At 64.4% G+C, this 57344-nt stretch carries 49 protein-coding genes (2 of these 49 running past the window's edge); 14 read left to right on the forward strand and 35 right to left on the reverse strand.

Annotated features, from left to right (window positions below; translation table 11 throughout):
* From CEJ42_RS04800 to CEJ42_RS04815, 4 genes are all read left to right on the forward strand, one after another.
* On the forward strand, window positions 1-897 hold the 3' portion of the coding sequence (locus tag CEJ42_RS04800) for a ParA family protein (protein WP_088750154.1). 114 nt of this gene lie to the left of the window's left edge; only the last 897 of its 1011 coding nucleotides appear in the window; the start codon falls outside the window, past its left edge; its stop codon occupies window positions 895-897.
* A complete protein-coding gene (locus CEJ42_RS04805; protein WP_088750155.1) occupies window positions 894-1775 on the forward strand; it encodes an SIR2 family protein in 882 nt (293 codons plus the stop codon). Before CEJ42_RS04800 ends, CEJ42_RS04805 begins: the two co-directional genes overlap by 4 nt.
* A 238-nt stretch (window positions 1776-2013) precedes the next feature.
* Complete coding sequence (mutS, locus tag CEJ42_RS04810; RefSeq protein ID WP_088750235.1) at window positions 2014-4716, forward strand: DNA mismatch repair protein MutS; 2703 nt, start codon at window positions 2014-2016, stop codon at window positions 4714-4716.
* A 60-nt stretch (window positions 4717-4776) separates the two neighbouring features.
* Window positions 4777-5703, forward strand: coding sequence for a hypothetical protein (locus CEJ42_RS04815; RefSeq protein ID WP_088750156.1), 927 nt, complete (start codon window positions 4777-4779; stop codon window positions 5701-5703).
* A 79-nt stretch (window positions 5704-5782) separates the two neighbouring features.
* Here CEJ42_RS04815 and CEJ42_RS04820 read toward each other — a convergent pair whose 3' ends face one another.
* Entirely contained in the window at window positions 5783-6325 is a 543-nt protein-coding gene (locus tag CEJ42_RS04820; protein WP_079215689.1) for an FKBP-type peptidyl-prolyl cis-trans isomerase, read from the reverse strand.
* A gap of 192 nt (window positions 6326-6517) precedes the next feature.
* Between CEJ42_RS04820 and CEJ42_RS04825 the strand changes: the two genes are divergently transcribed.
* Window positions 6518-7639, forward strand: coding sequence for a cupin domain-containing protein (locus CEJ42_RS04825; RefSeq protein WP_088750236.1), 1122 nt, complete (start codon window positions 6518-6520; stop codon window positions 7637-7639).
* Between the two features lie 327 nt (window positions 7640-7966).
* On the forward strand, window positions 7967-8224 hold the full coding sequence (locus CEJ42_RS25220) for a hypothetical protein (RefSeq protein WP_079215690.1): 258 nt from the start codon (window positions 7967-7969) through the stop codon (window positions 8222-8224).
* 462 nt (window positions 8225-8686) lie between these two features.
* Here the strand turns inward: CEJ42_RS25220 and CEJ42_RS04835 are convergent, their stop codons facing one another.
* The 10 genes from CEJ42_RS04835 to CEJ42_RS04880 form a co-directional block, all read right to left on the reverse strand.
* A complete protein-coding gene (locus tag CEJ42_RS04835) occupies window positions 8687-9472 on the reverse strand; it encodes an MBL fold metallo-hydrolase (protein ID WP_079215691.1) in 786 nt (261 codons plus the stop codon).
* 19 nt (window positions 9473-9491) lie between these two features.
* A complete protein-coding gene (gene bamC, locus CEJ42_RS04840) occupies window positions 9492-10679 on the reverse strand; it encodes an outer membrane protein assembly factor BamC (RefSeq protein WP_079215692.1) in 1188 nt (395 codons plus the stop codon).
* Between the two features lie 63 nt (window positions 10680-10742).
* On the reverse strand, window positions 10743-11621 hold the full coding sequence (gene dapA / locus CEJ42_RS04845) for a 4-hydroxy-tetrahydrodipicolinate synthase (protein ID WP_079215693.1): 879 nt from the start codon (window positions 11619-11621) through the stop codon (window positions 10743-10745).
* Window positions 11622-11795: 174 nt separating this feature from the next.
* Window positions 11796-12995 (reverse strand): tryptophan--tRNA ligase, encoded by a 1200-nt coding sequence (locus CEJ42_RS04850; RefSeq protein ID WP_079215694.1) that lies wholly within the window; start codon window positions 12993-12995, stop codon window positions 11796-11798.
* Window positions 12996-13023: 28 nt separating this feature from the next.
* Window positions 13024-13686, reverse strand: coding sequence for a site-2 protease family protein (locus tag CEJ42_RS04855; protein ID WP_079215695.1), 663 nt, complete (start codon window positions 13684-13686; stop codon window positions 13024-13026).
* A 97-nt stretch (window positions 13687-13783) separates the two neighbouring features.
* Complete coding sequence (locus tag CEJ42_RS04860) at window positions 13784-14419, reverse strand: L-threonylcarbamoyladenylate synthase (protein WP_079215696.1); 636 nt, start codon at window positions 14417-14419, stop codon at window positions 13784-13786.
* Between the two features lie 76 nt (window positions 14420-14495).
* Complete coding sequence (gene htpX / locus CEJ42_RS04865; RefSeq protein WP_079215697.1) at window positions 14496-15368, reverse strand: protease HtpX; 873 nt, start codon at window positions 15366-15368, stop codon at window positions 14496-14498.
* A 104-nt stretch (window positions 15369-15472) separates the two neighbouring features.
* Complete coding sequence (locus CEJ42_RS04870) at window positions 15473-16315, reverse strand: 3',5'-nucleoside bisphosphate phosphatase (RefSeq protein WP_079215698.1); 843 nt, start codon at window positions 16313-16315, stop codon at window positions 15473-15475.
* A gap of 145 nt (window positions 16316-16460) precedes the next feature.
* Complete coding sequence (locus CEJ42_RS04875; protein WP_079215699.1) at window positions 16461-17366, reverse strand: alpha/beta fold hydrolase; 906 nt, start codon at window positions 17364-17366, stop codon at window positions 16461-16463.
* Between the two features lie 77 nt (window positions 17367-17443).
* Complete coding sequence (locus CEJ42_RS04880) at window positions 17444-18460, reverse strand: patatin-like phospholipase family protein (RefSeq protein ID WP_088750157.1); 1017 nt, start codon at window positions 18458-18460, stop codon at window positions 17444-17446.
* Between the two features lie 163 nt (window positions 18461-18623).
* On the opposite strand from CEJ42_RS04880, the gene CEJ42_RS04885 reads away from it, so the two are divergent.
* Window positions 18624-19220 (forward strand): LOG family protein, encoded by a 597-nt coding sequence (locus CEJ42_RS04885; protein WP_079215701.1) that lies wholly within the window; start codon window positions 18624-18626, stop codon window positions 19218-19220.
* Window positions 19221-19324: 104 nt separating this feature from the next.
* Here the strand turns inward: CEJ42_RS04885 and CEJ42_RS04890 are convergent, their stop codons facing one another.
* The 20 genes from CEJ42_RS04890 to CEJ42_RS04985 all read right to left on the reverse strand — a co-directional run bounded on the left by CEJ42_RS04890 (window position 19325) and on the right by CEJ42_RS04985 (window position 43382).
* On the reverse strand, window positions 19325-20566 hold the full coding sequence (locus tag CEJ42_RS04890) for a cystathionine gamma-synthase family protein (RefSeq protein WP_079215702.1): 1242 nt from the start codon (window positions 20564-20566) through the stop codon (window positions 19325-19327).
* A gap of 165 nt (window positions 20567-20731) precedes the next feature.
* Complete coding sequence (purF, locus tag CEJ42_RS04895; RefSeq protein WP_079215703.1) at window positions 20732-22252, reverse strand: amidophosphoribosyltransferase; 1521 nt, start codon at window positions 22250-22252, stop codon at window positions 20732-20734.
* A 95-nt stretch (window positions 22253-22347) separates the two neighbouring features.
* Window positions 22348-22866: a CvpA family protein gene (locus CEJ42_RS04900; protein WP_079215704.1), complete on the reverse strand. Its 519-nt coding sequence runs from the start codon at window positions 22864-22866 to the stop codon at window positions 22348-22350.
* A 31-nt stretch (window positions 22867-22897) separates the two neighbouring features.
* Complete coding sequence (locus CEJ42_RS04905; protein ID WP_088750158.1) at window positions 22898-23872, reverse strand: SPOR domain-containing protein; 975 nt, start codon at window positions 23870-23872, stop codon at window positions 22898-22900.
* A gap of 103 nt (window positions 23873-23975) precedes the next feature.
* Window positions 23976-25298, reverse strand: coding sequence for a bifunctional tetrahydrofolate synthase/dihydrofolate synthase (gene folC / locus CEJ42_RS04910; RefSeq protein ID WP_079215706.1), 1323 nt, complete (start codon window positions 25296-25298; stop codon window positions 23976-23978).
* A gap of 96 nt (window positions 25299-25394) precedes the next feature.
* Window positions 25395-26264: an acetyl-CoA carboxylase, carboxyltransferase subunit beta gene (gene accD, locus CEJ42_RS04915; protein WP_077236336.1), complete on the reverse strand. Its 870-nt coding sequence runs from the start codon at window positions 26262-26264 to the stop codon at window positions 25395-25397.
* A gap of 180 nt (window positions 26265-26444) precedes the next feature.
* Window positions 26445-27242 carry a tryptophan synthase subunit alpha gene (gene trpA, locus CEJ42_RS04920; protein WP_088750159.1) on the reverse strand — a complete coding sequence of 266 codons (798 nt, stop codon included), beginning with the start codon at window positions 27240-27242 and terminating at the stop codon, window positions 26445-26447.
* An 82-nt stretch (window positions 27243-27324) separates the two neighbouring features.
* The gene (gene trpB / locus CEJ42_RS04925) at window positions 27325-28584 is read right to left on the reverse strand and encodes a tryptophan synthase subunit beta (RefSeq protein WP_088750160.1); all 1260 of its coding nucleotides are present in this window, start codon (window positions 28582-28584) and stop codon (window positions 27325-27327) included.
* A gap of 25 nt (window positions 28585-28609) precedes the next feature.
* Window positions 28610-29305 carry a phosphoribosylanthranilate isomerase gene (locus CEJ42_RS04930; protein ID WP_276329106.1) on the reverse strand — a complete coding sequence of 232 codons (696 nt, stop codon included), beginning with the start codon at window positions 29303-29305 and terminating at the stop codon, window positions 28610-28612.
* Window positions 29306-29345: 40 nt separating this feature from the next.
* A complete protein-coding gene (locus CEJ42_RS04935; RefSeq protein ID WP_088750161.1) occupies window positions 29346-30284 on the reverse strand; it encodes a tRNA pseudouridine synthase A in 939 nt (312 codons plus the stop codon).
* A 113-nt stretch (window positions 30285-30397) separates the two neighbouring features.
* Window positions 30398-33229: a motility hub landmark protein FimV gene (locus CEJ42_RS04940; RefSeq protein ID WP_088750162.1), complete on the reverse strand. Its 2832-nt coding sequence runs from the start codon at window positions 33227-33229 to the stop codon at window positions 30398-30400.
* 506 nt (window positions 33230-33735) lie between these two features.
* The gene (asd, locus tag CEJ42_RS04945; RefSeq protein WP_079215711.1) at window positions 33736-34848 is read right to left on the reverse strand and encodes an aspartate-semialdehyde dehydrogenase; all 1113 of its coding nucleotides are present in this window, start codon (window positions 34846-34848) and stop codon (window positions 33736-33738) included.
* A 97-nt stretch (window positions 34849-34945) separates the two neighbouring features.
* Window positions 34946-36016, reverse strand: coding sequence for a 3-isopropylmalate dehydrogenase (leuB, locus tag CEJ42_RS04950; RefSeq protein WP_079215712.1), 1071 nt, complete (start codon window positions 36014-36016; stop codon window positions 34946-34948).
* Between the two features lie 101 nt (window positions 36017-36117).
* Window positions 36118-36765 (reverse strand): 3-isopropylmalate dehydratase small subunit, encoded by a 648-nt coding sequence (gene leuD, locus CEJ42_RS04955; protein ID WP_079219154.1) that lies wholly within the window; start codon window positions 36763-36765, stop codon window positions 36118-36120.
* Window positions 36766-36873: 108 nt separating this feature from the next.
* On the reverse strand, window positions 36874-37005 hold the full coding sequence (locus tag CEJ42_RS04960) for an entericidin A/B family lipoprotein (RefSeq protein WP_079215713.1): 132 nt from the start codon (window positions 37003-37005) through the stop codon (window positions 36874-36876).
* 22 nt (window positions 37006-37027) lie between these two features.
* The gene (leuC, locus tag CEJ42_RS04965; RefSeq protein ID WP_079219155.1) at window positions 37028-38428 is read right to left on the reverse strand and encodes a 3-isopropylmalate dehydratase large subunit; all 1401 of its coding nucleotides are present in this window, start codon (window positions 38426-38428) and stop codon (window positions 37028-37030) included.
* Window positions 38429-38645: 217 nt separating this feature from the next.
* Window positions 38646-39470 (reverse strand): M48 family metallopeptidase, encoded by an 825-nt coding sequence (locus tag CEJ42_RS04970; RefSeq protein WP_079215714.1) that lies wholly within the window; start codon window positions 39468-39470, stop codon window positions 38646-38648.
* A gap of 198 nt (window positions 39471-39668) precedes the next feature.
* Window positions 39669-40757: a chorismate synthase gene (gene aroC / locus CEJ42_RS04975; protein WP_079215715.1), complete on the reverse strand. Its 1089-nt coding sequence runs from the start codon at window positions 40755-40757 to the stop codon at window positions 39669-39671.
* 82 nt (window positions 40758-40839) lie between these two features.
* Window positions 40840-42729, reverse strand: a complete 1890-nt coding sequence (locus tag CEJ42_RS04980) for an MFS transporter (RefSeq protein WP_088750163.1) — start codon at window positions 42727-42729, stop codon at window positions 40840-40842.
* A 197-nt stretch (window positions 42730-42926) separates the two neighbouring features.
* On the reverse strand, window positions 42927-43382 hold the full coding sequence (locus CEJ42_RS04985) for a CBS domain-containing protein (protein WP_079215717.1): 456 nt from the start codon (window positions 43380-43382) through the stop codon (window positions 42927-42929).
* A gap of 247 nt (window positions 43383-43629) precedes the next feature.
* On the opposite strand from CEJ42_RS04985, the gene CEJ42_RS04990 reads away from it, so the two are divergent.
* Window positions 43630-43950, forward strand: a complete 321-nt coding sequence (locus CEJ42_RS04990) for an Mpo1-like protein (RefSeq protein WP_079215718.1) — start codon at window positions 43630-43632, stop codon at window positions 43948-43950.
* Between the two features lie 14 nt (window positions 43951-43964).
* Here the strand turns inward: CEJ42_RS04990 and CEJ42_RS04995 are convergent, their stop codons facing one another.
* A complete protein-coding gene (locus CEJ42_RS04995; RefSeq protein WP_243397774.1) occupies window positions 43965-45311 on the reverse strand; it encodes a YihY family inner membrane protein in 1347 nt (448 codons plus the stop codon).
* Between the two features lie 422 nt (window positions 45312-45733).
* Here CEJ42_RS04995 and CEJ42_RS05000 point away from each other — a divergent pair, with 422 nt between their 5' ends.
* The 5 genes from CEJ42_RS05000 (at window position 45734) to CEJ42_RS05020 (ending at window position 50043) form a co-directional block, all read left to right on the forward strand.
* Window positions 45734-46903 carry a branched-chain amino acid ABC transporter substrate-binding protein gene (locus tag CEJ42_RS05000; RefSeq protein ID WP_088750165.1) on the forward strand — a complete coding sequence of 390 codons (1170 nt, stop codon included), beginning with the start codon at window positions 45734-45736 and terminating at the stop codon, window positions 46901-46903.
* A gap of 88 nt (window positions 46904-46991) precedes the next feature.
* Complete coding sequence (gene wrbA, locus CEJ42_RS05005; protein WP_088750166.1) at window positions 46992-47624, forward strand: NAD(P)H:quinone oxidoreductase; 633 nt, start codon at window positions 46992-46994, stop codon at window positions 47622-47624.
* Window positions 47621-48016: a DUF2069 domain-containing protein gene (locus CEJ42_RS05010; RefSeq protein ID WP_079215722.1), complete on the forward strand. Its 396-nt coding sequence runs from the start codon at window positions 47621-47623 to the stop codon at window positions 48014-48016. The genes wrbA and CEJ42_RS05010 overlap by 4 nt, the downstream gene beginning before the upstream one ends.
* A 73-nt stretch (window positions 48017-48089) precedes the next feature.
* Window positions 48090-49496 (forward strand): FAD-binding oxidoreductase, encoded by a 1407-nt coding sequence (locus tag CEJ42_RS05015; RefSeq protein ID WP_088750167.1) that lies wholly within the window; start codon window positions 48090-48092, stop codon window positions 49494-49496.
* Between the two features lie 109 nt (window positions 49497-49605).
* Complete coding sequence (locus CEJ42_RS05020; protein WP_088750168.1) at window positions 49606-50043, forward strand: hypothetical protein; 438 nt, start codon at window positions 49606-49608, stop codon at window positions 50041-50043.
* A gap of 131 nt (window positions 50044-50174) precedes the next feature.
* Here the strand turns inward: CEJ42_RS05020 and CEJ42_RS05025 are convergent, their stop codons facing one another.
* Both CEJ42_RS05025 and CEJ42_RS05030 read right to left on the reverse strand, forming a co-directional pair.
* Entirely contained in the window at window positions 50175-51803 is a 1629-nt protein-coding gene (locus CEJ42_RS05025; protein WP_088750169.1) for a methyl-accepting chemotaxis protein, read from the reverse strand.
* A 290-nt stretch (window positions 51804-52093) separates the two neighbouring features.
* The gene (locus tag CEJ42_RS05030; RefSeq protein WP_088750170.1) at window positions 52094-54187 is read right to left on the reverse strand and encodes a putative bifunctional diguanylate cyclase/phosphodiesterase; all 2094 of its coding nucleotides are present in this window, start codon (window positions 54185-54187) and stop codon (window positions 52094-52096) included.
* A gap of 487 nt (window positions 54188-54674) precedes the next feature.
* Between CEJ42_RS05030 and CEJ42_RS05035 the strand changes: the two genes are divergently transcribed.
* A complete protein-coding gene (locus CEJ42_RS05035) occupies window positions 54675-55994 on the forward strand; it encodes a phospholipase A (protein WP_088750171.1) in 1320 nt (439 codons plus the stop codon).
* Between the two features lie 81 nt (window positions 55995-56075).
* On the opposite strand, the gene gorA is transcribed toward CEJ42_RS05035, so the two are convergent.
* On the reverse strand, window positions 56076-57344 hold the 3' portion of the coding sequence (gene gorA / locus CEJ42_RS05040; protein WP_088750172.1) for a glutathione-disulfide reductase. The gene runs 99 nt beyond the window's last position; only the last 1269 of its 1368 coding nucleotides appear in the window; its start codon lies off the right edge, out of view — the gene reads right to left on this strand; its stop codon occupies window positions 56076-56078.

The following is a 57344-nucleotide window of genomic DNA, read 5'->3' on the forward strand; positions in this document are numbered from 1 at the left end:
GCCGATCCCCAGTGCAATGCGACGGCCTATATGTTCAAAGAAAAAGAACTAGAAGAACTATATAGCCCGACCAGAGACGGTAAAACGATCAATCAGTTGATAACGTCTTTAAAAAAATCAAAGGGTTACTCGGATATCCCGGTAAAAAAAAGCGCAACCTTTGGAGTCGATGTTGTTCCTGGCGATCCAAGGTTTTCACTTGCGGAAGATTTTTTAGCCAAAGACTGGTTAGATGCCACCGCCGGTGATGAAAGAGGCTTGAAGACCACATATCTGTTTCAAGCTCTTCTCAAGTGGGCGAAAGAAAAAAAATATGACTATGTTTTCTTTGATATGGGTCCATCTCTTGGCGCAATCAATCGAACAATCCTTTTGTCATGCGATTACTTCGTTCTTCCGATGTCTTCAGATATCTTTAGTTTAAGAGGTCTTCAGAATATTGAAGTATCCATCTCTACCTGGAAGAAAGGGCTAGATCGAGGCCTGACGACCTACTTCGAAGACAATCATGAAGATTTTGTGTTTGACGACCAAAGCAAACCGAATCGCGATGGCATCAAGTTCGTTGGCTATGTTACGCAACAATACACTGCAAAAACCGTTGGCGGAAAGAAGCAGCCTGTTGATGCTTACGAGAAGATTATTCGCAGAATCGGCCCTGCGATAAAAAAGCACTTAATCGACTCGTTAAATAAAGGGGCAAAACCAATTAAGGCATACAAGCTCGGGGAAATTGCGTACTTTCATAGTTTAGTTCCTCTTGCCCAAGCAGCAAGTAAGCCCATTTTCGGATTGAAATCCAGCGATGGTGTGGTCGGTGCACACTTCGATAAGGTAAAGCAATTTGAGGCCGTAATTAAAGAGATCGCGGACAACCTAGCAAATAACATTAAATGATTATCTGGCCTCGCGAACTTGTCCGCGAAATTGCACGCAGACGATGTGTACTATTTTTTGGCGCAGGAATTTCGATGAATTCTGTCGGAAAAGACGGAAAGACTCGCCCTCCAGGGTGGGGGGAATTTCTCTTGCACGCGATTGATCAAATTCCAAACATTTCGCGCAAGTTACGGAAGGATATCAAAAGCCTTATCGATCGAACTGACTATCTCACTGCCGCCGAAGTGATCAGAACCGAATTGAAGCCAGATGGCTTCAAAGCGCTAGTAAAGGAAGCGTTTCACTCGCCTGATTTTCAGCCTGCAACAATACATAGCCATCTGTACAAATTAGATTTGCGCATAGCGATCACTCCGAATTTCGATGGCATCTACGAAGCCGCTGCTGGGCAACGAGGGGCCGGGGCGATTACCGTAAAAAATTACTATGAAGATGACATTGCTGAAGCGCTTCGCCGAAATGAAACAGTTTTAATCAAGAGCCACGGCTCCGTATCTTCTGCCAACAAGCTCATTTTTACTCGAAGTGACTACGCCAAGGCTCGAAATCAACATGGGCAATTTTATGAGCTAATAGATGCGCTCTTGCGTACACATACTTTCATATTTGTCGGCTGTGGAATGGATGATCCAGATATTCGCTCTCTGCTAGAAAACTATTGCTATCGTCATCCATCAGCACAAAATCACTACTTCATCACGGCGAGCAATAATTACAACAAAGAAATTAAGAAAGTCTTAAGTGAATCTCTCAAAATTAACATTCTTGAATATGCGTACACGAAAGATCATTCAAACCTAACAAAGTCTCTGGAGCAGTTGATTAAGACTTTGGAGCTAGAGCGCAAAGAAGTCGGAGAGCGACAACTTTGGTAAGGAAGGAAGATCACCCTCAGTGAGCCCACTGGTTTGGCGTAATCATTGCGCGTACAATCCCACCTCAAGCATGCGGACCCCGGTCCGCATTTTTGATTTATGGCGCGCCCCGCGCGCAGCCGGTCTACCCTGCCGCCAGCCATGGCCCGTGCGCATCTCGGCGCCACAGCGCGCGCGGCAAAGCAATCCCGAACAAGCACCACCGGCCCAAGGCCAGGATCACGACAACGACAGCCTGATGACCAAAGATCTCGCAGCCCACACGCCCATGATGCAGCAATACCTGCGCATCAAGGCAGACTACCCGCACACGCTGGTGTTCTACCGCATGGGCGACTTCTACGAACTGTTCTTCGACGATGCCGAGAAAGCCTCGCGTCTGATGGGCGTGACGCTGACCCAGCGCGGCTCCTCCAACGGCAACCCGATCAAGATGGCGGGCATCCCCTTCCATTCGGTGGAGCAATACCTGGGACGCCTGATCAAGCTGGGCGAATCGGTGGCGATCTGCGAGCAGATCGGCGACCCGGCCACCAGCAAGGGTCCGGTCGAGCGCAAGGTGGTGCGCGTGGTCACCCCGGGCACGCTGACCGACTCCGACCTGCTGCCGGAAAAATCCGAACGCTGCCTGCTGGCGCTGCAGATCGCCGCGGGCCGGGCGCGCAAGCAGGTGCAGGTGGGCCTGTCGTGGCTGTCGATGGCCAGCGGCGCACTGAAACTGATGGAATTCACGGTCGACGCCCACCTGCTGGAAACCCGCCTCAAGCAGGAGCTGGAACGCATCTCGCCGGCCGAAATCCTGATCGCCGACAGCCAGCTGGAGCAGTGTGATCCGCTGCTGCCCAGCCGCGCCGTGACCGTGCCGGACTGGCACTTCGACCAGCCCAGCAGCGAGAAGGCGCTGCTCGAACAGCTGGCCGTGGCCACGCTGGACGGCTTCGGCGCGCAAGGCCTGACGGCGGCCATCGGCGCGGCCGGCGCGCTGCTGCGCTATGCGCAGTCGACCCAGGGCCGCGGCCTGCAGCACGTGCGCGCGCTGACGGTCGAATCGGAAAACGAATTCATCGGCCTGGACGCCTCCACCCGCCGCAACCTGGAGCTGACCGAGACCATCCGCGCCCAGGACGCCAACGCGCTGGCGCCGACGCTGTTCTCCACGCTTGACCATTGCCGCACGGCGATGGGTTCGCGCCTCTTGCGCCACTGGCTGCATCACGCGCTGCGCGACCAGAAGGTGGCGCGCGCGCGCCATGCCGCGATCAACGCGCTGATGCGCACCGACGCCTGCTCGGGCCTTTCGGCCACGCTGGCGGCAGTGCCCGACATCGAGCGCATCACCACCCGCATCGCGCTGCTGTCGGCGCGCCCGCGCGACCTGGCGGGCCTGCGCGCCGGCCTGCAGCAGCTGAGCTCGCTGCGCGCCTACGTCGCCATGTGCGGCCGCGACGCCGATGCGCCGCTGCTGGGCGAGCTGCACGAAGCGCTGGCCACGCCGGTGGAATGCGTGGACCTGCTGGAACGCGCCATCATGCTGGAGCCGGCCGCGATGGTGCGCGACGGCGGCGTGATCGCGCGCGGCTACGACGCCGAGCTGGACGAGCTGCGCGGCCTGTCGGAGAACGCCGGCCAGTATCTGCTCGACCTGGAGGCGCGCGAGCGCGCGCGCACCGGCATCGCCAACCTGCGCGTCGAATACAACAAGGTGCACGGCTTCTACATCGAAGTCACCAACGGCCAGAGCGACAAGGTGCCGGAAGACTACCGCCGCCGCCAGACGCTGAAGAACGCCGAGCGCTACATCATCCCCGAGCTCAAGGCCTTCGAGGATAAGGCGCTGTCGGCGCAGGAGCGCTCGCTGTCGCGCGAGAAATTCCTGTACGAGCAGCTGCTCAACGCGCTGGCGTCGCACATCGTCACGCTGCAGGCCATCGCCCATGCGCTGGCCCAGCTCGACACGCTGGTGGCGCTGGCCGACCACGCCGCGCGCAACAACTGGTGCGCGCCGCAGCTGGTGGCCGAGCCCAGCATCCAGATCGAACAGGGCCGCCACCCGGTGGTGGAGAACCAGATCGAGCGCTTCATCGCCAACGACTGCCAGCTGGCCGCCGAACGCAAGCTGCTGCTGATCACCGGCCCCAACATGGGCGGTAAATCGACCTTCATGCGCCAGGTGGCGCTGATCACGCTCTTGGCCTACGTGGGCAGCTTCGTGCCGGCCGCAAGCGCCGCCATCGGCCCGATCGACCGCATCTTCACGCGCATCGGCGCGGCCGACGACCTGGCCGGCGGCCGCTCCACCTTCATGGTGGAGATGACCGAATCCGCCGCCATCCTGAACAACGCCAGCGAACAGTCGCTGGTGCTGATGGACGAGGTCGGCCGCGGCACCTCGACCTTCGACGGCCTGGCGTTGGCGTGGGCGATCGCCAAGCACCTGATCGACGTCACCCGCAGCTTCACGCTGTTCGCCACGCACTATTTCGAGCTGACCCAGTTGCCGGAAGTCCACCCGAGCGCGGCCAACGTGCACCTGTCGGCGGTCGAGCACAAGGACAGCATCGTCTTCCTGCATGCCGTGCAAAGCGGCCCGGCCTCGCAGAGTTACGGCCTGCAGGTGGCGCAGCTGGCCGGCGTGCCGGCGCCGGTGATCCGCGCCGCGCGCAAGCACCTGTCGTCGCTGGAGAGCCAGTCGATGCAGCCGACGCCGCAGTTCGACCTGTTCAGCTCGGTGCAGTACGTCGAGCCCGAGGATGCGCCGCAGGCTTCGGCGGCGCGCGAAGAAATCGACGCCGCGCCTGAACAAGCGCCGCAGATCGTGGTCGAACCGGATCCGCGCGCGCAAGCTCTGCTGCAATCCCTGGACCAGCTCGACCCGGACGCGCTGACCCCGCGCCAGGCGCTGGAGGCGCTGTACCAGCTGAAGCAGCTGGGCCGCGGCTGAAAACCGGGCACCCCGGCAACCGCGCGCCGCCATGACCATTCCCGACGAGGCAGCCACACGATGAGACGTATCCTGCTGACCGCCCTGCTAGCCTGCGCCGCCTGCCTGACGGCGCTGCCGGCGTCGGCGGCGCCGCAGGATTTCGCGTTCGGCATGATCAGCCACGCCTTCGCCGGCGGCAACGGCGAGGAGGTGCTGCGCAAGGCCATCGCCGAAACCGATGCCGACAACCTGGCCTTCGTCGTGGTCAACGGCGTGAAGTCAGCCTCCGAGCCGTGCGACGACGCGCTTTACAGCCAGCGTCACGAGATCCTCTCGCAGGCGCAGAACGGCGTCTTCATGTCCATGGCGGCGGCCGACTGGATCACCTGCCGCGACCGCGAGCAGCGCTCCGACGCCATCGAGCGGCTGGCGCGCATGCGCGAGCTGTTCCATTCCGGCGAATTCTCCATGGGCGCGAGCCGCCTGCCGCTGCTGCGCCAGTCGCTCACGCCCAAGTTCCGCAGCTATGCCGAGAACACCCGCTGGGAAGTCGGCAACGTGCTGTTCGCCACCGTCAACCTGCCGGCCGGCAACAACCACTTCCTGCTCGACGGCGGGCGCAACAGCGAGTTCGAAGACCGCCTGATCGCCAACCGCAACTGGCTGCAGCACCTGTTCGCCTACGGCGCGCTGAAGAAGGTCTCGGCCATCGTCTTCTTCAGCGACGGCAATCCCTTCGGCCCGCCGCCCAAGCGCTCCTTCTTCCGCACCCAGCGCGACGGCTTCTCCGAGACGCGCCGCGCGTTCTCCGACCTGGCCGCCAGGTTCCAGGGCCGGGTGCTGGTGGTGCACGGCGAGACCGCGAAGAGCAAGGCGCCGCCGCGCATCCTGTGGACCGGCAACCTCGGCAGCGTGGGCGCGGGCGAACGCTGGCTGAAGGTGGTGGTGGACGATCACCTGCCGCAGCTGTTCGCGGTGGCCGATGCCGACGGCGAGCGGCGCTGAAACCCGCGCCTGATCCTGGCAGCAGAAACAAAAACGCCCGCGATTGCGGGCGTTTTCTTTTGCGGCGGATGCGGCAGGATCAGTTCAGCGGCTGGCTGCGGAAGTGGTCGCCGTCCTCGCCCTCATCTTCATCGTGGTGATGATGATGGTGGCCGTGCGGGCCGTGCACGTGGCCGTGCGAGATCTCTTCTTCCGAGGCTTCGCGCACTTCGGCCACCGACAGCTCGAAGCGCAGCGCGATGCCGGCCAGCGGATGGTTGCCGTCGAGGACAGCCTTGCCGTCGGCGACTTCGGTGACGGTGAAGATGACGGTGTCGTGGCTTTCGTCGTCAGGCGAGCCTTCGAACTGCATGCCCACTTCGATGGGCTGCGGCAGGCGCGAGACCGGCTCGATCTTGACCAGCTCGGAGTCGTATTCGCCGAAGGCGTCTTCCGGCTCGACCTGGATGGTGGTCTGGTAGCCGGCTTCCTTGCCGTCCAGCGCTTCTTCGATCTTGGGCAGGGTGTTCTGGTAGCCGCCGTGCAGATAAACCATCGGCTCGCTGCTTTGCTCGATCAGGTTGTTCTGCGCATCCGACAATTTGTAGTTCACGGAGACTACGGTGTTTTTTGCGATCTTCATCGTATGGGGTCCTTTGCTATCGGTATATGCTGCCGAGGCAGCCGGGTGTGGGGCTCAAGAGCATTCCCCCTTGCCATTCCCGCGCGGCAAGGACTCTTTTTCTTCAGCAAACTGAAAGCGCGATTATACCTGCATCAAACTTCGCCGCCTTTGCGCAGCTTCAAGCGCAGCGGCGCGCCTATAATGGCGGGCATGAAAAAACTCGCTCTCCTCGGCGGCCTCACGCCCGCCCAATTCCTGCGTGACTACTGGCACAAGAAACCGCTGCTGATCCGCCAGGCCATTCCCGGCTTCCAGGCGCCGCTGCCGCGCCAAGAACTGTTCGACCTGGCGCGCCGCGACGATGTCGAATCGCGCCTGATCACCCATCGCGCAGGCGGCTGGGACATGCAGCACGGCCCGGTCGCGAAATTGCCGGCCCTGAAGCAGAAGGCATGGACGCTGCTGGTGCAGGGCGTGAACCTGCATCACCCCGAAGCCGACGCCCTGCTGCGCCAGTTCCGCTTCATTCCCGATGCGCGCCTGGACGACCTGATGATCAGCTACGCCAGCGACGGCGGCGGCGTCGGTCCGCATTTCGACTCTTACGACGTGTTCCTGCTGCAGGCGCACGGGCAGCGCCGCTGGCGCATCAGCGCGCAGGAAGACCTGTCGCTGGAAGAAGGCGTACCGCTGAAGATCCTGAGCAACTTCCAGTCCGAGCAAGAGTTCGTGCTGGAGCCGGGCGACATGCTGTACCTGCCGCCGCACTATGCGCATGACGGCGTGGCCGTGGGCGAATGCATGACTTACTCGATCGGTTTTCGCGCGCCGGCCTTCCAGGAACTCGGCGAGTCCTTCCTCGACTTCATGATGGACAGCATCGACCTGCCCGGCCGCTATGCCGATCCCGACCTGAAGCCCAGCGCCAAGCCCGCGGAGCTGCCGGCCGACATGGTCGCGCGCATCCGCGACGAGCTCAACAAGATCCGCTTCACCGACGACGACATCACCATCTTCCTCGGCCAGCACCTGTCCGAACCCAAGGCCAGCGTATTCTTCGAGCCGCCGGCCGAGGAGCTGTCCTTTGCTCGCTTTTTCCAGGGCGCCAAGAAGCGCGGCCTGTCCCTGCATCGCAAGACGCAGATGCTCTATCGCGGCTCCCACGTCTTCATCAACGGCGAGTCGTTCGAAGTGCGACGCGCAGACAAGGCCATCCTCGCCGCACTCGCAGATCGCCGCAAGCTGGAAAAATCGGAGTTCGAAAACGCCTCGGAAGACCTGCTCGAAGCGCTGCATCAATGGCATGAAAGCGGCTGGCTAGAATTTTCTTGAATTGATTCGAAATCTTCCAAATCCGCTTAAGTTGATCGTTCGACAATCGCCGGAAAACGGCGTGGATAAAGGCCTTCCGGGGACATGGGTATAAATGTAAGAACTTACAAATTCTTACGAAAAAGAACGATTCCGGTGTGATTTCGGCAAAAAATAGCTATAATAACGGGCTGGAAAGTTTTCGTTGTGTTTGGTCTGTTTCGGCAGCAAAAAGAAGCAAAAGCCGAAGCGAAACCGCAAGGTTTGCCAGGGCATCGAAAGCCTCCTGTAGAGCGATAATTACCGGTAATTATTCATCGCACAATTTTAAATATTGAAGGAATATTCATGAAAAAGACTCTGTTGATCGCCTCCCTGCTGGCTGTTGCCCTGGCTGCTTGCGGCAAGAAGGAAGAAGCTCCGGCACCTGCACCGGCTCCTGCCGCTGAAGCTCCTGCCGCTGCACCGGCTGCTGCTCCTGCTGCTGACGCAAAGCCTGCTGACGCTGCTCCGGCCGCTCCTGCTGCTGACGCAAAGCCGGCTGACGCTGCTCCGGCCGCTCCTGCTGCTGATGCAAAGCCGGCTGACGCTGCTCCGGCAAAATAATCTTCAGATTATTTTCAGAAAAACCGGCCCTCTGGGTCGGTTTTTTTTCGCCTGTATTTTTCCTTTCCTTTTCCCTTCCTTTTTCCTTTCTTGCATCAGCGGCCAACGCAATCCGCGATGCGCTCCCCTGCCCCACGCTCCAAAACGCGTCAGATCACGCCATAGCGCGTTGATAGCGACCGCAGGACATCCAGGCACTGACAAAGCGCTGACAAGGCCTCAGAAGCGTTTTGGCGCGCGCGAGCCCGTTACGCGGCATTGCGTGGCAACGGATGCAAAAATGAAAACGAGGGAAACCGGGCAAAGCCGGTGAATCGGAATCGTCCGCTACGAGAGCGCAGATCCCGGCACAGTCAGTGATCAAGCGCAGTCAAGCCGCAGGGAATGGCAACAAATTGTTTCTGCCCGCGGCGCAAGAGATGAAGCGCATGCTGACAAAGCGCTGACCTGCTCGCCTTTTCTTTACACGTCCAGCCAGCCGAAGCCCTCGTCCTGGCACGCGATGCCGATCCCACCGAAGCTCGTGCCGAGCACGCTCTCCAGCGCGGCGCGCGCGAGTTCCGGGGTATTGTTCTGCCGGCTCAGGTGGGCGCCGACCACCTGCTTCAGTTTGCTCTTGTCGAGCAGCTGCAGGATCTCGGCGCTGGTTTCGTTGGCCAGGTGGCCATAGGCGCCGCCGATGCGCCGCTTGAGAAACGCGGGATAGGCAGAGTTTTCCAGCATGGCGCGATCGTGGTTGCACTCCAGCAGGAGCGCGTCGCAGGCGCCCAGCGCCTGCACCAGATGGGAGGTCGACTGGCCGGCGTCGGTCAGCACGCCCAGGCGGCGGTCGCCGTCACCGGCGACGTATTGCACCGGTTCGCGCGCGTCGTGCGGCACGGTGTAGGGCGTGAGTTCGAGGTCGCCGATGGCGATCTTCTGGCCGTCGGCGCAGTAACGCACATCGGTGTCGGCGGCATGCGCCGATACCGCTTCCCATGTGCCGTAGCTGAGCCAGACGGGAATGCGGTAGCGCCGGGCGAACTTGAAGACGCCGCTGACGTGGTCGGAATGTTCGTGGGTGACGACGATGGCGGAGACGTCGGAGGGATCCACGCCCAGGCGCAGCAGGCGTTTTTCCGTCTCGCGCAAAGCAAAGCCGCAGTCCAGCATCACGGTCGTTCCCGAATTGGGACGATGCGAGCCGGCTGCGGCCGAGATCAGCAGCGCGTTGCCTTCGCTGCCGCTACCGAGGCTCGCGAACTTCATTTGCGGCCCCGGTCTTGCATTACTTCAGCTGTTCGTTCAGCAGGCCGAGGATCTTGTCGGCGACATCGGAAACCTCAGGCTTGCCTTCGCCGTTCTGGACCACGATGTTGCTGCCGTCGCTGCCGGTGCCCTTGACCACGATGCGGTACTTGGCGGCCGACTTTTCCTTGTCCTTGGAGCTGGAGAAGATGCGGGAGAAGAAGCCCGGCTTGTCGGTCTTGTCCTTGGCGTCCTGGTTCTGGTCGACGTAGCGCACGAAGTAGACGCCCTGGCTGCGGTCGCGGTCTTCCACGGTGAAGCCGACGCGGTCCAGCGCCAGGCCCACACGGCGCCATGCGCGGTCGAAGCTTTCGTCAACCTGCACGCTGGAGCCGGCGGCGCTCTTCAACAGCTTGGAGCGGGCCTGCAGGCTCGGCGCATTGGCCACTGCGGCCTTGGCCTTGGTCTCTTCGGCGCCCAGGCGCACCATCAGGCGCGCCAGGAATTCGGCTTCCAGGCCCGGGTCGGTCGGACGCGCGGTCCACACCGAGGTTTCCTTGGCCGAGCCGGTCAGCACTTCTTCGGCGCCGCGATGGCTGATGAAGATCTCGGTGGTGCCGTTGGGGCCGCGCTCCAGGCGGGTGCGGAACTTGTCGCGCTCGCCGGTGGAGTACAGCGAATCGAACACCTTGCCCAGCGTGTTGCGGATGAAGTCCTGCGGAATCTTGGCGCGGTTCTCGGCCCAGTCGGTTTCCATCACGCCGGTGTCGGGCGACTCGACGTTGATCAGGAAGCCGCTGTCCTGCCAGAAGTCCTTGATCTGCGACCACAGGGCTTCCGGCGTCTGGTTGACCACCAGCCAGCGCTGGGTGCCGTCGCGTTCGACGCGGATGTCCTTGCCGTTGGCGGTGGGCGCAACCGAAGCGACGTCGGTGGTCGGCTTGGTCTGCTGCTCCAGGTTGTAGCCGGACGCGGTCGCCACGCCCTTGTTGGCTTCAGGGATGGCGTAGCGGTTGTCGCGCTGCAGTTGGGTCAGATCGGGCGGCACTTCCAGACGCGGGCCGCGGGCCTTCTCTGCGCTCTTGTAATCGATACGGTCGCCTTCGAGCATGCTGCCGATGGACGAGCATCCTGCGAGTCCCGCGAGAGCCAGTGCGACGACGATGCTGCGTTGGGTGATGGTGTACGCGGAGCGAACTGCAGGACGAACGTTCTTGCTATTAGTCATATCGTTACTATTGAAAGCGGGATCGAATTTCAGGAGACAGGGGTCCGGAAACGGCCAAGTCCATTATTTTAATACACCCGACTCGCGCAAAGCCGCGCGCACGGTATCGTGGAACGCCGCCCCCAGCGGCGCCAGCGGCAGGCGCATGCCCGTCGCGATCAGACCCATCTCCTGCATGGCCCACTTCAGGGGCACCGGATTGGGTTCGACGAACAGCTTGTTATGCAACGGCAGCAGCTTGTTGTTCAGTTCGACGGCGCGCGCGATATTGCCGGCCATGGCGGCCACGCACAGCTCGTGCATGTCGCGCGGGGCAACGTTGGCGGTGACCGAGATGTTGCCGGCGCCGCCGTACAGCATCAGCGCGATGGCGGTGGCGTCGTCGCCGGAATAGACGGCGAAGTCCTTCGGCGCCAGGCGGATCAGGTCGGTGCCGCGGCCGATGTTGCCGGTGGCGTCCTTGACGCCGACGATGCCCTTGACCTGCGCCAGGCGCAGGATGGTCTCGTTGCTCATGTCGGCAACGGTACGGCCCGGCACGTTGTACAGGATCACCGGCAGGTCGACCGACTCGGCGATCTTCTTGAAGTGCAGGTACATGCCTTCCTGGGTAGGACGGTTGTAGTAGGGCACGACCTGCAGCGACGCGTCGGCGCCGATCTTCTTGGCGAACTCGGTCAGCTCGATGGCTTCCGAGGTCGAGTTGCCGCCGGTGCCGGCGATGATCGGGATGCGTTTGGCCGTATGCTCCACCGCGACCTTGATCAGTTCGCAGTGTTCTTCCATCGAGACGGTGGGCGACTCGCCGGTGGTGCCGACGATGACGATGCTGTCCGTTCCCTCGGCGATGTGCCAGTCGATCAGTTTGCGCAGGCCGTCGAAGTCGAGGCTGCCGTCCGGATGCATGGGAGTGACGATTGCAACAATGCTACCCTTGATCATGATGTGCGTACTTTGGGAGTAGGTGAAAATAAAAAAACCGATTGTAGCGGATAGACGCCCCAATCGGTCAATTTGCCGCTCATACAGATGAAAGCGGAAGTAAAAAAACTGGGCCCGGACCGGACATTCCGGCATGTGGACATCGTCGCCCACGTTGCCCTTTTTCAATAAAACTCAATAGCCCAGTCCCATCGCCTCGCGCACGTCGCGCATGGTGTCCTGCGCCAGCTTGCGCGCCTTGTCGCAGCCGTCGGCGACGATCGCGCGCACCAGCGAAGGGTCGTCCAGATAGGGCTGGGCGCGCTCCAGCATCGGTTGCTGTTCTTGCAAGATGGCATCGATCACCGGCTGCTTGCACTCCAGGCAACCGATGCCGGCCGAGCGGCAGCCCTTGGCGGCCCATTCCCTGACCTCGGGCGGCGAATACACCTGGTGGAATTGCCAGACCGGGCATTTGTCCGGGTCGCCGGCGTCGCTGCGGCGAACGCGCTGCGGGTCGGTCGGCATGGTCTTGACCTTCTTGGTGACCGCGTCCTTGTCTTCGCGCAGCGCGATGGCGTTGCCGTAGCTCTTGGACATCTTGGCGCCGTCCAGCCCGGGCAGGCGCGACGCCTCCGTCAGCATGGCCTGCGGCTCGGTCAGGATCAGCTTGCGGCTGCCTTCCAGGTAGCCGAACAGGCGTTCACGGTCGATCATCGACAGGTTCTGGGCATCGTCCAGCATGGCCTTGGCCTGCTCCAGCGCCTCTTCGTCGCCCTTCTCCTGGAACTGGTTGCGCAGCTCCAGATACAGCTTGGCGCGCTTGCTGCCCAGCTTCTTGGCGGCGGCCAGGGCCTTTTCCTCGAAGCCCTTTTCCTTGCCGTACAGGTGGTTAAAGCGGCGCGCGATCTCGCGCATGATCTCGATGTGCGGCACCTGGTCCTCGCCCACCGGCACCTGGCTGGCGCGGTAGATCAGCACGTCGGCCGCCTGCAGCAGCGGATAGCCGAGAAAGCCGTAGGTCGCCAGGTCGCGGTCGGACAGCTTTTCCTGCTGGTCCTTGTAGGTCGGCACCCGCTCCAGCCAGCCCAGCGGCGTGGCCATGGACAGCAGCAGGTGCAGCTCGGCGTGCTCGGGCACGCGCGACTGGATGAACAGGGTGGACTGGGACGGATCGACGCCGGCGGCGAGCCAGTCGATCACCATTTCCCAGGTGCTGGTCTCGATGACGGAAGGATCGTCATAATGCGTGGTCAGCGCGTGCCAGTCGGCCACGAAGAACAGGCAGGGCAATTCGGACTGCAGTTTCACCCAGTTCTTCAGGGCCCCGTGGTAATGGCCCAGGTGCAATGCGCCCGTGGGGCGCATGCCGGAGACGACGCGGTCAGGATACATGGCGGTTGGCTGTAATTATTCTGGCGGTTCAGCGGAGCAGGAACGTGATCGGGGAAAGAATCAGCTGCAGCAGCAGGCTGGCGGCATACATCACCGGCGCCATCCACCAGGTATAGATCACCTTGAGCAGCACCAGCGCCATCACGATGAAAAAGCCATACGGTTCGATCTGCGCAAATTTATACGCATATTTGTGCGGCAACAAGCTGGTGAGGATGCGCCCGCCGTCCAGCGGGGGAATCGGGAACAGGTTGAAGGCGAACATCACCAGGTTGGTCAGCACGCCGGCCTTGGCCATGAGCATGAAGAACTCTTCCTGCACGCCGCCGATGACCAGGGCGTAAATCACCAGCGTCCACAGCAGCGCCATGAAGAAGTTGGCGCCGGGCCCGGCCAGGGCCACCCAGGCCATGTCGCGCTTGGGCTTGCGCAGGTGTCCGTAGTTGATCGGCACCGGCTTGGCGTAGCCGAACAGGAAGGCGCCGCTGGTGGCGAAGTACAGCAGGATGGGGATCAGGATGGTGCCGAAGGGGTCGATGTGCTTGATCGGATTCAGGCTCATGCGCCCCATCGAATAAGCGGTATTGTCCCCGAAGAATTTCGCCGCATAGGCGTGCGCTGCCTCGTGCAGTGTGATGGCGAACAGGACGGGAAGCGCATACACCGCGACAGTCTGGATGAGATCGTTCATGGGCGGGATTTTATCAGAGGGGCAACTTTAGCCCCGGTGAATTCAAAAAACTTCGGTAAAACATGCCGGCGCCGGCATGACCGGCGCCGCTCCCCGCTCATGCCGCCTGCAGCCCGAACAGGCCGGCGTCTCCCCGGCCCTGGCGCACCAGCACCGGCTGGTCGTCGTCGGTCAGGTCGATCACGGTGGTCGGCTCCAGGCTGCAGGCGCCGCTGTCGATCACCAGCTCGATCTGCTTTTCCAGCTGGGCGCGGATGTCGTCGGCGTTGGTCAGCGGCAGCTCGTCGTCGGGCAGCATCAGCGTGGTGCCCAGAAGCGGCTGGCCCAGCTCCTCCAGCAGCATATGGGCGATGCGGTTCTCCGGCACGCGCAGGCCGATGGTCTTGCGCGACGGGTGCGACAGGCGGCGCGGCACTTCCTTGGTGGCTTCCAGGATGAAGGTATAGGCCCCCGGCGTGGCAGCCTTGAGCAACCGGTACTGGCGGTTGTCGACGCGGGCGTACTGGGCGATCTCGGACAGGTCGCGGCACAGCAGCGTCAGGTGGTGCTTGTCGTCCACGCCGCGGATGCGGCGCACGCGCTCGACCGCGTCCTTGTTGTCCAGCTGGCAGACCAGCGCGTAGCAGGAGTCGGTCGGCAAGGCCACCAGGCCGCCCTTGTGGATGATCTGCGCAGCCTGCTTGATCAGGCGCAGCTGCGGATTGTCGGGATGGATTTCAAAAAACTGGCTCATGACATCGTTTTCAACTCAGGTTCGAAAATGCAAAACGGCGGTGTCGCCACCGCCGTTTCCTGTCTGTACCGCTATTTTACCTTTGGCCGCGCAGCGCGGCGATGCGCTGCTCCAGCGGCGGGTGGGTGGAGAACAGCTCCATGATGCCCGGCTTGTCGCTGATTCCCAGGGCCGCCATGTTCTGCGGCAGGCCTTCCGGCGAGAAGCCGCCCAGGCGCGCCAGCGCATTGATCATCGGCTGCGGCGTGCCGAGCAGGCGCGCGGCGCCGGCGTCGGCGCGGAACTCGCGCTGGCGCGAGAACCAGGCCACGATGATGGAGGCGCCGATGCCGAACACGATCTGGCACACCAGCACGGTCACGGTATAGCCGATGCCCGGGCCCTGGTCGTTGTTACGGCGCAGCGCCGAGTCGACGAAGAAGCCGACCACGCGCGAGAGGAACACGACGAAGGTGTTCACCACGCCCTGGATCAGCGTCATGGTGACCATGTCGCCGTTGGCGATGTGCGCCACCTCGTGGCCCAGCACGGCCTCGACTTCGTCCTGCGTCATGCCCTGCAGCAGCCCGGTGGACACCGCCACCAGCGCGGAGTCCTTGAATGCGCCGGTGGCGAAGGCGTTCGGCTCGCCCTCGTAGACCGCCACTTCAGGCATGCCGATGCCGGCGCGCTGGGCCAGCTTGCCGACGGTCTGCACCAGCCAGGCTTCGGTGCCGTTGACCGGCGTTTCGATCACGCGCGCGCCGGTCGACCATTTGGCCATGGTCTTGCTCATCAGCAAGGAGATGATCGATCCGGTGAAGCCGACCACCAGCGAAAACACCAGCAGCATCGGCAGATTCAGGCCGGAGCGGGTGAGGAAGCGGTCGACGCCCAACAGCGACAAGATGACGCTCATCACGACCAGCACGGCAATGTTGGTGGCGATAAACAGCAAGATGCGTTTCATTGGGAAAACTCCTATCGGGAAAGTGGTTATTAGATAGGAATGCCGGGAGAAAAATCAAGGGTGAGCTTGCTTGGGCGGCCGCGCCGCGCATCGACGACGCCGCGTCAGAGATCCCAGTCGTGCCACACCGGCTTGACGCCCGCCGGCAGCGGCGGCAAGGCGCCCAGGTCCACGCGCGACTCGCCGGGACCGTGAAAATCCGACCCCATCGAGGCCAGGAAACCGTAGCTGCGCGCCACCTGCGCGTACTCCTCGTACTGCTCGGGCGTATGGCTGCCGGTGTTGACCTCGATGGCGGCGCCGCCCAGTTGCTTGAACTCGTCGAACAAGGCGCCGAACTGGGTCTGGGTGTACTTGTAGCGCCCCGGGTGGGCGATTACCGCCACGCCGCCGGCGCCGCGTATCCATTGCACCGACTCGGCCAGCGTGGCCCAGCGATGCGGCACGTAGCCCGGCTTGCCTTCGGTGAGGTAGTTGGCGAAGACTTCCTTGGTGTCGCCGCAGTGGCCGCACTCGACCATGTGGCGCGCGAAGTGGGTGCGCGAGATCAGGTCGGGATTGCCCACGTGCTTCAACGCGCCCTCGTAGGCGCCGCAGATGCCGACCTTCTCCAGCTCGCCGGAAATCTCGCGCGCGCGGCGTTCGCGGCCGTTGCGGGTGGCGGCCAGGCCGTCGACCAGGTTGCGGTCGGTTTCATCCACGCGCAGGCCGACGATGTGCACGGTCTGGTTGCACCAGGTCACCGAGATCTCGACGCCGCCGACATGCTTCATGCCCAGCGCCTGGGCCGCCTTGCGCGCGCGCGCCACTCCGCCCACCTCGTCGTGATCGGTCAGCGCCCACACGTTCACGCCGTTGGCGTGTGCGCGCGCGGCCACCTGTTCCGGCGGCAGCAGGCCGTCGGAGACGTTGGAATGGCAGTGCAGGTCGAACTTGAGCTGGGACATAGAGGTAGTGCGCGGTGACTCGGGCCGGTCGCTTGTGGCTGCCGCCGATCTCGGGCTGCATGACGGTTGCAAACGTTCCCATTCTACCGCGCATCGGGGCCCGCCGTTGCCGCGCGGGCGCCCTTGCAACACGCGGCCGGCGAACTCAGGCCGGCTGCGCCAGGAAGGATTCGATCATCTGCGCCAGCCGCTCCGGCTGGTCGTGATGCAGCATGTGACCGGCGTCGCCGATGAACTCCACCTGCGCCTTGGGGATGAAGGCGATGCGGCGGTCGATTTCCTCGCGCATCAGCGCGTGCTGGCCGAAGAAACGCCAGATGTCGCTGTCCTTCGCCTCGATCCACAGCACGGGCGCTGTGATGCGGCTCCAGCAGGCGGTCATCTCGTCGACGCGATAGAGGATGGGGCTGACCTGCTTGTGCGCCGGGTCGCCCAGGATCTGCCACAGGCCGGCCTCATCCTTTGCCGCCCAGTGCTGCGACAGGAAGGCGGCGCGCTCGTCGGACAGGCGGGCGTTGTTCTTCTGCAGCCGCGCGGCGACCTCGTCCAGCGTGTCGTAGCCGCGCATGAGCGGCCGATTCTTCACCTCGTCCATCCACTGCGCGAAACGCCCGGGCGCCTGCTCCGGCTTGGCCGAAGGCAGGCCCAGCCCTTCCAGGTTGACCAGGCGCCGGATGCGCTGCGGGCGCACGCCGGCGTACAGCGTGGCGACGTTGCCGCCCATGCTGTGGCCGACCAGGTCGATGGCGGCGTCGCCGGCGTAATGCTCGATGACGGCCTCAAGGTCGGCCAGGTAATCCGGGAACCAGTAGGAGTCCGAATGCGTGCGCTCGGTCAGCCCGAAGCCGCGCCAGTCGGGCGCGACCACGTGCCAGTCGCCCTGCATCGCGTCGACCATGAACTGGAACGAGGCCGATACGTCCATCCAGCCGTGCAGCATGAACAGCAGCGGCGCATCGGGATTGCCCCAGTGGCGTACGTGGTAGCGCAGGCCGCGCACCTGCAGGAATTCGGATCGGGATGGCTTGACGGGGGTGCCGCTCTGGCTCATTGCTGCCTCTTGTGAACTGCGATGGATGAAGCCGCAAAGTATAGACAAATTCGAACGACCGTGCGCGAACACATTGGCTATTGCAGGAACCGCCCGAGGTCGAAGGTCGAGGTCTGCCCCACCAGCGCGAAATTCTGCTCCAGCCATTCGCCGGCGCGCTCCCTGCCCTGCTGGTGCAGGCTGCGGATGAAGCTGGCCTGGGTATTGAGCTTGGAGAGATTGGTCAGCTGCTCCATCAGTTCGCTGGCGTCGATCATGTGCATGTTGAGCTGGCGCAGGCGGCGCTCCAGCGAACCGAAGGCCAGCGTGGAGTTCTCCGCCTCGCGCTTGGCCAGCGCCAGGCCCGACAGCTCGGTGAAGAAGGCCGAACTGAAGCTGATCTCCGACAGGCGCTGGCCGATGTCATGGCTGGTGGACGGCGTGCCGGCGCGCCGGCTGGGATGCAGCAGCACCACCATGACGTCGCGCGCGGCGCAGGAATGCAGCAGCGGGAAGATCGGCGGATTGGCGGTGAGGCCGCCGTCCCAGTAGGCTTCGCCGTCGATCTCGATGGGCCGGTGCAGCGAGGGCAGGCAGGCCGAGGCCAGAAGCGCCTCCACCGACAGCTCGCGGTTGCGGAAGATCTTCAGGGTGCCGGTGCTGACCTGGGTGGCGGCGATGAAGAGCTTGATCTCGCGCTGCTCGCGCAGGCGTTCGAAGTCGACCTGCTCGACCAGGATGTCGCGCAGCGGATTGATGTCCAGCGGATTCAACTGCGCCGGCGAAAAGAAGCGCGTCATCGCCAGCAACGCCTGCATGCCCGGCATGGGCGTGGGGTTGGGCATGGCGGGTGCGGCGTCGGGCTGGATGAAGTCGAACGGCTCGCGCGTGGACAGGCTGCTCCAGAAGCGCTCCAGCGAGGCACGCGCGCCTTCGCGGCCGTCCTGCACGTAGCCCTGCGCCATCACCGCGGCGTTCATGGCGCCGGCGGAGGCGCCGCTGATGCCTTCGAAACTCAGGCGGCCGTCCTCCAGCAGGCGGTCCAGCACACCCCAGGTGAAAGCGCCGTGCGAGCCGCCGCCCTGCAGGGCCAGACTGACGATCTTGTTTGGCATGATGTCCTTTCGACGGCGCCGGTCATCCGCATGTCACTGCGCAAGTTTATGCTGCACTGCACTATCATGGTATAACACACCAAGGGCCTGAGAAGGTTTTTATGCCAAGATAAAAACATCAGCTCAGCCATGCCATTGTAACGACGGATATTGCAGAGGAAACATGAAATCGATTTGCGTTTATTGCGGCTCCTCCCCCGGCGCCACCCCGGCCTACGCCGAAGCGGCGCGCAAGCTGGCCCAGGAGATGGTCAAGAACAACATCGCGCTGGTGTACGGCGGCGGCAACGTCGGCCTGATGGGCATCATCGCCAGCGAAGTGATGCGGTTGGGCGGCGAAGCCACCGGCGTCATCCCCAAGGCGCTGCTGGACAAGGAACTGGGCCACAACGGCCTGACCCGCCTGCACATCGTCAAGGACATGCACGAGCGCAAGGCCATGATGGCCGAGCTGGCCGACGGCTTCGTGGCCATGCCCGGCGGCATGGGCACGCTGGAAGAACTGTTCGAGGTGCTGACCTGGGCCCAACTGGGATTCCACTACAAGCCGATCTCGCTGTACAACGTGGAAGGCTTCTACAACAACCTGATCGCCTTCGTCGACCACCTGGTGTCGCAGCGCTTCGTCAGCAGCGACCAGTCCGGGCTGATGATGCACGAAGCCGATCCCGCCGTGCTGATCGAGCGCTTCAAGACCTTCCAGCCGACCTACAAGACCAAGTGGGCCGATCGCGAGGCGATTTCCAACCTGGTGCCCTGAGGCGCGCCCCTCCCGGCTCCTTGCCGGCCGGAGATGCAGAAAACAAAAAAGCCTGTGGCGCGTCACGCCACAGGCTTTTTTCATCGGTGGAGCCGCTCAGGCCATCAGGCGTCCAGCGCCTGGCGGAAATCCTCCACCAGGTCGTCGGTATCTTCCAGCCCCACCGACACGCGGATCAGCGACTCGGCGATGCCCATGCTGGCGCGGCGCTCGGCGCCCATCTCGTAGAAGATGGTGTGCGCCACCGGGATCACCAGCGTGCGCGTGTCGCCCAGGTTGCTGGTGGGGATCGCCAGCTTCATGCGGTTCAGATAGTCGAAGCAGTCGATGCCGTCCTTCAGCTCGAACGACATCAGGCTGCCGAAGGAGCGGAACAGCTCTTTGGACAACGCATGCTGCGGATGCGACTCCAGCCCGGGGTAGTACACCGCCGCCACGCGCTCGTCGGCTTCCAGCATCTGCGCCACCGCCAGCGCATTCTTGCATTCGCGCTCCTGGCGCAGCGCCAGGGTCTCGGCGCCCACCGCGATGTGATGCGCCGCCTCCGGCGCCAGCGACGCGCCGAAGTCGCGCAGCGCCTTGGCGCGCACCTGCGCCATGCCCCACTGCGGCGCCGGGTTCTTCTTGTAGTTGTCGGCGATGTGCGGATAGGTGCTCCAGTCGAATTCGCCGGTATCGGTCAGCGCCCCGCCCAGCGCGATGCCGTGGCCGCCGATGGACTTGGTCAGCGAATTGACCACCAGGCCCGCGCCCACCGACTTCGGCTGGAACAGGTAAGGCGAGGTCATGGTGTTGTCCACCACGTAGAGGATGCCGCGCGCGCGGCACAGCTCGCCGATGCGCTTCAGGTCCGCCACCTGGGTGCGCGGGTTGGCGATGGTCTCGACGAACACCATGCGCGTGGCCGGGGTGATCGCGGCCTCGACGTTCTTCACGTCGGTGGCGTCCACCATCGACACCTTGGCGCCCTGCGCGCCCACCGTCATCCACAGGCTGTTGGTGTTGCCGAACAGGAAAGCCGAGGACACCACATGATCGCCCTCGCGCAGCAGGCCCTGGACGATGGCGCCGATGGCGGCCATGCCGGTGGCGAAGCAGATGGTGGACTTGCCGCCTTCCATCTTGGTGATCTTGTCTTCCAGCGCCGACACCGTCGGGTTGCCCTGGCGGCCGTAGCGGTAGCCGGGCTGTTTGCCCTGGAACACTTCGGCCAGCTGGCGCGCGTCCTTGTAGCCGAAGGTGACCGAGGTGTGGACGGGCTTGTGCAGCGAGCCGTGCTCGATGTCCTTCTGGCGGTCGCTGTGCAGGATGGTGGTGGTGAAGCCGTAGGTCTTTTTATCGTTCATCGCGGGATCGGGAAATGCTGAAGTTGGGCCAGGCGCGTGCGCAACCATGGCCGATGGCGGAAAAACAAAATGATAAGCCAGTTTGGCCATGGCTGCGCCAATGAAAAACGCCGGCGCCGCATGAGCGGCGACCGGCGTTCTTTTCCGGCGATGCGCAGGACCGGATCAGTCCACGCGCGCCAGGTTCAGGTTCAGCTGCGAACGCACCACGTCTTCCAGCGCCGGCTTCGGGTTCTTGCGGGCGAACTCGATGCGGTCCAGGTATTCCTGGGTGATGTCGCCGGTGATGTAGTTGCCGTCGAAGCAGGATGCCTCGAAGTTCCTCAGCGCCGGGTTCATCTCGGAGATGGCGCGCTTCATCGCGTCCACGTCCTGGTAGACCAGGGCGTCGGCGGTGATTTCGCGGCAGATCTCTTCGTAGCTGCGACCGTAGGCGATCAGCTCGTCGCGGGTCGGCATGTCGATGCCGTAGACGTTGGGGTACTTCACCGGCGGCGCGGCCGAGGCGAAGATCACGTTCTTGGCGCCGGACTCGCGCGCCATCTGCACGATCTCGCGGCTGGTGGTGCCGCGCACGATGGAGTCGTCCACCAGCAGCACGTTCTTGCCCTTGAATTCGCTGCCGATGGCATTGAGCTTCTGGCGCACCGACTTACGGCGCAGCGCCTGGCCCGGCATGATGAAGGTGCGGCCGATGTAGCGGTTCTTGATGAAGCCTTCGCGGTACTCGATGCCCAGTTTCAGCGCCAGTTCCATGGCGGCCGGACGCGAGGAATCGGGGATCGGCATGACCACGTCGATCTCGCCGTGCTTGAATTCGCGGCGGATCTTGTCGGCCAGGAATTCGCCCATCTTCAGGCGGGTACCGTAGACCGAGGCGCCGTCGATCACCGAATCCGGACGGGCCAGGTAGACGTATTCGAAGGCGCAGGGGTTCAGCGTCGGATTCTCCGCGCATTGCTGGTTGTACAGCTTGCCGTCGGTGTCGATGAAGATCGCCTCGCCCGGATTGACGTCGCGCAGGAAGCGGAAGCCCATGCCTTCCAGGGCCACCGATTCGCTGGCCAGCATGTACTCGATGCCCTTGTCGCTCTCGTTGAAGCCCAGGCACATCGGACGGATGCCGTACGGATCGCGGAAGCCCAGCAGGCCGTAGCCGGCGATCTGCGCCACCACGGCGTAGGAGCCGCGCACGCGCTTGTGTACCATCGACACGGCCTTGAACAGCGTGGCCGGATCCAGCGAGTAGCCGGTGGTGGCCTGCTGCAGTTCGTGCGCCAGCACGTTCAACAGCACTTCGGTGTCGGAGTCGGTGTTGAGGTGGCGGCGATCGTTCTTGAACATCTCGATCTTGAGCTGTTCCGTGTTGGTCAGGTTGCCGTTGTGCGCCAGGATGATGCCGAACGGTGCGTTGACGTAGAACGGCTGTGCTTCTTCCTCGGAGGAAGAGCTGCCCGCGGTCGGGTAGCGCACCTGGCCGATGCCGGTGTTGCCGGGCAGCGAGCGCATGTTGCGGGTGCGGAACACGTCGCGCACCAGGCCGTTGGCCTTGTGCATCGAGAAACCGGCGTGGTGGTTGGTTGCAATGCCCGCCGCATCCTGGCCGCGGTGCTGCAGCAGCAGCAGCGCGTCGTACAGCATTTGGTTGACGGGGCTATGAGAGACGATACCGACGATGCCACACATGGTGGACTCCTAACGAAAACGAAAAACGAAAACGAACCGCTACTGCAAACATCGACCGATGTGCCCTGCCCTTGTGGGGCAGAGCCCGACGGGGCTCAAACTTCAGACGGCATGGCCGGCGGCGCGGAAAAACTCACATGCTCCGCAAACTTGCCAGGAAGGAAAGGCATCACGGCCATCGCTCCCTGCTCCACCAGCGGACTCAGCGTCGCATCTTTCCAGAACGGCTGCTGCGGGATCGAAGTCGTGCCGCACAGCAAGGCCGCCGCCACGACGATCAGCACGCCGCGCGCCACGCCGAATACGCTGCCCAATCCTCTGTCGACCAGCGTCAGTCCGCTGGCCTTGATCAATTCGCTCAATGTCCTCGATACCAGCGCCATCAACAGCCGCGTACCGATGAACAAGGCGATGAACGCCACAATCAGTCGTGTCGATTCGCCCGGAATCATTTCCGGCAACATCGTCGCCAGCGCCTCGCCATAGGCGTTAGCCACCACCAGCGCCACCACCCAGCTGGCCAGCGAGAGCACTTCCCGCACAAAGCCGCGCAGGGTGCCGATGATCACCGAACAGGCCATCACCAGCAGCACCAGGTAGTCAAAGATCGTCACGATGACAATATGGAGCTATCGGAGATCAAATTCAAGCCGGAACAATGGTGGCATTCAGGCCCAGTTTCTTGATACGGGCGCCCATCTTCTCCGCTTCGTCGCGGCTGCCGAAGGGGCCGACGCGGATGCGCGTGCGGTCGCCGCCCTGGGTCGCGATCTTCTGCGTAAAGGAATGGATGCCGGCGCCGCTGAGCTTGTTGCGCAGTTCGTTCACCTTGTCCTGGGTCGCCAGCGCGGCCACCTGGATCACGAACTTGCCGCCGGCGGCCGCCGGTTTCTTGTCGGCCGCGGCCGGCGCCGCCGATCCCGCGTTCGACTTGCCTTCCAGAATCGCCAGCGCGCGCGCCGAATCCTCGCCGTGCTGCTCGGCGGCCTTGGGCTTGGGCGTTTCCTTCTTGGGCGCTTCCTTCTTCGGTTCTTCCTTGTGTTCGGTGACCGCAGGCTTTTTCTCTTCCGGCTTGGCGGCGGGCTTTTCAGCCGGCTTGGGCTGGGCCGGCGGCGCCGCGGGCGCAGTCACTGCAGGCACAGGCGCCGGGGCCGCCACGGCGGGCGCCGGATTGACGCTGGCCGGCTCGACGATTTCTTCCTTCTGGTCCAGCGCCGAGGACGCCGAGGCCAGCTTGGCGGTGTCGGCCGCCGGTTGCGCGCCGGTAGCGGCGGCGCTGGTGGCCGGCTGGTCCTTGGACGGGATCTGGATCGCGATATCCTCGTTCAACGGCTTGGGCTCGGAATCCAGGATCATCGGCAACACGATGACCACCGCCAGCGCCAGAGCGACCGCGCCGATCAGGCGGCGACGCGCGCGTTTCTTTTCCGGCAACAGCGGATCGGCGCCGGCATCCTTGCCGGCCTTGCCGCGGCCGCCCGCGGCGCGGCCGGACGTATTGGCGGCGCGGCTGCTGCGGGTGCGCAACGCGGAAGATTGCTCGTCGGAACGCGAACGGAATTCGCCTTGGTCTGAAGCAGATTCCTGCTTGTTTTTACGGAAAAGCGAGAACAAGCCCATGCGGAGTCGAATTGAATTGATCTGAATGTCTTGAAAAACTGCCTGGCAAATCAGGTCCTGGCGCCGCCGGGCGCGGATGCCGGCTCCGAAATTCGGCTGTGGATCAGTGCAAACCCGGGCGGCGCGCCTGCATGACGCCGGCCACGGTAAGGAAGGATCCGAAAACCACAATTCTATCATTCTCCCCTGCTCTGCTCAGGGCATTTGCGTAGGCGGCCGCGGGCGTATCGAAGGTTTCGATGCTGCGCGCTGCGTCACGCCTGAACTCCGGCTCGACGCCGGCGCCCAGGAGCGTCTCCTTGAGCTGTTGCGCGGTGGCCGCGCGCGGCAGCGGCAGGTCGGTCACGCACCAGTGGTCGATCTTGTCCTTCAGGTGGCCGATGACGCCTTCGATGTCCTTGTCCAGCATGGAGCCGAACACCGCGTAGGTGTAGGGATGGAAGCCCATGTTGTCGAGATTCTGCGCCAGCGTGGCGGCCGCATGCGGATTGTGCGCCACGTCCAGGATCACCAGCGGCTGGCCCGGCAGCACCTGGAAGCGTCCCGGCAGCTCCACCGTCGCCAGGCCCGTGCGCACTTCCTGCGCGCCCACCGGCAGCACTTCGCGCAGCGCTTCGAGCGCGGCCAGCGCGGCCGATGCATTCAGGATCTGGTTGGCGCCGCGCAAGCTGGGATAGGCTAGCGAATTGCGGCGCATGCCGCGCCCGCCGTAGGCCCACTGCTGCTTGTCGCCCTGGTAGTTGTAGTCGCGTCCCATCAGCCACAGATCGGCGCCGATCTTCTCGGCATGGTCGATCAGCGACTGGGGCGGCACGGGGTCGCCGCACACGGCGACACGGCCGGGACGGAAGATGCCGGCCTTCTCGAAACCGATCTTCTCGCGCGTGTCGCCCAGGTATTCGGTATGGTCGATGTCGATGCTGGTGACGATGGCGACATCGGCGTCGACCACGTTGACCGCGTCCAGGCGGCCGCCCAGGCCGACTTCCAGGATCACCACGTCCTGCTTCGCATCGGCCAGCAGCTTCATGATGGCCAGGGTGGTGAATTCGAAATAGGTCAGCGAGACCTCGCCGCATTCGATGCGCCGTGCTTCCACCTCGTTGAAGGCGGCGATCAGCTGGGCGTCGCTGGCCATGTCGCCGCTGATGCGGGCGCGCTCGTTGAAATGCAGGAAATGCGGCTTGATGTAGAGGCCGACGCGATAGCCGGCGCGCATCAGGATCGACTCCAGCATGGCGCAGGTCGAGCCCTTGCCGTTGGTGCCGGCCACCATGATGACCGGGCAGTCGAACTTGATGTCGAGCTTTTCCTTGACCTGCATGACGCGGTCCAGGCCCATGTCGATCTGCTTGAAATGGCGCTGTTCCAGCAGGGCCAGCCATTCATTCAGGGTGGAGGGAGTCTGGGATGCTTGCGAGGTCATGGCACGTCTCGGTCTTAAGGCAACTGCACGGAAAAACAGAAAAAACAAAGCCCGGATTTGCCGTCCAGCAAATCCGGGCCTGAAGTATACCGCGTATCAGGAAACGGTTTCGGCCGCCTGGTTTTGCAGCAGGGCCAGCAGACGGGCGATTTCCTCGCGCATCTTGCGGCGGTCGACGATCATGTCGATGGCGCCCTTGGTCACCAGGAACTCGGCGCGCTGGAAGCCTTCCGGCAGTTTCTCGCGCACCGTGTTCTCGATCACGCGCGGGCCGGCGAAGCCGATCAGCGCCTTCGGTTCAGCCATCACCACGTCGCCCATGAAGGCGAACGAAGCCGACACGCCGCCCATGGTGGGGTCGGTCAGCACGCTGATGAAGGGCAGTTTCTTTTCCGACAGCTTGGTCAGCATGGAGGTGGTCTTGGCCATCTGCATCAGCGACAGCAGGCCTTCCTGCATGCGGGCGCCGCCGGTGGCGGTGATGCAGATGAAGGGAACCTTCTGTTCCAGCGCCGCCTGCGCGCCGCGGGCGAAACGCTCGCCGACCACGGAGCCCATGGAGCCGCCCATGAATTCGAATTCGAAGCAGGCCACCACGACCGGCAGGGTCATGATCGCGCCGCCCATGACCACCATGGCGTCGGTTTCGCCGGTGGATTCCATGGCGTCCTTCAGGCGGTCGGGGTACTTCTTGCTGTCCTTGAACTTCAGGGTATCGACCGGCAGGGCTTCCTGGCCGATCTCATAGCGGCCGCCCTCGTCGAGCAAAGCGTCGAGACGAGCACGGGCGCGGATGCGCATGTGGTGGCTGCACTTGGGGCAGACGTGGAGATTGGATTCCAGGTCGGTACGGTAAAGCACTGCTTCGCAGGAGGGGCACTTGACCCACAAGCCTTCCGGGATAGCCTTGCGGCTGGTGGATCCGCGTTGAATCTGGGGTGGCAATAACTTCTCAAGCCAGCTCATAGAGTCCTCATCATTTTTTCCGGTGGCGCATTGTACCAGAGCCCGCCAGCGGCGGAAGTAAAGCGGGCTCAAGCTTGCCCGACGGCAATTTACCGTCCTGTCGGCCGGATCCGGAGTACAAAGATTATCAAAAAAGAAAGCCTCCGGCGCACGCCGGAGGCCTCATGGCGCGGCGCCAGATCAGGAGTCGAGCGCCTGGCGGATCTCCGCCACAAACGCCTGCACCGCGTCGCAAGCCTTGGCCGGCGGGGTGTTTTCCAGCTCCGAGATGATGCGGCTGCCGATCACCACGGCGTCCGCCGCCGCGCCCACCGCCTTGGCGGTCGCGCCGTCGCGGATGCCGAAGCCCACGCCGATGGGCAGCTTGACGTGCTTGCGGATGGCGGCGATGCGCTCGGCCACTTCGGCGGTATCGATATTGCCGGCGCCGGTCACGCCCTTCAACGACACGTAATAGGAGAAGCCGCTGCTGACCGCGGCCACCTGGCGAATGCGCTCTTCGCTCGAGGTCGGCGCCAGCAGGAAGATCGGATCCATGCCGTTGGCCTGCATCTTCTGCGCGAACTCCTCGCACTCTTCAGGCGGATAGTCGACCACGATGGTGCCGTCCACGCCCGCCTCCTTCGCCGCGGCGATGAAGGCATCGACGCCGAAGCGTTCGATCGGGTTGGCGTAGCCCATCAGCACCACCGGCGTGGTGGTGTTGGTCTTGCGGAACTCGCGCACGTAGCCGAGCACGTCGCGGGTGCTGATGTTGAACTTGAGCGCGCGCTCGCAGGCGCGCTGGATCACCGGGCCTTCGGCCATCGGGTCGGAGAACGGCACGCCGAGCTCGAGGATGTCGACGCCGCCGGCCACCAGCGCGTGCAGCAGCGGCACGGTCAGTTCCGGCGCCGGGTCGCCGGCGGTGATGAAGGTGATCAGGGCCTTGCGTTTCTGCTCGGCCAGCTTGGAGAAAGTCGGTTGGATTCTGGACATGATCTTTGCGTGTTCTGGTGTTGTTCAGGCTGCAAGCCCGCCGGACACGCCGGCGGGCTCCCGTATCGCATCGGCCGGGGACTCAGCCCTGGCGCTGCTGCACGGTATGCATGTCCTTGTCCCCGCGGCCGGACAGGTTGGCCAGTACGATCTTATCCTTGGGCAGCGAAGCCGCCAGCTTGGCGGCGTAGGCCAGCGCATGGCTGGACTCCAGCGCCGGAATGATCCCTTCGATGCGGCAGCAGGTGTTGAACGCCTTCAGCGCCTCGTCGTCGGTGATGCACTCATAGCTGGCGCGGCCGCTGTCCTTCAGCCACGCGTGCTCCGGGCCCACGCCCGGATAGTCGAGGCCGGCCGAGACCGAGTGGGTCTCGATGATCTGGCCGTTCTCGTCCTGCAGCAGGTAGGTGCGGTTGCCGTGCAGCACGCCCGGCGAGCCCAGCGTCAGCGAGGCCGAGTGGCGGCCGGAGTCCAGGCCGTCGCCGGCGGCTTCCACGCCGACCAGCTTGACGTCCTTGTAATCGATGTAGGGATAGAAGATGCCCATGGCGTTGGAGCCGCCGCCCACCGCCGCCACCACGTAGTCGGGCTGGCGCGAGGCGATCTCGGGCATCTGGACGATGCACTCGTTGCCGATCACGGACTGGAAGTCGCGCACCATCATCGGGTAAGGATGCGGGCCGGCCACGGTGCCGATGATGTAGAAGGTCGACTCGACGTTGGTGACCCAGTCGCGCATGGCTTCGTTCAAGGCATCCTTGAGCGTCTTGGAGCCCGACTCCACCGGCACCACCTTGGCGCCCAGGAGGTTCATGCGGTACACGTTCTGCAGCTGGCGCTTCACGTCTTCGCTGCCCATGTAGACGATGCACTCCATGCCGAAGCGCGCGCAGATGGTGGCGGTGGCCACGCCGTGCTGGCCGGCGCCGGTCTCGGCGATGATGCGCTTCTTGCCCATGCGCTTGGCCAGCAACGCCTGGCCGATCACGTTGTTGATCTTGTGGGCGCCGGTGTGGTTCAGGTCTTCGCGCTTGAAGTAGATCTGCGCGCCGCCGGCCAGCTCCGACCAGCGCTTGGCGTGGTACACCGGGCTCGGACGGCCGACGAAGTGCTTCAGTTCGGTATGGAACTCGGCCAGGAACTGCTCGTCGTTCTGGTAGTGCGCATAGGCTTCGCGCAGCTCGGTCAGCGCCAGCGTCAGCGTCTCGGCGGCGAAGCTGCCGCCGTAGGGGCCGAAGTGGCCGCGCGAGTCCGGCAGGTTGTAAGGCGCCGACTGGTGCAGGGCGGCGGGTGCAATGGCTTGACGCTCGGCGAAGTTGCCGAGCGGATTCAGTTCTTTCATGGAAATCCTCTGTACAGGTTGCGCGCTACGCTTGCGTAGCATCCGCCAGGCGAACCGCGCCGATGAAGGCGCTGATCTTGGCGGCATCCTTGATGCCCTTGGACGCCTCGACACCACTGCTGATGTCGACCGCGTAGGGGCGAACGCCAGCCACCGCCTCAGTGGCGTTGTGTACGCTCAAGCCACCACTCAAAACGGCCCGAGGCGCGAGTTCTTTTGGAATGACTGACCAATCGAAAGCCTTTCCGCTGCCGCCGTACTGCTCGACCAGGGTGTCGAGCAGCAGCCCGTTGAAGAACGGGCTGGCAGAGCGATATTGAAGCTCGTATTCTAGCAAATCGTCGGGCCGTGTAGCGCTGCCGATGCGCGCGGCGCGCATGAAGGGGCGCACCACGGCGGCGGCAATCTCCGCGCACTGCTGCGGCGTCTCGTCGCCGTGGAATTGCAGCAGGGTCAGCGGCGCCGCCGCCAGCACCGCCCTCACCTCGTCGACCGTCGGATTGACGAACAAGCCCACCGTGCTCACGAACGGCGGCACCGTCGCCGCCAGCTCGGCCGCGCGCTGCGCCGTGACGTAGCGCGGGCTCTTGGGATAGAACACGAAGCCGATCGCATCGGCCCCGGCCTGCACGGCGGCGGCCACATCCTCTTCGCGGGTCAGGCCACAGATCTTGATTCGGGTACGTCGGGTCATGTCGCTGGCACCTGCGGTAGTTGTCATTTATTCCATCGATTCCATCTTCAGCCGAATGCGCGCCGGCTTACAGCCACGGCCACGACCGGTTCTCCTGCGGCAGCGCCCAGACGTCAGGATAGTCGACCCGCGCCAGGTACAGGCCATCGGGCATGAAGGTCGGCGCCGCACGGCTGCGATCGCGCGCGGCCAGCACCTCGGCCACCCATTCCGGCCCCTGGTTGCCGTTGCCCACCACGATCAGCGAGCCGACGATGTTGCGCACCATGTGATGCAGGAAGGCATTGGCCTTGAGCGTGAAGACGATCATGTCGCCATGGCGGCGCACGGTGATGCTTTCCATCTTGCGCACCGGCGACTTGGCCTGGCACTCCACGGCGCGAAAACTGGTGAAATCGTGCTCGCCGATCAGGTGCTGCGCGGCGCGATGCATGCGGTCGGCATCCAGCGGCCGGAAGGTCCAGCCGGCCTTGCCGGCCAACAGCGGCGAGCGCACCGGATGGTTGTACAGCACGTAATGGTAGGTGCGCGCCACCGCCGAAAAGCGCGCGTGGAAACCGAACTGCGCCAGCATCGACGCCTGCGCGCGATCGGCGCCGTGGACTTCGGGCACCTGGGCCGAGGCCGTCATCGACGACGCGATGGCCGCATCGTCCACATACGGCAGCTCACAGGCCCAGCGCACCGCGATGGTCGGCGGCAGGAAAGCATTGGTGCCGCGCACCCAGGAGAACAGGTCGCGCGCGATCGGGGTATCGAAATGCACCACCTGCTCCAGCGCATGCACGCCGGAGTCGGTGCGGCCGGCGCAGGTGGTGGCGACGGGGCCTTGGGTGAAGCGCTGCAGCGCCGCCTCCAGCTGGTCCTGCACGGTCTGCCGGTGCGGCTGGGTCTGCCAGCCCTGCCACTGCGAGCCGTCGTATTGCACGCCCAGCGCCACGCGGCGCAAGGTGGGGGCGTCGCCTGCGGCGCTCTGGGAAGCTGCTTGTCCTGATGTATCTGTCATTGCCGGTTGTGCGTTGCTGTCGGTCCTTGCGGCGCCGGTTTTCCGATGCCGAAAAGCAAAGCGGGCGCCTCATGCGAGGCGCCCGCGAGAGACTGCTATTGTAATCGCTGCGCTCAGGAGAGCGTGGCCAGCATGTCCTTGGCCCGTGCCACCTGGCCATCGTTGCCGCCGCGCATGACCTCTTCCAGCAATTCGCGCGCGCCTTCCTTGTCGCCGATTTCCTGATAGGCGGCCGCCAGATCGAGCTTGGTGGTCATCTCGGCTTCGAAGGCCGATTCCTCGTCCTCTTCCAGGATGTTGGCCGCCGACGGCTGGGCCGGCGCTTCGTCCGGCAGGCTCAGGTCGAGGTCGGACAGGCTCATCGCCGGTTCGTCGTCGCCATCGTCAAGCAGGGCTGAAGCCGAAGCCGCAGCAGACGCCGCAGGCAGGATAGGCTCGTCGTCGGCCGGCTTGGCGCCGTTTTCCAGGTCGAGGTCGAAATCGATGTCCTTGCCCAGGTCCACGGCCGGAGCGGCGGGAGCCTCTCCCGGCTGGATCTCGGCGCCCTTGAAGTCGCTGAGGTCGAACTCCATGGCCGGCTCTTCCGGTTCCGGTTCGGGCGCCGGCGGTTCGGGCGGCTTGCCGCCGTACAGCGGATTGGTCGGGTCGAGCTCGAAACCGAGGTCGGCCGCCTTGGCCCAGGCCTCGTTGAGGCCGCCGGACAACTGGTGCAGATCCGCCGCCACCTTGTTGAAGTTGGAAACGTCGCCGCGCTTGGCGTAGATCTCCAGCAACTTGGAATGCAGGGCCTGGCGTTCGGGCTGCGTCTGCAGCGCCAGCTTCAGGATGTCCTCGGCCTGCTCGTCGCGGCCATAGGCGATATACATGTCGGCCTCGGCGATCGGGTCGACCTGGGTTTCCTCGGCCGGCTCTTCGACGACGGCGGCAACGGCAGGCGCAGCGTCAGCCGGCGCTTGCTCTGCCGGCGGCTCTTCGGTGGCCGGCTCTTCCGCTACGGCGACTGCGGCAGCTGCTGCGGCTGGAGCCGCGGGCGCAGGCTCAGGCTCCGCGGCTTTTTCGCCGGCGGGTTCTTCCGCCTTCTTCTTGCGGCGGCGCACGGCAACCACCCCGGCGCCGGCCACCAGCAGGGCCGCAACCGCGCCCACGCCGGCCAGCACGTAGGGATTCTGGGTCAGGCTCTCAAAGAAGCTCTGCGGCGCCGCCGGTTTTTCGGCAGGCTTGGCGGCCGCAGGCGGCGTCATCGGGGCCGGCGTCGGCGCTGCAGGCGCGGGAGCTGCCGGTGCAGGGGCCGGCGCAGCGGCGGCGGGTTCGGCCGGCTTGTCTTCCGGCTTGGCCTCGGCGGCGGCAGCCGGTTTCTCTTCGGCCGCAGGTGCCTGGGCCGCCTTGGCGGCGTCGGCGTCCTTCTGCTGCGCGGTCAGGTCGGCGATGGTCTTGTTCTTCAGCTCAAGCAATTTCTGCAGGTCGCCGACGTTCTTTTCCAGCTCCTTCACGCGGTCGTTGGCCTCGGCCATCGCGCGCTCGGTCGCGGCCTTGTCTTCGGCGGCGCCGGCGTTGCCCGCGCTGCCCTTGTTGCGGTTGGCGCGCGACAGCTCAAGGCGATCGCGGGCCGATGCCGATCCCGAACGCTCTTCCACTCGCGTGGTGATCTTGCCGCCGCCGCTCTGGCCTTCGGCGCCGGGCTTGCGCGCCGGCGCGTTGGCGACCTGCGAGGCCAGCTTGTTGCGATAGGCGTTGAAGTCCTGCGCCTGCGCCACCACCATGCCGTGGGCTTCGCCCTGGTCGACGGCGGCCGCGGTCGGCTGGTCGGGAATGGCCAGCGTGCTGCCCGAACGCAGGCGGTTGATGTTCTTGCCCATGAAGGCATCGGGATTGGCGCGATACAGCGCAATCAGCATCTGGTCCAGCGAGACATTGGCCTGCTTGTTGCGCGTGGCGATGCCGGCCAGGGTGTCGCCCTGCTTGACGCGGTAATCGGCCACCTTGCCGCCTGCGGCAGGCGCCATAGCGGCCGGCGCGGCGGGACGGCTGACTTCGCCGGAAGCGCTCTGCCCGGCTGCCGGCGGCGCCGCGGTCGGGCTGGCCGACGCGGGCGTGCTGTCCGGCGCGGCCTGCTGGCGGCGGATGAGTTCCTCGGCCAAGGCCGACGGCGCCGGACGCTGGACGATGGTGGTCGCGGGTTCTTCGCCGCTGACCGGAATCGGGGCGCTGGCCGCGGGTGCAGCGGCAGGTGCAGCAGGCGTAGGTGCAGGAGCGGCAGGCGCAGGTGCTGCGGCGGCCGGAGCCGGAGCCGGAGCCGGAGCAGGTGCGGGAGCAGGCGCTGCAGGAGCGACCGGCGCCGGAGCGGGAGCCGCCTCTTGCGGTGCAGGTGCAGGCGCTGGCGCAGGCGTTGCTGCCGGGGCAGCCGGAGCCGGAGCAGCCGATGCGGCCGGCGGCGCGTTGTTGGCAGGAGCTGCCTCGCCGCCCTTGGCGACCGGCGCATTCGGCGTCAGCGGCGCCACCTGGGCGTTGCGCGGCGACTTGCTGTCGGCCGGATCCAGCAGGAAGGTGTACTCGCGCACCAGCTTGGAGTCGCCCGCGGACAGCTCAAGCAGCAGATCGACGAAGGGATCGCTCACCGGCTGCGAGGAACTGATACGGATGAAATGGCGTCCCTGGCGCTGCTCGACGGCGAAGGCCAGCGAAGACAGCACCGGGTTGTAGTCGACGTTGGCGCGGCTGAAGGCCTCGGCCGAGGCCAGCTTGGCAGAGAGCTTGCCCGCCTCTTCCGCGCTCACCGCGGTCACCTCGATCTCGGCGCGCAGCGGCTGGCCCAGCGAAGACAGCACGGTCAGCTTGCCCAGGCTGGCGGCATGGGCGCCCAGGGGGACGGCCAGTGCGAGCGCCAGCGCGGCGCTGAGTTTCTTGATCTGGGACAGAGGAAGCTTCTTGTTGGTATTCAGAGGCATGTTTTATATGGCGTAGAGAAACGTTCCGCTAAGAACCCGTCACGCTTATTGTTTAATTGAAGCCGTGAGTGGGGGCATATGCCGCTCGGATCCGGAAACCGCCGGATCCGGCGCTGCTCTCTGCCCATCGGCCGTTCCGCCGGGAACGCGCCTCTCGCAGGGTCCGAAGAGCCAGACTGCAGACCCATTTCATCAAATCCAGCAAATCCCGCCCTTGGTCCGCTACGCCGCCGATGGCGCGACCGGATGCTGGTAGTCGCCGCCTGGCAGACATGCAAGCCGTATTTTGTTGGCTTTCATGAAATGAATTGGATTTTCAACTTTTATCATCAAGAACTTACACCCGCAAGTGTAACCAAGTTCTCAAGACGAACAAAACCCGCCAGCAGCCACATGAGTGGCCGGTGGCGGGCTATTGTTGCAGACTGACAACGATGTAGGCAAGCCTTATTCGCATTCAGCCCGCGCAGAGCGATGCCGCCCGGAAAACTTTCCGGGCGCTCGCATTACGCCAGGTTGCCCAGGATGATGCGCAGCATGCGGCGCAGCGGCTCGGCGGCGCCCCACAGCAGCTGGTCGCCGATCACGAACGCGGAGATGTATTCCGGTCCCTGGTTCAGCTTGCGCACGCGGCCCACGCCGATTTCCAGGCCGCCGGTGACCGCCGCCGGCGTCAGTTCCTTGACGGTGACTGCACGCTCGTTGGGAACCCACTTCACCCACTGGTTGCCGGAGCGGATGATCGATTCGATCTCCGACAGCGGCAGGTCGCGCTTCAACTTGATGGTCAGCGCCAGGCTGTGGCAACGCATCGCGCCGATACGCACGCACAGGCCGTCGACCGGAATGATCTTCTCGTTGCCGAGGATCTTGTTGACTTCGGCCTGGCCCTTCCACTCTTCCTTGGACTGGCCGTTTTCCAGCTGCGCGTCGATCCAGGGGATCAGGCCGCCCGCCAGCGGCGCGCCGAAGAACTCGGTCGGCACGTCTTCGCGGATGGTCTTGGCCACTTTGCGGTCGATGTCCAGGATGGCCGACGAGGGCGTCGCCAGTTCATCGGCCACGGCCGCGTTGATGACGCCCATGCCCTTCAACAGCTCGCGCATGTGGTTGGCGCCGCCGCCGGAAGCGGCCTGGTAGGTCATGGAGCTGACCCACTCGACCAGGCCTTCCTTGAACAGGCCGCCCACGCCCATCAGCAGGATGGAGTTGGTGCAGTTGCCGCCGATGTAGTTCTTCACGCCACGGGCCAGCGCGTCCTTGATGACATTGTTGTTGACCGGGTCCAGCACGATCACGGCGTCATCCTTCATGCGCAGGGTCGAGGCGGCGTCGATCCAGTAACCGTCCCAGCCGGAAGCACGCAGCTTCGGGAAGATCTCGGTGGTGTAGTCGCCGCCCTGCGCGGTAATGATGATGTCGCATTTTTTCAGCTCTTCAATGCTGTTGGCATCTTTCAGCGTCGTTGCCGTTTTGGCAAACGACGGCGCTTTGCCGCCTGCATTCGAAGTCGAGAAAAACACCGGTTCGATGTGATCGAAATCACCCTCGTCCTGCATGCGTTGCATCAGGACCGAACCCACCATTCCACGCCAGCCTACCAAACCTACCAGTTTCATCATCTTTCCCTATTGAGTACTTCCATGGTTATCAACGTCGATTGAACACATTTGCCGGACCATCCGGCGAGCAATCCGCCCGCAGGCGGAATTGTCCTTAACCGAGGGCCTTGACCACCGCCTCGCCCATCTGCTGGGTGTTGACCTTGGTGGTACCCTCTTCGTAAATATCGGCGGTGCGCAGGCCTTGCGCAAGCACTTTCTTCACGGCGTTTTCGATACGGTCGGCCTGCTCCGCCTTGTTCAGCGAGAAGCGCAGCATCATCGCCGCCGACAGGATGGTCGCCAGCGGATTGGCGATGCCACGGCCGGCGATGTCCGGCGCCGAACCGTGCGAAGGCTCGTACAGGCCCTTGTTGTTGGCGTCCAGCGAAGCCGACGGCAGCATGCCGATGGAACCGGTCAGCATCGCGGCGGCGTCCGAGAGGATGTCGCCGAACATGTTGCCGGTGACGATCACGTCGAAGTTCTTCGGCGCCTTGACCAGCTGCATGGCCGCGTTGTCCACGTACATGTGCGACAGCTCGACGTTCGGATATTCCTTGCCGACTTCGCTCACGATGTCCTTCCAGAACTGGAAGGTTTCCAGCACGTTGGCCTTGTCCACGCTGCACAGGCGACCGCCGCGCTTGGCCGCGGCCTGGAATGCCACGTGCGCGATGCGGCGGATTTCCGGTTCCGAATAGCGCATGGTATCAAATCCTTCGCGGGCTCCCTTGAAAGGACCGTCCGGCGCTTCGCGCATGCCGCGCGGCTGGCCGAAATAGATGTCGCCGTTGAGCTCGCGCACGATCAGGATGTCCAGGTTGGCCACCAGCTCGGGCTTCAGCGACGAAGCGCCGGTCAGTTCCGGATAGCAGATCGCCGGACGGAAGTTGGCGAACAGCTGCAGGTGCTTGCGCAAACCCAGGATGGCCTGCTCCGGGCGCAGCGCGCGCTCGAGCTTGTCGTACTTCCAGTCGCCCACCGCGCCGAACAGGATGGCGTCGGCTTCCTTGGCCAGCTTCAGGGTGCCGTCCGGCAGCGGATGGCCGTGCGCCTCATAGCCGGCGCCGCCGACCGGGGCGGTTTCCATTTCGAAGGTTTCGCCCAGCGAATTCAGGACGCGGACCGCCTGGTCGACGATTTCAGGACCGATGCCGTCACCCGGCAGGATAGCAATCTTCATGGCACTCTCTTTTCTCAGGATGGTTCAAAGGTGATGAATGGTTATGAACGACAAGGGCGGTCATCTGACCGCCCTCTGTTTTGCTTTACTTCCTACGATCCTCAGATCGTGTTGCTCAACCAGGGCTGTTCGTGCAGGCGTTTTTCTTCGTAGGCACGAATGGTGTCCGATTTGCGTAGGGTCAGGCCAATGTCATCGAAGCCGTTCAGCAGGCAGTACTTGCGGAACTCGCTGATGTCGAACGGGAAAGCCTGGCTGCCGTTGGTGGTGGTGACCACCTGCTTTTCCAGGTCGATGACCAGGCGATAGCCGGGGAAGGCCTTCACTTCGTTGAACAGATGATCGACCTGCGCCTCGGTCAGCGCGATCGGCAGCAGGCCGTTCTTGTAACAGTTGTTGAAGAAGATGTCGGCAAAGCTGGGAGCGATCACGGCGCGGAAGCCGTACTGGTCCAGCGCCCACGGCGCGTGCTCGCGCGAGGAGCCGCAGCCGAAGTTCTTGCGCGCCATCAGGATCGATGCGCCCTGGTAACGCTCCTGGTTCAGGACGAAGTCCGGGTTCAGCGGGCGCTTGGAATTGTCCATGCCCGGCTCGCCGTGGTCGAGGTAGCGCCATTCGTCGAACAGGTTGGGGCCGAAGCCGCTGCGCTTGATCGACTTCAGGAACTGCTTCGGAATGATCGCATCGGTGTCGACGTTGGCACGGTCCAGCGGCGCAACCAAACCTTCGTGGACGATAAATTTATTCATGGCGTTGAGTCGGCGCGGCATCGCGGCAAATATGGCCTGCCGCCGCGCCCTTCCTATTTCCTGTTCAAAAACCGCCGGTCGGCCGTGGCGGGCCCACCGGTTTCCTGATTACTTCTTGCTGGCGTCCTGCATCTTTTCGCCGACGTGCTGCACGTCCTTGCCGAAGCCGTCCACGGTATTGCAGCCGGCCAGGGAGCCCAGCGCGGCGACCAGCAGGAACAAAGCGGAGATTTTTTTCATGGTTTTTTCTCTCGGTGACAAGTTACAGGGAACGGACATCGACGAAATGCCCCGCAATGCCTGCGGCCGCGGCCATCGCCGGGCTCACCAGGTGGGTGCGGCCGCCGGCGCCCTGGCGACCTTCGAAGTTGCGGTTCGAGGTCGAGGCGCAGCGTTCGCCCGGTTCCAGTCGGTCGGCGTTCATGGCCAGGCACATCGAGCAGCCCGGTTCGCGCCACTCGAAGCCGGCGTCGCGGAAGATCTTGTCCAGGCCTTCGCGCTCCGCCTGTTCCTTGACCAGGCCGGAACCCGGCACCACCATCGCCACCTTGACGTTGGAGGCGCGGAACTTGCCGCGCACCACCGCCGCCGCTTCGCGCAGGTCTTCGATGCGCGAGTTGGTGCAGGAGCCGATGAACACCTTGTCGATGCGGATGTCTTCGATCGGGGTGTTGGGCTTCAAGGCCATGTAGGCCAGGGCCTTTTCCATGCCGTCGCGCTTGGTCGGATCCTTTTCCTTGTCGGGATCGGGCACGCGGGCATCAACCGCCACCACCATCTCGGGCGACGTGCCCCAGGTGACTTGCGGCTTGATGTCGGCGGCGTTGAGCAGCACCACCATGTCGAACTTGGCGCCCGGGTCGGAATGCAGCGAACGCCAGTAGCTGACGGCGCGCTCCCAGTGCGGGCCTGCCGGCGAATACGGGCGGCCCTTCAGGTAGTTCATCGTGGTGTCGTCGAAGGCCACCATGCCGGCGCGCGCGCCCGCCTCGATGGCCATGTTGCACACCGTCATGCGGCCTTCCATCGACAGCGAACGGATGGTCGAGCCGGCGAATTCGATGGCGTAACCGGTGCCGCCGGCGGTGCCGATCTTGCCGATCACGGCCAGCACGATGTCCTTGGCGGTGACGCCCGACGGCAGCGCGCCGTCGACCTGCACCAGCATGGCCTTGGACTTGCGCGCCAGCAGGGTCTGCGTGGCCAGCACGTGCTCGACTTCGGAGGTGCCGATGCCGTGCGCCAGCGCGGCGAAGGCGCCGTGGGTGGAGGTGTGCGAGTCGCCGCAGACGACCGTCATGCCCGGCAGCGTGGCGCCCTGTTCGGGGCCGATCACGTGCACGATGCCCTGACGCTTGTCGTTCATGCCGAAATAGGTCAGGTCGTATTCCTTGGCATTGGCGTCCAGCGTCTCGACCTGCAGGCGCGAGATCGGGTCGGCGATGCCGTGGGCACGATCGGTGGTGGGCACGTTGTGGTCCGCCACCATCAGGTTGGCCGAATTACGCCATGGTTGACGTCCGGCTAGCTTTAAGCCTTCGAAGGCTTGCGGGCTGGTCACCTCGTGGAGCAGATGTCTGTCGATATACAGGATGGCGGTACCGTCATCTTCCGTATGAACGACGTGCGACTCCCAGAGTTTGTCGTAAAGCGTCTTGAGCATGTTGCGGTCCTGCAAAGGTGCTGAAGGGGCACTGGTCGTTGAAAATAGCATTTGATTATGCCATAAAGCGACAGGTCCTACCCTTCCGGCCGCGTTTTCCGCCGCATGGCAACAACAGACAATAATGCTGCGAAGCAGCAGAAAAAGCGCAGAAGTAGCGGCGCAAACAAAAAACCCGGCATTTGCCATGCCGGGTTTCATCCGGGAAAGCCGCCGCTCAGCGCGTCTTGCGGGTCTGCTGGTACAGCGGATCGACCCGCTGCGCATACACGGTCAGGTCGGCGATGCGGTCGGCGCTGGAGGGGTGGGTGGACATGAACTTCATCGGCTCCTCGCCGCCCAGCTTGGCCATCTTCTGCCACAGCGTCACCGCCGCCTTGGGATCGTAGCCGCCGCGCGCGGCCAGCTCGACGCCGATGCGGTCGGCCTCGGTTTCATTGGCGCGCGAATTGGGCAGGCCCATCAAACCCATGTAGGCGTACTGCGCGCCCTGCTGGCCGACGTCGCCCAGGCCCAGCAGCGCCGCGCCGACCGAGATGGCGAAATTGGCGCCCGCCTGCTGCGAGGCGCGCTCACGCGCGTGCTCCCGCAGCGCGTGGGCGATCTCGTGGCCCATCACCGCGGCCAGTTCGTCGTCGGTGATCTTCAGCTTCTCGATCAGGCCGGTATAGACCGCGATCTTCCCGCCCGGCATGCACCAGGCGTTGGTGTCGTCGGAGCTCAGCACGTTGACTTCCCAGTTCCATTTCAGCGCGTCGGGACGGAACACGCCGGTCTGCGGAATCAGCCGGTTGGCGATGGCCTTCACGCGCTGGGTCTGCGCCGCGTTGCGGTTCAGCAGCCCCTTGCCCTTGGCTTCGGCCAGCACCTGGGCGTACTCCTTGCTGGACTGCGCCTCCATTTCCTGCGAGGAGATCAGCATGCTCTGCTTGCGGTCCACGCCCACGGCGCCGCCCTGGGTGGTCTGCACGGTTTCGCATGCGACCAGGCCGGTCACGGCCAGCGCCAACAGGCTGTTCTTGATGATAGGTTTGAGCGCCATGCCCGCCTCCTTGAGTAATTGATCTGATGTCGGGAAGGTATGCCTGGCAGCGATGATAAACCGCGCGCGATTTCCCGAACAGGTATCGGCCAGGCATTTTCTGAGAGCGATTCGACCGGCGCCGGCGCCCAATGGTTCGCAAAAAAGAAGCCGGCGATCGCATTGGCGACGGCCGGCTTGCAGGTCGAAAAATGTCGATCAGCGCAGCTGCGGCGTATCGACCTTGACATCGCCGCACTGCGCGCGGTGGCGCAAGGCGTGGTCCATCAGCACCAGCGCCAGCATGGCTTCGGCGATCGGCGTGGCGCGGATGCCCACGCAGGGATCGTGGCGGCCGAAGGTCTCGACCGCGATCGGGTTGCCGTCCTTGTCGATCGACGGGCGCGGCGTGCGGATGCTGGAGGTCGGCTTGATGGCGATGGATGCCGTGATGTCCTGCCCGGTCGAGATGCCGCCCAGGATGCCGCCGGCATTGTTGCCGACGAAACCTTCGGGCGTGAGCGCGTCGCCGTGCTCGGAACCCTTCTGCGCCACCGAACGGAAACCGGCGCCGATCTCCACGCCCTTGACGGCGTTGATGCCCATCAGCGCGAAGGCGATCTCGGCGTCCAGCTTGTCGTAGATCGGCTCGCCCAGGCCGACCGGCACGTTCTGCGCCACCACGTCGATGCGCGCGCCGATGGAGTCGCCGTCCTTGCGCAGCGCATCCATGTATTGCTCGAGCTGCGGAATGATCGCGGCGTTGGCGGCGAAGAACGGGTTGTTGGGCACGTGCTCCCACGACTCGAACGGAATGGCGATCTCGCCCAGCTGGCTCATGCAGCCCTTGAAGGTGGTGCCGTACTTTTCGAACAGCCACTTCTTGGCGATGGCCGCCGCGCCCACCACCGGCGCGGTCAGGCGCGCCGACGAGCGGCCGCCGCCGCGCGGGTCGCGGATGCCGTACTTGTGCCAGTAGGTATAGTCGGCGTGGCCGGGGCGGAAAGTGTCGAGGATGTTGCCGTAGTCCTTGCTGCGCTGGTCCTGGTTGCGGATCAGCAGCGCGATCGGGGTGCCGGTGGTCTTGCCTTCGTAGACGCCGGAGAGGATCTCGACGGTGTCGGGCTCCTGGCGCTGCGTCACGTGGCGCGAAGTGCCGGGACGGCGGCGGTCCAGTTCTGGCTGGATGTCGGCCTCCGACAGCGCCATCCCCGGCGGACAGCCGTCGATCACGCAGCCGATGGCCGGACCGTGGGATTCGCCGAAAGTGGTGACAGTGAAGAGCGTGCCGAAGGTATTGCCGGACATGATGGGATTCGCGCAAAGACGGGGAAAACAGCGATTTTACCAGCCCGGCGGCCCGCCGACGAGCGGGCGGGCCGCCAAGGGTTTACTTCCATTGGCCGCGCAGCGCCTTCACCTTTTCCTGCAGCAGCTCCGGCGTCACCTCGCCGGGCGGGATCGGTTCGCCCACCACCAGCTCCAGGCGCGAGAACAGCCCGCGCTTGAAGGTGCGCGCGAACGGGTTGCTGGGGTCGCGCGAGAGCAGGCTGCCCCACAGGCCGCGCAAGGCCATGGGCAGCACCGGCACCGGGGTGCGCTCGATGATCTTCAGCACGCCGCCGCGGAACGGGTTGAGCTCGCCGTCGCGCGTCAGCTTGCCCTCGGGGAAGATACACACCAGCTCCCCCTCGTGCAGCGCCTGGGCGATGTCGACGAAGGCCTTTTCGGTCAGCCACGGGTTTTCCTTGACCGGCGCAATCGGAATGGCGCGCGCATTGCGAAACACCCAGGACAGCACCGGGAACCTGAAAATCTGGTGATCCATCACGAAGCGCACCGGCCGCGGGCTGGCCGCCATGATGGCGATGGCGTCGACATAGCTCACGTGATTGCACACGATCACTCCTGCGCCGTGCGCGGGAATGGCCTCGCCGTTGGTAATGCGCACGCGGTAAAAGGTATGGATCAGCAGCCAGGCCAGGAAGCGGATCAGGAATTCCGGCACCAGCGAGAAGATGTAGAACGCCACCAGGGCGTTCATGACCGCCGTGGCCAGGAAGATCTCGGGAATGCTCAACCCCGCCTTGAGCAGCACCATCGCCACCAGCGCGGCCACCACCATGAACAGCGCGTTCATGATGTTCATGCCGGCGATGGTGCGCGAGACGTGGGCCGGGTCGCAGCGGGTCTGGATCAGCGCGAACAGCGGCACGATGTAGAGGCCGCCGAACACGCCGATGCCCAGGCAGTCCAGCAGGATGCGCCAGCTGCCGCCCTGCGCCAGGAAGCCGGCGACGTCGACCACGCCGCCCGGCGTCGCATAGCCCCGGCTGGCGAGATAAAGCTCCACGCCGAACACCGACAGGCCGATGGAGCCGAACGGCACCAGGCCGATTTCCACCTTGTGGCCGGAAAGACGCTCGCACAGCAGCGACCCGGCGCCGATGCCCACCGAGAAGATCGCCAGCAGCAGCACGAACACGCCGTGGTCGCCATGCAGGTAGTTCTTCGCGTACATCGGGAACTGCGCCAGCATGATGGCGCCGTAGAACCAGAACCAGGAATTGCCCAGCAGCGACAGGAACACCGGCCGGTTGCGGCGCGAGAAGCCGAGGTTGCGCACGGTCTCGGTGAAGGGGTTCCAGTTGACCTTGAGCTCAGGCGCCGGCGCCGGCGAGTTGGGAATGCCCAGGCTGGCCAGCCAGCCCAGCACGGCGAAGCCCAGCGTGGCGCCGGCCACCAGCTGCAGCCCCCAGGGCTTGTGCACCACCAGTACCGCGCCCAGGATCTCGCCCAGCAGGATGCCGACGAACGTGCCCATCTCGATCAGGCCGTTGCCGCCGATCAGTTCTTCGCGCTTGAGCTGCTGCGGCAGGTAGGCGTATTTGACCGGCCCGAAGATGGTCGAGTGGATGCCCATGCCCACCACGGCGGCCACCAGCAGCCACAGGTGGTGCGTCATCCAGCCGTAGGCCGCGATGCCCATGATGGCGATTTCCAGCAGCTTGACGAAGCGCGCCACGCGCCCCTTCTCCAGCTTGTCAGCGAGCTGGCCGGCGGTGGCCGAGAACAGGAAGAACGGCAGGATGAACAGGCCCGGGATCAGGTTGTTGAGCAGGCCGGTATCCATCGTGGTCCACGACAATGCGTCGTAGGTCAGGATGGTCAGCAGCGCGGTCTTGAAAACGTTGTCGTTGAGCGCGCCCAGGAACTGGGTCCAGAAGAAAGGAGAGAAGCGCCGTTGGGCGAACAGGGCGAACTGGTTGCTTTTTTGCATGGACGGGTCGGTGGCGTGGATCGGATGAAGCGCCGGCTCTCAACGGACCGGAACTGCGCGGCCAATAAAAAACCGCTCCCGGCGGGAACGGTTTCGATGCGGCCGCAGCAGCACGCTGCAGCCTGCTCACGCCGCGCCGGCGCCGGGCGCCCGCCAGTATAGCCGAGGCAGCCCCGCACCCGGAAGCGGCGCGCGGATCAGGTATTGTTTTCTTCGTGCTCGGCCGGCCAGTCGCGGATGTAGGCCTTGAGCATCTTGTTCTCGAAGCCCTGCGCATCCAGCACGGCCTTGGCGACGTCGTAGAAGGACATCACGCCCAGCACGGTGCGCGCCTCCATCACCGGCACGTAGCGCGCGTGCTTTTCCAGCATGATGCGGCGCACTTCGTTCAGGTCGGTGTCGGGGGTGACGGTGATGGGCGCATCGTTCATGTGCTTGCGCACGGTCGAGCCGCCCAGCGCGCCGCCGTTCTTGTGCAGCGTCAGCAGCACTTCGCGGAAGGTCAGCATGCCGACCAGGTCGCCATATTCCATGACCACCAGCGAGCCGATGTCTTTCTCGGCCATGGCGGTGACGGCCTCCTGAATCGGGGTTTCCGGCGTGACGGTAAACAGGATGTTGCCTTTGACCTTGAGGATTTCAGAGACTTTCATGATGTCGTCCTAAGTTTGTATTGTGCTGTTTTGACTTTAGCCGATGGTGCCTGAAAAATCCAATTCACGCAGGCAACATGCGGGACGCTGCACGCCTCGCGGCGCATGCCACATGGTACGGGCAAGGATGCCGTTTCGGCAACCGCCAATCACGCTGCCATGCAGCGAACCGGTCAAGCACGAGCTTGCATTGAATAAGGCGGCGCCAGTGACTAAGCTGAATTGGTCAGTACTCTGGGAGATGAGTGTGTCTACCGCGCTGCCCGACCGGGAATATGCCAGCTTCAACGAGTTCTACCCGACATACCTGAGCGAACACTCGCATCGAGTCAATCGCCAGCTGCACTTCCTGGGCTCGACGCTGGCCCTGCTGTGCCTGATGCTGTTGCTGATCACCCATCAGTGGTGGTGGCTGCCGGTGGCCGTGCTGTGCGGCTACGGCTTCGCCTGGATCGGGCACTTCATGGTGGAGAAGAACCAGCCCGCCACCTTCCGCCACCCGCTCTATTCCCTGATGGGCGACTGGGTCATGTACTGGCAGATGCTGACCGGCCAGATTTCCTTCTGAACCCTGCGCCGGGCTCAGCGCTCCCACATGCGGCGCCGCTCGTCCAGCGGCACCGTCGCGTAAGGCATCGCCGCCACGGCCGCGGCCAGCTTTTGCTGCGCCGCTTCCTGCGCATTGCAATAGTCGTCCAGCGATTGCTCCAGCACGGCGTCGATCGCCGTCTCCACGCGCGTAGCCAGCTCGCCCTCCTCTCCCGCCTGCGCCAGCACGGCGGGATCGAAGACGAACATGCGGTAGACCTGGGACAGCTTGAGCGACGACGGATTGACCACCAGCGTCCAGCGGTCCATCTCATCGGTGATGCGGCGGTTCCAGGCCGCCTTGCGCGTGACCTGCGGCTTGACCGAGGCGACCCATCCGGCCTCGGCCATCTTGCCCAGCAGCTCCTGCAGCTCGCCCAAGCCCAGGTGGGTGGCGCGCCGCACCTCATCCATGCCGACCACGGCCGACTCCACGCCGGCGCGCGCCGCATGCAGGAACTTGAGCAGCTTGACCGCATCGATGAACTCCGCCCCCTTGGCGCCGACGTGCCACCAGCGCTCGTAGCGCACCACCGGCAGCGCCGCCGTCAGGAGCGCCCCCATCAGGGTGATCATCCACATCATGTAGATCCACACCAGGAAGATCGGCAGCACCGCCAGCGCGCCATAGACCATGGTGTAGGTCGGGAACTTAAGCAGGTAGACCGCGAACAGGCGCTTGGCGATTTCCACGCACACGCCCGCCACCAGGCCGCCGGCCAGCGCGTCGCGCCAGTCCACGGTCTGGTTGGGCACGGTGCTGTAGAGCAGCGTATAGGCCACGGTCGACACCGCCACCGAGACCAGCGTGTAGAAGCTGGCGCCGAGGAAAGGCAGGCTCTTGACCGCGCCGCCGGTGGCCGTCGACAGATAGGACGTGACGCTGATCGACACCCCCATCAGCAGCGGCCCCAGCGTGATGATGGCCCAGTAGACCAGCACCCGCTGCACCAGCGGCCGCGCCTTCTTGACGCGCCAGATCTGGTTGAACACGCTCTCCACACCGGCCAGCGTCAGCACCGAAGTCAGGATCAGCGCCACCGCGCCGACCGCCGACAGGCGCGCCGACTTGGAGGAGAACTGGTTGAGGTAGCCGAGGATGGTGTTGGCCACGCCCCTGGGCATCAGGTTCTCGACGAAATAGGCCTCGAGCGACGCGCGGAAGGTGGAGAACAGCGGGAAGGCCGCAAACACCGCCAGCGCCAGCGTGATCATCGGCACCAGCGAGAGGATGGTGGTGAAGGTCAGGCTGCCGGCCACTTGCGGCAGGCGATCCTCGCCCAGCCGGCGCACGGCGAAACGGAACAGATCGCGTAACTGCTGACGGGTCAAGCCACGCATATGCGAAAAGGAAAAACGGAAAAAGGACATCAAATCGGTTCACTTCAAATGCAAGGAGCGCAAGGAGACCTCCCCGCCACCCACTGGTTCCATACGGCAGAATGGCCGCCGGACATGCCGCAAGCCGGGCGCCAGCGGCGCTGCAACCCGGTCCATGCGAGCCTGAAAATCAAATTATCCCCAATATCTCTTCATTCACCGAATTTTTGATGAAATGTTTTCAGCAAAATACTCATCATCCGACTTAATGTCGACTAAACTTTTTTTGTGAAGAAGACGACAACATAGGGACCGGCCAACGCAGCCGGCCCTGGCGGCAGTACCGTGGAGCAACAGGTAACGGGCGGCCGCAGCGGCGCTCCGGCCTGTGCGGACGCCGCGCGCCACCTTGGGCGCAACGACAAACTTTTCGGGGGATCCACATGCGTCGCAACGTCAGCGCCCTGCTCGCCGTCCTCCTGCTGGCGCCGCTTGCCGGCCACTCCGCCACAGCCCCAGCCCCGGCCGGCGAAACCAGCGTGGCCTACATCGGCTTCGCCTGCGCGCTGACAAGCCCGGTCGAAGCCTCTGTGCGCATCGGCAGGAGCATGGCCAACGCGGCGCAACTCGCCGTCAATGCCGCCAACCGCCAGAAGATCCGGATCAACGGCAAGCAAGTCACCTTCGAGCTGATCACGCAGAGCGACAATTCCGACCTGCGCACCGCGCCCATCGTCGCCGAATACTTCGTCAGGCGCGGCGTGATCGGCGTCATCGGCCACGGCAACTCCGGCACCAGCATGGCCGCCTCGGCCGTCTACAGCCGCGCCGGCATCCCCCAGCTGGCGCCCTCGGCAAGCAGCCGCGCCTACACCCAGCAAGGCTTCCAGACCACCTTCCGCATGGTCGGCCATACCGAGCGGGCCGGCAGGTACCTGGCGCAATACGCCGTCAAGACCGCCGGCCTCAGGCGCATCGCCGTGATCGACAACGGCATCGCCTCCGGCCACGCCTTCGCCGAAACCTTCGCCCAGGCGGTGCGTGCGCAGGGCGGCAACATCCTCAGCCACGACTCGGTCAGCTACAAGACCTCGGACTTCAGCAACATCCTCAACGCGGCCAGGAACGGCAATCCCGACGCCATCTTCTGGGGCGGCCTGTACGACCAGGCGGTCATCCTGGCGCAAGCCATGCAGCGACTCAACATCAACATCCCCCTGATCACCGGCGCCAACAGCATCATCAGCCCGCGCTTCCCCAAAGACGTGGGCGCGCTCGCCAACCGCATCATCTCGCTCGAGGCGAGCCAGCCGATAGAAAGGCTCAAGGGCTGGAAGAGTTTCCAGCGCAGCTACGAAGAAGAATTCGGCAGCTACATCGACCCGTACGCGCCGCTGGCCTACGACGCGGCCCAGGTGCTCATCGCCGCTGTCAGGCAAGCCAATTCGCTGGCGCCCGAGAAGATCACCGAGGCCCTGCACAGCATCCGTTTCAACGGCCTGACCGGCGCGATCGCGTTCAACGGCGAGGGCGACCTGGCGGCGCCGGTGTTCAGCATCTACGAGCTGCGTGACCAGCAATGGCAATTGCTGCAGGTCATCGACGGCAAATAGCGGCCGCGCCGGGACCCGGTTCGCCTCTGCGAGCGCAGTCGCATGCGCAGGCATGGCAAGTGAAAAAAAGGGAAATATAATAAGCCGCATGAACTCCGCATATTCGTCCCCCGCCTCCGCCAACACCACCATCTTGGTGCTGTACTACTCGCGCCACGGCGCCACCCGCAAGCTGGCCGAACTGATCGCCCAGGGCGTGGAAAGCGTGACAGGATGCGACGCCCGCCTGCGCACGGTCCCGGCAGTGTCGACGGTAGCCGAAGCGGTGGAGCCGGACGTGCCCGCCAGCGGCGCGCCCTATGTGGAAGCCGCTGATCTCGAGCAATGCCACGGCCTGGCGCTGGGCTCACCGACGCGTTTCGGCAACATGGCCGCGGCCATGAAATACTTCTGGGACGGCACCGCCCCGCAGTGGCTGTCGGGAGCGCTGGAGGGCAAGCCGGCCGGCGTCTTCACCTCGACCGGCAGCATGCACGGCGGGCAGGAATCCACGCTGCTGTCGATGATGATTCCCTTGCTGCATCACGGCATGCTCATCGTCGGCCTGCCCTACACCCATCCCGAACTGATGAACACCAGCAGCGGCGGCACCCCCTACGGCGCCAGCCACTGGGCGGGCGTCAACGGCAACCAGCCGCTGTCGGACGACTCGCGTACACTGGCCATAGCGCTGGGAAAACGGCTGGCAGAGACCGCCAAACAATTACGGAGACCATCATGAGCAGCAGCCGCGCACGTTACTTTCATGCAGGAGCCATCGCCAGCCTGATCTTGCTGATTTTGCTGTGCGTGGCGTGGGAACTGGCGCTGGCGCCGCTGCGTCCGGGCGGCTCGTGGATGGTGCTGAAGGTGGTCCCGCTGCTGCTGCCGCTGCGCGGCGTGCTCAAACGCGACGTCTACACCATGCAGTGGTCGTCCATGCTGATCCTGGTCTACCTGGCCGAAGGCCTGGTGCGCGCCACCAGCGACACCGCCCACCTGTCGGCCATGCTGGCCTGGGGCGAAGTCGCGCTGTCCTGCGTCTACTTCCTGTGCGCCCTGCTCTACCTGCATCCGTTCAAGAAGGCCGCCAAGGAAATCGCCCGCCAAGCGATCCAGAAGGCGTCGCAGTAAACGCCCTGCGCCGATCTCCCACGCGCGCCGCCGGCCGGCGCGCGGCGAACCCCATCCCGCCCGTCCTGCATCCATGAACGAATTCCTGCAAGCCTGCCGCGCCGCCATCGGCGCCGCGCACGTCCTCACCGAACCCGCCGACACCGCCGGCTACCTGACCGACCAGCGCGGGCGCTACACCGGCCGCGCGGTGGCCGTGCTGCGTCCGGCGGACACCGCCGAGACCGCCGCCATCGTCAGGCTGTGCGCGCAATACCGCGTACCGCTGGTACCGCAGGGCGGCAACACCGGACTGGTGCTGGGCAGCGTGCCCGACCAGGGCGGCACTGCCGCGGTGCTGTCGCTGCGGCGCCTGAACCGCATCCGCGCGGTCGATCCGGTCAACAACACCATGACGGTGGAAGCCGGCTGCGTGCTGCAGACCGTGCAGCAGGAGGCTGCCGCCGCCGCGCGCCTGTTCCCGCTCTCGCTTGCCGCGGAAGGCAGCTGCACCATCGGCGGCAACCTCTCCACCAACGCCGGCGGCACCGGGGTTCTGCGCTACGGCAACACGCGCGAGCTGTGCCTGGGGCTGGAAGTGGTCACCGCCCAGGGCGAGGTCATGAGCAGCCTCAAGGGCCTGCGCAAGGACAACACCGGCTACGACCTGCGCGACCTCTTCATCGGCGCCGAGGGCACGCTGGGCGTGATCACCGCCGCGGTGCTGAAACTGTTCCCGCAGCCGCGCGCGCAAGTCACCGCGCTGGCCGCGCTGAAAACGCCGGCGCAGGCGCTGCGGCTGCTGAACCTGGCGCAGTCGCGCTGCGGCCCGGCGCTGACGGGCTTCGAGCTGATGTCGGATTTCTGCCTGCAGCTGGTGGCCAAACACTTCACGGACCAGCGCCTGCCTTTCGCGCAGCGACACGCGCAATACGTGCTGCTGGAGCTGTCCGACAGCGAGTCGGAGGAGCATGCCCGCGGCATCTTCGAAGACGTCATCGGCAACGCGCTGGAACAAGGCATCATCGATGACGCCGTCATCGCCTCGTCGATTGCGCAGTCGAAATCGCTGTGGCAACTGCGTGAAAACATTTCGATGGCCCAGGCCCACGAAGGCAAGAACATCAAGCACGACATCTCGGTGCCGATCTCGCGCATCGCCGAGTTCATCGAGGTCACCGACCAGCTGGTGCAGCAAGCGTCGCCGGCCTGCCGCATGGTCACCTTCGGCCACCTGGGCGACGGCAACCTGCACTACAACGTCTCGCCGCCGGAAGGCGTGGCCGATACCGAATTCATCAGGCAGCAGCACGCCATCAACCTGGTGGTGCATGACAGCGTGGACCGTTTCGGCGGATCGATCTCGGCCGAACACGGGCTGGGCGCATTGAAGCGCGAAGAAATCACGCGCTACAAGTCGCCGGTAGAACTCGCGCTCATGCGCACCATCAAACAGGCGCTGGATCCGCACAACCTGATGAATCCGGGCAAGGTCATCTGACCGAACCCGCCACGCCGGCGCCAGACCGGCAGGCGAAATCATCGATCGCGGCAGGGAGAACGGGCGCCGTCACGGCGCGCGCATCCTTTTTCTCCTGCCGCGAGTTTTCATGATTGCATGCCTGCGTTTCCTGCTGATCCCCCTTGCCCTGTGCGCCGTCGCCCTGCCCTGCCGCGCCGCGCTCTACAAATGCACCGAAGGCGGCGCCACCGTCTACGCCGACCAGCCCTGCTCTGCTGCGCAGGCGCCGGCGATCACGCCAGCCCCGCTGCCCGTGGTGCCGGCGCTGAAGACACCTCCCGCGCCGCCACGCGCCAAGGCTGAAGCGGCGCCGGCCACGCGCCGCGACACCGGGCCGTCCAGGGCGGAAGCCGCCGCAAAGAAGAAATGCGACAAGCTCGCCCTGCGCCGCCGCTGGGCCGAGCAAGACCTGCAGGAGACGCGCTCACAGCCGCTGCGCGCACAGGACAAGCAGCTTGAAAACGCCCGCCGCAAGGCGCGCCGCGCCGACGAACAATACCGGCTGGAATGCCCTGCGCCGGCCTGACCCGGCGCGGCCGCCAACCCGCGCGACAATAAAAAGAGCGGATGCCGTACGGGCCATCCGCTCCAAACCTCCCCCTCAGGAGTTCCTTGCGATCCGCCTGCTGGCGAGGCGGACCTTCATTCTTCAACGCCTCACGGCAGGCGCGCCCGCTCCGGCGTGACGTCGATCACCTGCGATGCGCGCGGCGCGCCCAGCATCGCTTCGCCGCGCAGGTTGAACACGCTCACCAGCTGAGTCAGCTTGCCGGCCTGCTCCTGCAGGGATTGCGCGGCGGCAGCCGCCTGCTCGACCAGGGCGGCGTTTTGCTGGGTGTTTTCATCCATCTGCGTGATGGCGCGGTTGACTTCCTCGATGCCGGTGCTCTGCTCCTGACTGGCCGCGGTGATCTCCGCCATCACGTCGGTGACGCGGCGCACGCTGGCGACCACTTCATCCATGGTCTCGCCGGCCTGCGCCACCAGCTGGCTGCCGGCGCCGACCTTCTCGACCGAGTCGTCGATGAGCGATTTGATTTCCTTCGCCGCGGCCGCGGAACGCTGCGCCAGCGAACGCACTTCCGACGCCACCACCGCAAAGCCGCGCCCCTGTTCGCCGGCCCGCGCGGCTTCCACCGCCGCGTTCAGCGCCAGGATATTGGTCTGGAAGGCGATACCGTCGATCACGCTGATGATGTCGACGATCTTGCGCGAAGAGTCATTGATGGACGCCATGGTCTGCACCACCTGGCTGACCACCGCGCCGCCCTGCTCCGCCACTTCGGAGGCCGATGCCGCCAGCTGGTTGGCCTGGCGCGCGTTGTCGGCGTTCTGCTTGACGGTGGAGGTCAGCTGCTCCATGGCCGAGGCGGTTTCTTCCAGCGCGCCGGCCTGCTGCTCGGTGCGGCCCGACAGGTCGAGGTTGCCGTTGGCGATTTCCGACGATGCGGTATTGATGGTCTCGGTGCCCACGCGCACGTTGCTGACGATGTTGCGCAGGCTGGAATTCATGTCCTGCAGGGCCTGCAGCAGCTGGCCGGTTTCATCCTTGCCCTTGACCGCGATCTCCGCGGTCAGGTCGCCCTGCGCCACCTGCCGCGACACCTGCACGGCGGTGTTGAGCGGGCGGGTGATGCCCACTGTCAGGAACCACGCACAGGCGATGCCGAAGGCCAGCACCAGCGCCTCCAGCACACTCAGCATCACCGCGCTCTGGGCGGCGATCTGCTCATTGGTTACGGCCAGTTCGTCCAGCGTCTTGCGCTGCAGGTTCATCAGCGCCTCCACGCCTTCCTGGTATGCCTTGGCGGCCGGCAGGTAGTCCTTTTCCAGCGCGACCTTGATCATCTCCTGGTCGGGATTGTCCTTGGCCTTTTCCTTGTAGATCACGTCCCGCGTGGAGAGATACTGCTTGCGCAGCGTGCCGGTGATCTTGGCGAAGAGCTGCTTTTCCTCTTCGCTCACCAGCAGCGCCTCGACCTTTTTCTGCAGCTCGGTGGAGACGCGCGTGGCCTCATCGGTCTCGGGCTTGAAGAAAGCCGACAGCGACGTGTCGCTGCTCTTGGCCACCGCGGTGGCGCGGCGGATGCCGGCGTAGGTGTTGCGGTACCAGTCGGAGATGTAGCGTTCTTTGGCGATGGGCTTGTCCATCATCTGCTGCGTGCCCTGGGCCAGCGTCTGCAGCCGCCATACGCCGATGCCGGTGATGACGACCGACAGGCCGAGGATGATGGCGAAGCCCAATGCCAGGCGCTTGCCGATTTTCATATTGCCGATGATGCTCATGTCCTCTCCCGTCTTGCGCCGGTCGTCGCCGGCGCGCCATGTCCTGATCTTGTCCGCCGTGGCGGCAGACGGCCCCGGCTCTTGCGGCTGGTGGCTCCCCTGGGCTCATCTTGCATCAAGCCGGATAAAACGATCGTTGGAATAACCGGCCCGGCATGGGCCAATTTGGAGGATGGAAAAGTCGACGGGAAGGCCGCTCCCTCGCGGTTTTCCGCCCGGGAAGCAAGGGCGCGCGAAAATGCTCCCGTGCGCCGGGAATATCACAAAAAATCAGGGATTTGTCAGCGGGTTCAGGCCTGGCGCGCGGCTTCCTGCAGCGGGCGAATTGCCTGCAGGAACTGCTCGGGCGGCATCGGCCGTCCCATCAGGTAGCCTTGCAGCGCATCGCAGCCCACCGAGGTCAGGAAGTCCTGCTGCATCTCGGTCTCGACGCCTTCGGCGACGATGCGCAGGTTCAGCGTGCGGCCCAGCGCGACGATGGCCGAAACGATGGCGGCGTCCTCGGTGCCGTCCGACAGGTCACGCACGAAGCCGCGATCGATCTTGAGCTCGTTGGCCGGCAGGCGCTTCAGGTAGAGCAGGCTGGAGTAGCCGGTGCCGAAGTCGTCGATGGAAATGTCCACGCCCAGATCGGCGATCTTCTGCAGCGTCTGCATGCTGGCCGCGGTGTCGTGCATCGCGGTCGACTCGGTCACTTCCAGCGTCAGGCAGCCGGCCGGCAGCTGGTGCTTTTCCAGCGCCGCCGTCACCACGTCGAGCAGGTGCGGATCGGCGAACTGCAGCGCCGACAGGTTGACCGCGATTTTCCAGTCCGAGTAACCGAGCTTGATCCACTCCTGCATCTGGCGGCAGGCTTCGTCCAGCACCCAGGCGCCGATCGGGATGATCAGGCCGGAGCGCTCGGCCAGCGCGATGAATTCGTCCGGGCCGACGATGCCGTGCACCGGATGCTGCCAGCGCAACAAGGCTTCGGCGCCCATCACCGGGCCGTCGGGGGAGCGGAACTTGGGCTGGTAGACCAGCCTGAACTGCTTGCGCTCCAGCGCCACGCGCAGGTCCTGCAGCCACTGCAACTGGTTGTGCGCGTTGGCGTTCATCGACGGTTCGAAGAAGTTGTAGCCGTTGCGGCCGCTGCGCTTGGTGTGATACATCGCGGCGTCGGCGTTGATCACCAGGTCGTGGCGCGTGCTGCCGTCTTCCGGATAGATGGCGATGCCCACGCTGGCCGACACGCGCAGCTCGTGCTTGTCCACCATGAACGGCTGGTTCACCACCTCGACCAGTTTTTCGGCCACCGGCATGGCGTCGTCCGGCTTGACCAGGTCCACCAGGATCACGAATTCGTCGCCGCCCAGGCGCGCCACGGTGTCATGCGCGCGCATCGAGCCGGTCAGGCGCTCCGCCACTTCCACCAGCAGGCGGTCGCCGATATGGTGGCCCAGCGAATCGTTGATGGCCTTGAACCCGTCCAGGTCCATGAACATCAGCGCGAAGTGGCTGTTGCTGCGCGAAGCCTTGTTGATGGACTGGGTCAGGCGGTCTTCCAGCAACGTGCGGTTGGGCAGCTTGGTCAGGTGGTCGTGCAGCACCATCTGGGTCAGTTCCTCGTTGGCCTCGGCCAGCGAACGCGCCAGCTTGGCCGTGCGCGACTCCAGTCGCGCGTCCAGCACCGAGGTCAGCAGCGCGATGGTCAGCACCGCCAGGGTCACCACCACGATCAGGATCGCCAGCCAGCCCGGGCTCACGCCTTCGCGGGCGGCCATGCAGATCGCGCCCGTGCGGAAATTGGCGGCGGCCATGCCAGTGTAGTGCATACCGACGATGGCCACGCCCATCACCACCGACGCGCCGGCGCGCGCGGCTTTCACATGCGGGGTGTTCTTGCGCAGGCGGAAGGCGATCCACAGCGCCGCGGCAGAGGCCACGATGGCGATGGCCACCGAGGCCAGGAACAGCAGCGGATCGTAGTCGATGCCCGGGTTCATGCGCATGGCGGCCATGCCGGTGTAGTGCATGCCGGCGATGCCGATGCCCATGAACAGCGCGCTCTTGAGCAGGCGCCGCAGCGGCAGTTCGGGACGGCTCACGGTCCACAGCGCATAACCGGAGACGGCGATGGCGATGGCCAGCGACAGCGCGGTGATCCAGGCGTCGTAGCCCAGCATGATGGGCAGGCGGAAGGCCAGCATGCCGATGAAATGCATCGACCAGATGCCGATGCCCATGGCCACGGCGCCACCGGCCAGCCAGAAGCGGGCCGCCATCGAATGCAGGTTGCTGGTGGTGTTGATGCGCTCGGCCATGTCCAGCGCCGTATAGGAGGCGAGGATGGCGACCAGCAGGGAGACGACAACCAGCAGGCTGTCGTAAGTTGCGCTTAGCATGGCAATCGGTGATGCGTAACAGAACGTTGGTTCGGCGGGAAATTCCAGGTTTGCGGAAATGGCAACAACCGCTCTTTACCCCAGGTTTTCCCTTCCCGGAAGGAAAACCACCCCATATCAAAAACAAGTCCCAATCACGGTTGCTGGAAGCTTATTAGGCGCGCCATTCTGCCACAATCAGGAAATACCCGTGGTCGATTGTCACTATGACAATTTTTTCCTCCCTCCTTTCCTCCCGGCCATCGCCGGATGCGAGTACGGCAACTTTATTGACGGCAATTGATCTGTCAGCAGGCAGGCGCTTTACAAGAATCAAGAATCGCACCAATCTGCCTGCAGCGGCGTAGCCGCATCTTCACCGGAGATACGCCGACGGGCATTGGCCTGGCGCACCGCGCCGGCCCGATGCCCGGCTTCACATTTCAGACGCTGCTTCATTCAATTTAGTTAACGGCCAAAACCAATACCAACTTTATTCAGGACAATAATGCGCCGCGCCCACGCCCTTCCCCATTTCCGCCCGTCCCCCGTTTCGCTCGCCTGTGCGCTGTGCGCCGCCTCGCTCCTGCTCGCCGTCCCCGATGCGGCGCAGGCGGGCGTCTCGATGCTGCAGCCGCCCAAGCGGGTGGACGCCACCAAGCCGCTGGAACTGACGCTGCTGGTCAGCGAGGATGAGCAGTCCGAACGCACCTACCGCTTGCCGCCGACCATCATGGTGGCCGCCTCGGCCGACATGATCCCGCCGGTGCAGATCGCCCTGCAACGCGACGGCACGGACCAGGACGGCCAGGTGACGCTGAAGAAAGGGGAATTCCGCAAGGTGCGCTACCACGGCATGCTGCCCAACCGGCTGCGCGGCATGGTGCGCATCGAACCCATCGGCATCGACGCCTCCCCGGTGCTGGTCGCGGTCGTGCGCCCGGACCCCAGCCTGCCGCCGCTGGCCCCCTCGCCTGACCTGCTCAACGTACCGCTGGCGGACTCCTCCAGCAAGGTGGCCCCGGTCGCGCCGTCGGCCTCGGTCGCCACGCCCGGCGCCAATGCGTCGCCGGTCGCCAGCGCGCCGGCGGCGGAAGACATCCTGTCCAACAGCAGTCGGCTCTCGTTCAACGAGCCGATGTATTTCCAGATCGGCAACAGCGGCGACAACACCAATGCCAAGTTCCAGCTCAGCTTCAAGTTCCGCCTGTTCGTGCCGGACGACCCGCGCTCGAAGAGCCTGCTGGACAACCTCTACTTCGGTTACACGCAATTCTCCCTGTGGGACCTGTCGGCGCCGTCGGCCCCGTTCCGCGACACCAGCTATCGCCCGAGCGTGTTCTATTACCTGCCCGACGTCGGCATCCAGAATCGCGTGTTCAGCCGCATCGGCATCGCCACCGGCCTGGAGCACGAATCCAACGGCAAAGACGGCGCCGAATCGCGCAGCATCAACACCTACTTCATCCAGCCCACGCTCAACGTCGGCAACCTCAACGACTACCACCTGACGGTGTCGCCCAAGGTCTACGCCTACCTCGGCCCCACCCGCGACAACCCCGACATCGGCGCCTACCGCGGCCACATGGACCTGAAGCTGGCCTACGGCAAACCCGACGGCTGGGAGCTGGCCACCACGCTGCGCCGGGGCAACGGCAACCATAACGGCAGCACCGACACCCAGGTCTCCTACCCGATATCCAAGCTCATTCCCGGTACCGCCGGCTACCTGGTGGCGAGCTATTTCTACGGCTACGGCGAGAGCCTGCTGACCTACAACCAGAAGGAACATCCGCAGTTCCGCATCGGCTACGCGCTGTGGCGATGAGCCCCGTGGCCGGGCCGGCGACGTAAAAAAACGGGGATGACGATGTCATCCCCGTTTCTGGTTGTGCAGCTCGACCAGGCTTCAGGCCACCGGCGTACGCATCGTCACGAACTCTTCCGCCGAGGTCGGGTGGATGCCGATGGTCATGTCGAACTGCGCCTTGGTGGCGCCGCATTGCAGCGCCACGGCGAAGCCCTGGATCACCTCGCCGGCGTCGCTGCCGACCATGTGCACGCCGAGCACGCGGTCGGTCTTCGCGTCCACCACCAGCTTCATGAAGGTGCGTTCGGTGTTGCGCGAGAGCGTGTTCTTGAGCGGCTTGAAATCGGTCTTGAAGATCTTCACCTCGCCGACTTCCTTGCGCGCCTCCTCCTCGGTCAGGCCCACGGTGCCGATGTTGGGATGGCTGAACACCGCGGTCGGAATATTGCGGTAGGACATGACGCGCTCGCCGCGGCCGTACAGGCGCGCCACCACCACCATCGCCTCGGCCAGCGCCACCGGCGTCAGCGCCACGCGGTCGATCACGTCGCCCACGGCGAGGATGGACGGCACGTTGCTCTCGAAGTTGTCGTTGACCTTGATGGCGCCGTTCTTCTCCAGCGTCACGCCGGCCCGCTCCAGGCCCAGCCTTGCGGTATTGGGCGTGCGGCCGGTGGCAAACAGCACGCACTCGGCCTCGAGACTCTCGCCGTTGGTCAGGCGCACGGTCTTGGCGACCTGCTCGCCGGCCTGCGGCGCCGCCAGCGATTCGATGTTGGCGTTGAACACCAGCTTGATGCCCTTCTTGGACATCTCGTCGGCCAGGTGCACGCCGAGGTCGGCGTCCATGCTGCGCAGCAGGCGGTCGCGGCGATACACCAGCGTGACCTGCGTGCCCAGGCCGTTGAGGATAGAGGCCAGCTCCACGGCGATGTAGCCGCCGCCCAGCACCACCGCGCGTTTGGGCAGGGCCTTCAGGTGGAAGAAATCGTCGGAGGTGATGCCCAGCTCCTTGCCGGGGATCTCGGGCTTGTCGGGATGGCCGCCGGTGGCCACTAGGATGTGTTTGGCGGTGAAGCGCTGGCCGTCGACGTTGACGGTGTGCGCGTCCTCCACGGTGGCAAAGCCCCGGTGCAGGGCCACGTTGGCGCCGTCCAGCAGGCGCTTGTAGATGTCGTTCAGGTGCGCGATCTCGCGGTCCTTGTTGGCGATCAGCGTGGACCAGTCGAACGTCGGCTGCGCGCCCAGCGTCCAGCCGTAGCCGGCGGCGTCGGCGAAGTCGCCGTGATAGTGGGCGCTGTAGGACATCAGCTTCTTGGGAATGCAGCCGACGTTGACGCAGGTGCCGCCCAGATCGCCCTTCTCGGC

It is taken from the genome of Herbaspirillum robiniae, from assembly GCF_002213415.1.
GTDB lineage: Bacteria > Pseudomonadota > Gammaproteobacteria > Burkholderiales > Burkholderiaceae_D > Herbaspirillum > Herbaspirillum robiniae.

Bases quoted from the DNA above. Each gene is read 5' to 3' on its own strand.
- CEJ42_RS04930 (WP_276329106.1), bottom strand. From the start codon at position 29,305: ATGACAACTACCGCAGGTGCCAGCGACATGACCCGACGTACCCGAATC.
- dapA (WP_079215693.1), bottom strand. From the start codon at position 11,621: ATGATCAAGGGTAGCATTGTTGCAATCGTCACTCCCATGCATCCGGAC.
- wrbA (WP_088750166.1), top strand. From the start codon at position 46,992: ATGAACTCCGCATATTCGTCCCCCGCCTCCGCCAACACCACCATCTTG.
- CEJ42_RS04935 (WP_088750161.1), bottom strand. From the start codon at position 30,284: ATGACAGATACATCAGGACAAGCAGCTTCCCAGAGCGCCGCAGGCGAC.
- folC (WP_079215706.1), bottom strand. From the start codon at position 25,298: ATGACCTCGCAAGCATCCCAGACTCCCTCCACCCTGAATGAATGGCTG.
- asd (WP_079215711.1), bottom strand. From the start codon at position 34,848: ATGAAACTGGTAGGTTTGGTAGGCTGGCGTGGAATGGTGGGTTCGGTC.
- CEJ42_RS04820 (WP_079215689.1), bottom strand. From the start codon at position 6,325: ATGAAGATCGCAAAAAACACCGTAGTCTCCGTGAACTACAAATTGTCG.
- leuC (WP_079219155.1), bottom strand. From the start codon at position 38,428: ATGCTCAAGACGCTTTACGACAAACTCTGGGAGTCGCACGTCGTTCAT.
- CEJ42_RS04960 (WP_079215713.1), bottom strand. From the start codon at position 37,005: ATGAAAAAAATCTCCGCTTTGTTCCTGCTGGTCGCCGCGCTGGGCTCC.
- CEJ42_RS04970 (WP_079215714.1), bottom strand. From the start codon at position 39,470: ATGGCGCTCAAACCTATCATCAAGAACAGCCTGTTGGCGCTGGCCGTG.
- bamC (WP_079215692.1), bottom strand. From the start codon at position 10,679: ATGACTAATAGCAAGAACGTTCGTCCTGCAGTTCGCTCCGCGTACACC.
- CEJ42_RS04890 (WP_079215702.1), bottom strand. From the start codon at position 20,566: ATGAACGATAAAAAGACCTACGGCTTCACCACCACCATCCTGCACAGC.
- purF (WP_079215703.1), bottom strand. From the start codon at position 22,252: ATGTGTGGCATCGTCGGTATCGTCTCTCATAGCCCCGTCAACCAAATG.
- CEJ42_RS04805 (WP_088750155.1), top strand. From the start codon at position 894: ATGATTATCTGGCCTCGCGAACTTGTCCGCGAAATTGCACGCAGACGA.
- CEJ42_RS04875 (WP_079215699.1), bottom strand. From the start codon at position 17,366: ATGAGCCAGAGCGGCACCCCCGTCAAGCCATCCCGATCCGAATTCCTG.
- CEJ42_RS05030 (WP_088750170.1), bottom strand. From the start codon at position 54,187: ATGCTAAGCGCAACTTACGACAGCCTGCTGGTTGTCGTCTCCCTGCTG.
- accD (WP_077236336.1), bottom strand. From the start codon at position 26,264: ATGAGCTGGCTTGAGAAGTTATTGCCACCCCAGATTCAACGCGGATCC.
- CEJ42_RS04885 (WP_079215701.1), top strand. From the start codon at position 18,624: ATGAAATCGATTTGCGTTTATTGCGGCTCCTCCCCCGGCGCCACCCCG.
- CEJ42_RS05020 (WP_088750168.1), top strand. From the start codon at position 49,606: ATGATTGCATGCCTGCGTTTCCTGCTGATCCCCCTTGCCCTGTGCGCC.
- CEJ42_RS04870 (WP_079215698.1), bottom strand. From the start codon at position 16,315: ATGTCCCAGCTCAAGTTCGACCTGCACTGCCATTCCAACGTCTCCGAC.
- CEJ42_RS04905 (WP_088750158.1), bottom strand. From the start codon at position 23,872: ATGGGCTTGTTCTCGCTTTTCCGTAAAAACAAGCAGGAATCTGCTTCA.
- aroC (WP_079215715.1), bottom strand. From the start codon at position 40,757: ATGTCCGGCAATACCTTCGGCACGCTCTTCACTGTCACCACTTTCGGC.
- CEJ42_RS05025 (WP_088750169.1), bottom strand. From the start codon at position 51,803: ATGAGCATCATCGGCAATATGAAAATCGGCAAGCGCCTGGCATTGGGC.
- htpX (WP_079215697.1), bottom strand. From the start codon at position 15,368: ATGAAACGCATCTTGCTGTTTATCGCCACCAACATTGCCGTGCTGGTC.
- CEJ42_RS25220 (WP_079215690.1), top strand. From the start codon at position 7,967: ATGAAAAAGACTCTGTTGATCGCCTCCCTGCTGGCTGTTGCCCTGGCT.
- CEJ42_RS04880 (WP_088750157.1), bottom strand. From the start codon at position 18,460: ATGCCAAACAAGATCGTCAGTCTGGCCCTGCAGGGCGGCGGCTCGCAC.
- leuB (WP_079215712.1), bottom strand. From the start codon at position 36,016: ATGAAGATTGCTATCCTGCCGGGTGACGGCATCGGTCCTGAAATCGTC.
- mutS (WP_088750235.1), top strand. From the start codon at position 2,014: ATGACCAAAGATCTCGCAGCCCACACGCCCATGATGCAGCAATACCTG.
- CEJ42_RS04985 (WP_079215717.1), bottom strand. From the start codon at position 43,382: ATGAAAGTCTCTGAAATCCTCAAGGTCAAAGGCAACATCCTGTTTACC.
- CEJ42_RS05015 (WP_088750167.1), top strand. From the start codon at position 48,090: ATGAACGAATTCCTGCAAGCCTGCCGCGCCGCCATCGGCGCCGCGCAC.
- leuD (WP_079219154.1), bottom strand. From the start codon at position 36,765: ATGAATAAATTTATCGTCCACGAAGGTTTGGTTGCGCCGCTGGACCGT.
- CEJ42_RS04995 (WP_243397774.1), bottom strand. From the start codon at position 45,311: ATGCGTGGCTTGACCCGTCAGCAGTTACGCGATCTGTTCCGTTTCGCC.
- trpA (WP_088750159.1), bottom strand. From the start codon at position 27,242: ATGTCCAGAATCCAACCGACTTTCTCCAAGCTGGCCGAGCAGAAACGC.
- CEJ42_RS04835 (WP_079215691.1), bottom strand. From the start codon at position 9,472: ATGAAGTTCGCGAGCCTCGGTAGCGGCAGCGAAGGCAACGCGCTGCTG.
- CEJ42_RS05000 (WP_088750165.1), top strand. From the start codon at position 45,734: ATGCGTCGCAACGTCAGCGCCCTGCTCGCCGTCCTCCTGCTGGCGCCG.
- CEJ42_RS04855 (WP_079215695.1), bottom strand. From the start codon at position 13,686: ATGAACGATCTCATCCAGACTGTCGCGGTGTATGCGCTTCCCGTCCTG.
- CEJ42_RS04860 (WP_079215696.1), bottom strand. From the start codon at position 14,419: ATGAGCCAGTTTTTTGAAATCCATCCCGACAATCCGCAGCTGCGCCTG.
- CEJ42_RS04940 (WP_088750162.1), bottom strand. From the start codon at position 33,229: ATGCCTCTGAATACCAACAAGAAGCTTCCTCTGTCCCAGATCAAGAAA.
- CEJ42_RS05035 (WP_088750171.1), top strand. From the start codon at position 54,675: ATGCGCCGCGCCCACGCCCTTCCCCATTTCCGCCCGTCCCCCGTTTCG.
- CEJ42_RS04850 (WP_079215694.1), bottom strand. From the start codon at position 12,995: ATGTATCCTGACCGCGTCGTCTCCGGCATGCGCCCCACGGGCGCATTG.
- trpB (WP_088750160.1), bottom strand. From the start codon at position 28,584: ATGAAAGAACTGAATCCGCTCGGCAACTTCGCCGAGCGTCAAGCCATT.
- CEJ42_RS04980 (WP_088750163.1), bottom strand. From the start codon at position 42,729: ATGCAAAAAAGCAACCAGTTCGCCCTGTTCGCCCAACGGCGCTTCTCT.
- CEJ42_RS04825 (WP_088750236.1), top strand. From the start codon at position 6,518: ATGAAAAAACTCGCTCTCCTCGGCGGCCTCACGCCCGCCCAATTCCTG.
- CEJ42_RS04815 (WP_088750156.1), top strand. From the start codon at position 4,777: ATGAGACGTATCCTGCTGACCGCCCTGCTAGCCTGCGCCGCCTGCCTG.
- CEJ42_RS05010 (WP_079215722.1), top strand. From the start codon at position 47,621: ATGAGCAGCAGCCGCGCACGTTACTTTCATGCAGGAGCCATCGCCAGC.